General features: G+C 60.0%; 56 protein-coding genes and 2 pseudogenes (2 of these 58 cut by a window edge). 28 read left to right on the top strand and 30 right to left on the bottom strand.

The features are described 5' to 3' along the window. A protein-coding gene (locus tag HU727_RS22495; RefSeq protein ID WP_186533746.1) for an ABC transporter permease crosses the window boundary here: on the bottom strand, nucleotides 1-2154 show its 5' portion. Its footprint begins 351 nt before the window's first position; the window shows 2154 of its 2505 coding nt (coding positions 1-2154); the start codon lies at nucleotides 2152-2154; its stop codon lies beyond the left edge, outside the window. After that, nucleotides 2154-2837 carry an ABC transporter ATP-binding protein gene (locus tag HU727_RS22490; protein ID WP_007939984.1) on the bottom strand — a complete coding sequence of 228 codons (684 nt, stop codon included), beginning with the start codon at nucleotides 2835-2837 and terminating at the stop codon, nucleotides 2154-2156. The genes HU727_RS22495 and HU727_RS22490 overlap by 1 nt, the downstream gene beginning before the upstream one ends. 10 nt (nucleotides 2838-2847) lie before the next feature. On the opposite strand from HU727_RS22490, the gene HU727_RS22485 reads away from it, so the two are divergent. The 3 genes from HU727_RS22485 (at nucleotide 2848) to HU727_RS22475 (ending at nucleotide 4985) form a co-directional block, all read left to right on the top strand. After that, nucleotides 2848-3453, top strand: a complete 606-nt coding sequence (locus HU727_RS22485) for an arylesterase (RefSeq protein WP_163012169.1) — start codon at nucleotides 2848-2850, stop codon at nucleotides 3451-3453. A gap of 57 nt (nucleotides 3454-3510) precedes the next feature. Further along, entirely contained in the window at nucleotides 3511-3804 is a 294-nt protein-coding gene (locus HU727_RS22480) for a hypothetical protein (RefSeq protein ID WP_003226812.1), read from the top strand. Nucleotides 3805-4016: 212 nt separating this feature from the next. Then, nucleotides 4017-4985 (top strand): L,D-transpeptidase family protein, encoded by a 969-nt coding sequence (locus HU727_RS22475; RefSeq protein ID WP_186533745.1) that lies wholly within the window; start codon nucleotides 4017-4019, stop codon nucleotides 4983-4985. Between the two features lie 128 nt (nucleotides 4986-5113). Here the strand turns inward: HU727_RS22475 and oprI are convergent, their stop codons facing one another. Beyond that, the gene (oprI, locus tag HU727_RS22470; RefSeq protein WP_003183784.1) at nucleotides 5114-5365 is read right to left on the bottom strand and encodes an outer membrane lipoprotei OprI; all 252 of its coding nucleotides are present in this window, start codon (nucleotides 5363-5365) and stop codon (nucleotides 5114-5116) included. Nucleotides 5366-6003: 638 nt separating this feature from the next. On the opposite strand from oprI, the gene HU727_RS22465 reads away from it, so the two are divergent. Beyond that, nucleotides 6004-6285: a GNAT family N-acetyltransferase gene (locus HU727_RS22465; protein WP_102900376.1), complete on the top strand. Its 282-nt coding sequence runs from the start codon at nucleotides 6004-6006 to the stop codon at nucleotides 6283-6285. 60 nt (nucleotides 6286-6345) lie between these two features. On the opposite strand, the gene HU727_RS22460 is transcribed toward HU727_RS22465, so the two are convergent. Together HU727_RS22460 and HU727_RS22455 are read right to left on the bottom strand one after the other, a co-directional pair. Further along, entirely contained in the window at nucleotides 6346-7422 is a 1077-nt protein-coding gene (locus HU727_RS22460) for a 3-deoxy-7-phosphoheptulonate synthase (RefSeq protein WP_016770878.1), read from the bottom strand. Between the two features lie 129 nt (nucleotides 7423-7551). After that, nucleotides 7552-7995 carry a PilZ domain-containing protein gene (locus HU727_RS22455; protein WP_186533744.1) on the bottom strand — a complete coding sequence of 148 codons (444 nt, stop codon included), beginning with the start codon at nucleotides 7993-7995 and terminating at the stop codon, nucleotides 7552-7554. Between HU727_RS22455 and HU727_RS22450 the strand changes: the two genes are divergently transcribed. The 5 genes from HU727_RS22450 (at nucleotide 7994) to cysB (ending at nucleotide 11949) form a co-directional block, all read left to right on the top strand. Beyond that, on the top strand, nucleotides 7994-8380 hold the full coding sequence (locus HU727_RS22450; RefSeq protein ID WP_186533743.1) for a thioredoxin family protein: 387 nt from the start codon (nucleotides 7994-7996) through the stop codon (nucleotides 8378-8380). The two genes, HU727_RS22455 and HU727_RS22450, sit on opposite strands and share 2 nt — an antisense overlap. Beyond that, entirely contained in the window at nucleotides 8377-9333 is a 957-nt protein-coding gene (locus HU727_RS22445) for a putative 2-dehydropantoate 2-reductase (RefSeq protein ID WP_186533742.1), read from the top strand. The genes HU727_RS22450 and HU727_RS22445 overlap by 4 nt, the downstream gene beginning before the upstream one ends. A 22-nt stretch (nucleotides 9334-9355) precedes the next feature. Then, on the top strand, nucleotides 9356-10261 hold the full coding sequence (locus HU727_RS22440) for a 5'-nucleotidase (protein ID WP_186533741.1): 906 nt from the start codon (nucleotides 9356-9358) through the stop codon (nucleotides 10259-10261). Nucleotides 10262-10357: 96 nt separating this feature from the next. Further along, entirely contained in the window at nucleotides 10358-10861 is a 504-nt protein-coding gene (locus HU727_RS22435; protein ID WP_186533740.1) for a universal stress protein, read from the top strand. A 113-nt stretch (nucleotides 10862-10974) separates the two neighbouring features. Next, the gene (gene cysB / locus HU727_RS22430) at nucleotides 10975-11949 is read left to right on the top strand and encodes an HTH-type transcriptional regulator CysB (protein WP_016770873.1); all 975 of its coding nucleotides are present in this window, start codon (nucleotides 10975-10977) and stop codon (nucleotides 11947-11949) included. Between the two features lie 9 nt (nucleotides 11950-11958). Here the strand turns inward: cysB and HU727_RS22425 are convergent, their stop codons facing one another. Both HU727_RS22425 and HU727_RS22420 read right to left on the bottom strand, forming a co-directional pair. Beyond that, nucleotides 11959-12441 carry a GreA/GreB family elongation factor gene (locus HU727_RS22425; protein ID WP_186533739.1) on the bottom strand — a complete coding sequence of 161 codons (483 nt, stop codon included), beginning with the start codon at nucleotides 12439-12441 and terminating at the stop codon, nucleotides 11959-11961. A gap of 2 nt (nucleotides 12442-12443) precedes the next feature. After that, nucleotides 12444-12860 carry a hypothetical protein gene (locus tag HU727_RS22420; protein WP_186533738.1) on the bottom strand — a complete coding sequence of 139 codons (417 nt, stop codon included), beginning with the start codon at nucleotides 12858-12860 and terminating at the stop codon, nucleotides 12444-12446. Nucleotides 12861-12984: 124 nt separating this feature from the next. Here HU727_RS22420 and earP point away from each other — a divergent pair, with 124 nt between their 5' ends. Together earP and HU727_RS22410 are read left to right on the top strand one after the other, a co-directional pair. Further along, a complete protein-coding gene (earP, locus tag HU727_RS22415; protein WP_186533737.1) occupies nucleotides 12985-14127 on the top strand; it encodes an elongation factor P maturation arginine rhamnosyltransferase EarP in 1143 nt (380 codons plus the stop codon). Between the two features lie 48 nt (nucleotides 14128-14175). Continuing rightward, nucleotides 14176-14745, top strand: coding sequence for an elongation factor P (locus HU727_RS22410; protein WP_025113141.1), 570 nt, complete (start codon nucleotides 14176-14178; stop codon nucleotides 14743-14745). A gap of 178 nt (nucleotides 14746-14923) precedes the next feature. Here the strand turns inward: HU727_RS22410 and HU727_RS22405 are convergent, their stop codons facing one another. The 4 genes from HU727_RS22405 to HU727_RS22390 form a co-directional block, all read right to left on the bottom strand. After that, nucleotides 14924-15934, bottom strand: coding sequence for an alpha/beta hydrolase (locus tag HU727_RS22405; protein WP_186533736.1), 1011 nt, complete (start codon nucleotides 15932-15934; stop codon nucleotides 14924-14926). A gap of 37 nt (nucleotides 15935-15971) precedes the next feature. Further along, nucleotides 15972-16391 carry an organic hydroperoxide resistance protein gene (locus HU727_RS22400; RefSeq protein ID WP_186533735.1) on the bottom strand — a complete coding sequence of 140 codons (420 nt, stop codon included), beginning with the start codon at nucleotides 16389-16391 and terminating at the stop codon, nucleotides 15972-15974. 328 nt (nucleotides 16392-16719) lie between these two features. After that, nucleotides 16720-17175 (bottom strand): MarR family winged helix-turn-helix transcriptional regulator, encoded by a 456-nt coding sequence (locus HU727_RS22395; RefSeq protein ID WP_186533734.1) that lies wholly within the window; start codon nucleotides 17173-17175, stop codon nucleotides 16720-16722. Nucleotides 17176-17249: 74 nt separating this feature from the next. Beyond that, the gene (locus tag HU727_RS22390) at nucleotides 17250-18206 is read right to left on the bottom strand and encodes a LysR family transcriptional regulator (protein ID WP_186533733.1); all 957 of its coding nucleotides are present in this window, start codon (nucleotides 18204-18206) and stop codon (nucleotides 17250-17252) included. 109 nt (nucleotides 18207-18315) lie between these two features. On the opposite strand from HU727_RS22390, the gene HU727_RS22385 reads away from it, so the two are divergent. Beyond that, a complete protein-coding gene (locus HU727_RS22385) occupies nucleotides 18316-19065 on the top strand; it encodes a sulfite exporter TauE/SafE family protein (RefSeq protein ID WP_186533732.1) in 750 nt (249 codons plus the stop codon). Here HU727_RS22385 and HU727_RS22380 read toward each other — a convergent pair. After that, nucleotides 19055-19909: a LysR substrate-binding domain-containing protein gene (locus tag HU727_RS22380; protein WP_186533756.1), complete on the bottom strand. Its 855-nt coding sequence runs from the start codon at nucleotides 19907-19909 to the stop codon at nucleotides 19055-19057. The two genes, HU727_RS22385 and HU727_RS22380, sit on opposite strands and share 11 nt — an antisense overlap. 97 nt (nucleotides 19910-20006) lie before the next feature. Here HU727_RS22380 and HU727_RS22375 point away from each other — a divergent pair, with 97 nt between their 5' ends. Continuing rightward, nucleotides 20007-20228 carry a DUF1127 domain-containing protein gene (locus tag HU727_RS22375; RefSeq protein WP_186533731.1) on the top strand — a complete coding sequence of 74 codons (222 nt, stop codon included), beginning with the start codon at nucleotides 20007-20009 and terminating at the stop codon, nucleotides 20226-20228. A gap of 64 nt (nucleotides 20229-20292) precedes the next feature. Beyond that, entirely contained in the window at nucleotides 20293-21519 is a 1227-nt protein-coding gene (locus tag HU727_RS22370; RefSeq protein WP_186533730.1) for a winged helix-turn-helix domain-containing protein, read from the top strand. A gap of 89 nt (nucleotides 21520-21608) precedes the next feature. Here HU727_RS22370 and HU727_RS22365 read toward each other — a convergent pair whose 3' ends face one another. Continuing rightward, nucleotides 21609-22955, bottom strand: coding sequence for a class II 3-deoxy-7-phosphoheptulonate synthase (locus HU727_RS22365; RefSeq protein ID WP_064391390.1), 1347 nt, complete (start codon nucleotides 22953-22955; stop codon nucleotides 21609-21611). Nucleotides 22956-23107: 152 nt separating this feature from the next. Between HU727_RS22365 and HU727_RS22360 the strand changes: the two genes are divergently transcribed. Then, entirely contained in the window at nucleotides 23108-23863 is a 756-nt protein-coding gene (locus HU727_RS22360; protein ID WP_186533729.1) for a spermidine synthase, read from the top strand. Nucleotides 23864-23972: 109 nt separating this feature from the next. Here HU727_RS22360 and HU727_RS22355 read toward each other — a convergent pair whose 3' ends face one another. Next, nucleotides 23973-24764: a crotonase/enoyl-CoA hydratase family protein gene (locus HU727_RS22355; protein ID WP_186533728.1), complete on the bottom strand. Its 792-nt coding sequence runs from the start codon at nucleotides 24762-24764 to the stop codon at nucleotides 23973-23975. A 420-nt stretch (nucleotides 24765-25184) separates the two neighbouring features. Between HU727_RS22355 and HU727_RS22350 the strand changes: the two genes are divergently transcribed. Continuing rightward, nucleotides 25185-26858: a DEAD/DEAH box helicase gene (locus HU727_RS22350; protein WP_186533727.1), complete on the top strand. Its 1674-nt coding sequence runs from the start codon at nucleotides 25185-25187 to the stop codon at nucleotides 26856-26858. A 117-nt stretch (nucleotides 26859-26975) separates the two neighbouring features. On the opposite strand, the pseudogene HU727_RS22345 reads toward HU727_RS22350, so the two are convergent. After that, nucleotides 26976-27660: pseudogene (locus HU727_RS22345) on the bottom strand (DODA-type extradiol aromatic ring-opening family dioxygenase). 103 nt (nucleotides 27661-27763) lie between these two features. Between HU727_RS22345 and HU727_RS22340 the strand changes: the two are divergent. Further along, entirely contained in the window at nucleotides 27764-28420 is a 657-nt protein-coding gene (locus tag HU727_RS22340) for a thiopurine S-methyltransferase (RefSeq protein WP_186533726.1), read from the top strand. 169 nt (nucleotides 28421-28589) lie between these two features. Here the strand turns inward: HU727_RS22340 and htpX are convergent, their stop codons facing one another. Further along, nucleotides 28590-29477: a protease HtpX gene (gene htpX, locus HU727_RS22335; RefSeq protein ID WP_186533725.1), complete on the bottom strand. Its 888-nt coding sequence runs from the start codon at nucleotides 29475-29477 to the stop codon at nucleotides 28590-28592. 301 nt (nucleotides 29478-29778) lie between these two features. After that, entirely contained in the window at nucleotides 29779-30990 is a 1212-nt protein-coding gene (locus HU727_RS22330; RefSeq protein ID WP_186533724.1) for a pyridoxal phosphate-dependent aminotransferase, read from the bottom strand. Nucleotides 30991-31214: 224 nt separating this feature from the next. Between HU727_RS22330 and msrB the strand changes: the two genes are divergently transcribed. From msrB to HU727_RS22315, 3 genes are all read left to right on the top strand, one after another. Then, nucleotides 31215-31610 (top strand): peptide-methionine (R)-S-oxide reductase MsrB, encoded by a 396-nt coding sequence (gene msrB / locus HU727_RS22325; protein ID WP_186533723.1) that lies wholly within the window; start codon nucleotides 31215-31217, stop codon nucleotides 31608-31610. Nucleotides 31611-31710: 100 nt separating this feature from the next. Then, entirely contained in the window at nucleotides 31711-32196 is a 486-nt protein-coding gene (locus tag HU727_RS22320; protein WP_186533722.1) for a glutathione peroxidase, read from the top strand. Beyond that, nucleotides 32193-32654 carry a MarR family winged helix-turn-helix transcriptional regulator gene (locus HU727_RS22315; protein ID WP_186533721.1) on the top strand — a complete coding sequence of 154 codons (462 nt, stop codon included), beginning with the start codon at nucleotides 32193-32195 and terminating at the stop codon, nucleotides 32652-32654. Before HU727_RS22320 ends, HU727_RS22315 begins: the two co-directional genes overlap by 4 nt. Here HU727_RS22315 and HU727_RS22310 read toward each other — a convergent pair. Beyond that, nucleotides 32638-34953 carry a hybrid sensor histidine kinase/response regulator gene (locus tag HU727_RS22310; RefSeq protein ID WP_186533755.1) on the bottom strand — a complete coding sequence of 772 codons (2316 nt, stop codon included), beginning with the start codon at nucleotides 34951-34953 and terminating at the stop codon, nucleotides 32638-32640. The genes HU727_RS22315 and HU727_RS22310 overlap by 17 nt on opposite strands. A 166-nt stretch (nucleotides 34954-35119) precedes the next feature. Here HU727_RS22310 and HU727_RS22305 point away from each other — a divergent pair, with 166 nt between their 5' ends. Both HU727_RS22305 and HU727_RS22300 read left to right on the top strand, forming a co-directional pair. Further along, complete coding sequence (locus HU727_RS22305) at nucleotides 35120-36010, top strand: ATP-binding protein (RefSeq protein ID WP_186533720.1); 891 nt, start codon at nucleotides 35120-35122, stop codon at nucleotides 36008-36010. Continuing rightward, on the top strand, nucleotides 36007-36489 hold the full coding sequence (locus tag HU727_RS22300; protein WP_186533719.1) for a GAF domain-containing protein: 483 nt from the start codon (nucleotides 36007-36009) through the stop codon (nucleotides 36487-36489). The genes HU727_RS22305 and HU727_RS22300 overlap by 4 nt, the downstream gene beginning before the upstream one ends. On the opposite strand, the gene HU727_RS22295 is transcribed toward HU727_RS22300, so the two are convergent. From HU727_RS22295 to HU727_RS22260, 8 genes are all read right to left on the bottom strand, one after another. Further along, on the bottom strand, nucleotides 36490-39435 hold the full coding sequence (locus HU727_RS22295; RefSeq protein ID WP_186533718.1) for an HD domain-containing phosphohydrolase: 2946 nt from the start codon (nucleotides 39433-39435) through the stop codon (nucleotides 36490-36492). 49 nt (nucleotides 39436-39484) lie between these two features. Further along, entirely contained in the window at nucleotides 39485-43129 is a 3645-nt protein-coding gene (locus tag HU727_RS22290) for a transporter substrate-binding domain-containing protein (protein WP_186533717.1), read from the bottom strand. A gap of 8 nt (nucleotides 43130-43137) precedes the next feature. Further along, on the bottom strand, nucleotides 43138-43764 hold the full coding sequence (locus HU727_RS22285) for a response regulator transcription factor (RefSeq protein WP_186533716.1): 627 nt from the start codon (nucleotides 43762-43764) through the stop codon (nucleotides 43138-43140). 376 nt (nucleotides 43765-44140) lie between these two features. After that, nucleotides 44141-45469, bottom strand: a complete 1329-nt coding sequence (locus HU727_RS22280; protein WP_186533715.1) for a deoxyguanosinetriphosphate triphosphohydrolase — start codon at nucleotides 45467-45469, stop codon at nucleotides 44141-44143. Between the two features lie 69 nt (nucleotides 45470-45538). Further along, complete coding sequence (locus HU727_RS22275) at nucleotides 45539-46702, bottom strand: EAL domain-containing protein (RefSeq protein WP_186533714.1); 1164 nt, start codon at nucleotides 46700-46702, stop codon at nucleotides 45539-45541. A gap of 121 nt (nucleotides 46703-46823) precedes the next feature. After that, nucleotides 46824-47162 carry a hypothetical protein gene (locus HU727_RS22270; protein WP_186533713.1) on the bottom strand — a complete coding sequence of 113 codons (339 nt, stop codon included), beginning with the start codon at nucleotides 47160-47162 and terminating at the stop codon, nucleotides 46824-46826. Further along, nucleotides 47159-47545, bottom strand: coding sequence for a phage holin family protein (locus HU727_RS22265; protein ID WP_186533712.1), 387 nt, complete (start codon nucleotides 47543-47545; stop codon nucleotides 47159-47161). The genes HU727_RS22270 and HU727_RS22265 overlap by 4 nt, the downstream gene beginning before the upstream one ends. 2 nt (nucleotides 47546-47547) lie before the next feature. Next, a complete protein-coding gene (locus tag HU727_RS22260; protein WP_186533711.1) occupies nucleotides 47548-47862 on the bottom strand; it encodes an ElaB/YgaM/YqjD family protein in 315 nt (104 codons plus the stop codon). A gap of 182 nt (nucleotides 47863-48044) precedes the next feature. Here HU727_RS22260 and HU727_RS22255 point away from each other — a divergent pair. Beyond that, nucleotides 48045-48195, top strand: a pseudogene (locus HU727_RS22255) (ammonium transporter); the annotation flags it as partial. Here HU727_RS22255 and HU727_RS22250 read toward each other — a convergent pair. Then, nucleotides 48192-49904: a cation:proton antiporter gene (locus tag HU727_RS22250; protein ID WP_186533710.1), complete on the bottom strand. Its 1713-nt coding sequence runs from the start codon at nucleotides 49902-49904 to the stop codon at nucleotides 48192-48194. The pseudogene HU727_RS22255 and the gene HU727_RS22250 sit on opposite strands and share 4 nt — an antisense overlap. Before the next feature lie 198 nt (nucleotides 49905-50102). Between HU727_RS22250 and HU727_RS22245 the strand changes: the two genes are divergently transcribed. The 3 genes from HU727_RS22245 (at nucleotide 50103) to HU727_RS22235 (ending at nucleotide 51729) form a co-directional block, all read left to right on the top strand. After that, entirely contained in the window at nucleotides 50103-50339 is a 237-nt protein-coding gene (locus tag HU727_RS22245) for a glutaredoxin family protein (protein ID WP_186533709.1), read from the top strand. A 113-nt stretch (nucleotides 50340-50452) separates the two neighbouring features. Beyond that, entirely contained in the window at nucleotides 50453-50770 is a 318-nt protein-coding gene (locus tag HU727_RS22240) for a transcriptional regulator (protein ID WP_186533708.1), read from the top strand. Between the two features lie 68 nt (nucleotides 50771-50838). Next, nucleotides 50839-51729 carry a pseudouridine synthase gene (locus HU727_RS22235; protein ID WP_186533707.1) on the top strand — a complete coding sequence of 297 codons (891 nt, stop codon included), beginning with the start codon at nucleotides 50839-50841 and terminating at the stop codon, nucleotides 51727-51729. 81 nt (nucleotides 51730-51810) lie between these two features. Here the strand turns inward: HU727_RS22235 and HU727_RS22230 are convergent, their stop codons facing one another. Further along, the gene (locus HU727_RS22230; protein WP_016770600.1) at nucleotides 51811-52032 is read right to left on the bottom strand and encodes a YgdI/YgdR family lipoprotein; all 222 of its coding nucleotides are present in this window, start codon (nucleotides 52030-52032) and stop codon (nucleotides 51811-51813) included. A gap of 77 nt (nucleotides 52033-52109) precedes the next feature. Beyond that, nucleotides 52110-52712, bottom strand: coding sequence for a molybdenum cofactor guanylyltransferase MobA (gene mobA / locus HU727_RS22225; RefSeq protein ID WP_186533706.1), 603 nt, complete (start codon nucleotides 52710-52712; stop codon nucleotides 52110-52112). 81 nt (nucleotides 52713-52793) lie between these two features. On the opposite strand from mobA, the gene moaB reads away from it, so the two are divergent. Continuing rightward, complete coding sequence (gene moaB, locus HU727_RS22220) at nucleotides 52794-53333, top strand: molybdenum cofactor biosynthesis protein B (RefSeq protein WP_186533705.1); 540 nt, start codon at nucleotides 52794-52796, stop codon at nucleotides 53331-53333. Nucleotides 53334-53355: 22 nt separating this feature from the next. Then, nucleotides 53356-54543, top strand: coding sequence for a molybdopterin molybdotransferase MoeA (locus HU727_RS22215; protein WP_186533754.1), 1188 nt, complete (start codon nucleotides 53356-53358; stop codon nucleotides 54541-54543). Between the two features lie 59 nt (nucleotides 54544-54602). On the opposite strand, the gene HU727_RS22210 is transcribed toward HU727_RS22215, so the two are convergent. Then, nucleotides 54603-54608: the end of a hypothetical protein gene (locus HU727_RS22210; RefSeq protein WP_186533704.1), read on the bottom strand. The gene runs 303 nt beyond the window's last position; only the last 6 of its 309 coding nucleotides appear in the window; the start codon falls outside the window, past its right edge; it ends in the stop codon at nucleotides 54603-54605.

Below are 54608 nucleotides of genomic sequence, written 5' to 3'. Positions count from 1 at the left end.
AAACAACAACACATATTCCACGGCCAGGGTGACCTGGGCGAGGATGCTGCGCAGCTGTTCGAGCAGGGCTTCAACCTGCAGGATCGTCACCGCCGGGAAGGTCCGCGACAGCTCGACGATCTGCTGATCATTCCCCGGCGCCAGGTAGAAGCTGGTCAGGTAAGTGGCCGGCAGATCTTTCAAGGTGCCGGGCTGGAAGATCATGAAGAAGTTCGGCTGGAAGTTATCCCAGTTGATCTCGCGCAGGCTGGTGACCTTCGCTTCACGGTTGACCCCACCGACGGTGAAGACCATGTGATCGCCGAGTTTGAGTTTCAGGCTTTCGGCGACCTTGCCCTCCACCGAGACTCCGGGAACATCGTCCGTTGGCTGATCTTTCCACCATTCGCCGGCCGTGAGCTTGTTGCCCGCAGGCAGGTCAGCCGCCCAGGTCAGGCTCAAGTCACGTTGAATGGCGCGATCGCCGGCTGATTCCTTGCTGACAATCTGCTGCACCGGCTCACCGTTGATGCTGATCAGGCGTCCCGGCACCACCGGATAAAGCGGCGCCGCTTGTGCGGACACCTTGATCAAGTGATCGGCGAAAGCCTGTTTGTCCGCCGGCAGGATGTTCAGGGCGAAGTAGTTCGGGGCGTTTTTTGGTAACTGGTTCTGCCAGGTGTCGAGCAGTTCGCCGCGCAGCAGGGCGATCAGTGCCATCGAGAGCAGGATCAGCCCGAAAGCCAGCGATTGCCCGGCAGCGGCCAGCGGATGGCGCAGCAATTGGCCAAGGCCCAAACGCCACGGCAGCGAGGCGCGAGCGAGCATTCGTCGCAGGCTTTGCAGCAGCAACAGCAGCAAACCGCCGAGCACCAGCGCGGCGACCACGCCACCGCCGAGCAGGGCGAACGTCAGCAGCAGGTCCAGGCTCAGGCGCCACATGATCAGGCCCAGCGCACCCAGCGCCGCGCCGTAGACCATCCACGTGCTCGACGGGATCGGCAGCATGTCGCGGCGCAATACGCGCAGCGGCGGTACTCGGCCCAGCGCCGCGAGCGGCGGCAAGGCGAAACCGGCCAGCGCTACCAGCCCCGTACCGATGCCGGCAACGGCCGGGAACAGACCCCCCGGTGGCACGTCAGTCGGCAGCAAATCATGCAACAGCGCGAACAGGCCCAGTTGCGCCAGCCAGCCGAGCAATGCGCCGCTGATCGCGGCCACCAGCCCAAGCGCAGTCAATTGCAGGCTGAACAGCACCATGGTTTCCCGGCGTGACAAGCCGAGGCAGCGCAATAAGGCGCTGGCATCGAAACGTCGACTGGCAAAGCGGTTGGCCGACAATGCCACCGCCACGCCAGCCAACAGCACCGCGACGAGGCTGGCCATGTTCAGATAGCGCTCGGCCTTGCCCAGCGCGCCACCGATCTGCCGGTTACCGTCGCGGGCATCCTGAATTCTCTGGTTCGCCGCCAGGCCCGGCTTGATCAATTCCCGGTAGGTTTCCAGCGTCTGCGGTTCGCCGCGCCACAGTTCGCGATAGCTCACCCGGCTGCCGGGCTGCACCACGCCAGTCGCGGTGAGGTCCTCAAGGTTGATCAGCACCCGTGGCGTCAGGCTGTAGAAGTTGCCGGCGCGATCAGGCTCATAGGTCAGGACGCGGGCCAGCTTGAGCGTCTTCATGCCGACATCGATGCTGTCGCCGATCTTGAGATCCAGCGCCGTCAGCAGGCGCGCCTCGACCCAGGCTTCACCGGGTTGCGGTTCGCCGCCCACCTCTTCAGGTGCGAAGGGCGCAGGCGCACTCTTCAATTCGCCGCGCAACGGATACGCACGGTCGACGGCCTTGATGCTTGATAACTGAATGCCGTTGTCAGTAGCGATGACGCTGGAGAACTCCACCACTTGCGCATGATTGAGGCGCAGTTCGGTGCCGCTGCGGATTTGTTCTTCGCGTGCCGGCGAGCTGCCTTCCAGCACCAGATCGGCGCCGAGAAACTCGGTGGCGCGCAGCATCATCGCGCCGTTGAGGCGGGCGCCGAAATAGCCGATGGCGGTGCTCGCCGCGACCGCCACCACCAGCGCAAAGAACAACACCCGCAGCTCTCCGGCGCGGGCATCGCGCAGGAGCTGGCGAAGGGCAAGACTGAACAGACGCAACAGCGGCAGGCGTGCCATCAAGGCTCCAGAGGGGCGACCAGCAACCCCGCTTCAAGACGGATCAGGCGCCGGCAGCGATGGGCCAGGCGTTCGTCGTGGGTCACCAGCACCAGCGTGGTGCCGCGTTCCTTGTTCAATTCGAACAGCAAATCGCTGATGCGCTCACCGGTGTGACTGTCGAGGTTGCCGGTGGGTTCGTCGGCGAACAGCACGTCGGGCTCGGCCGCAAAAGCCCGGGCAATCGCCACGCGTTGCTGTTCGCCACCGGAGAGCTGGCGCGGCGAATGGGTCAGGCGCTGGCCCAGGCCGACGCGCTGGAGCAGCTCAGTGGCGCGTTCGCGAGCGTCTTTGCGACCATCGAGCTCCAGCGGCAGCATGACGTTTTCCAAAGCGTTCAGACTGTCGAGCAGCTGGAACGACTGAAAGACAAACCCGACGTGTTCGGCACGAATGCGTGCGCGCTGGTCTTCGTCGAGATTGCTCAGGCCCTGGCCGGCGAGGGTGACTTCGCCGCTGCTGGGCAGGTCGAGCCCGGCGAGCAGGCCGAGGAGGGTGGATTTGCCGGAACCGGACGCGCCGACGATGGCCAGGCTGTCGCCCTTGTTCAGTTCCAGGCTGAGTTCGTGCAGGATAGTCAGTTCACCTTCCGCGCTAGGGACCACTTTGCTGAGGTTCTTCGCGGTGAGAATGCTTGCGCCCATGGAGAATCCGATGCGTGTATGGTTTTTGAGTGCTGGCCTGGCCTTGATGTGCATGGCCCAGAACGCAGCGGCGGGTACTGTCCTGATCGTTGGCGATAGTATCAGCGCCGGTTTCGGACTGGATACCCGTCTGGGGTGGGTATCGTTGCTCGAGCAACGGCTCAAACAGGAGGGTTTCGACGATAAAGTCGTCAATGCCTCCATCAGCGGTGACACCAGCGCCGGAGGCCAGGCGCGGCTGCCTGCGCTGCTTGCAGAGCATAAACCGGAGCTGGTCATCCTCGAACTCGGCGGCAATGATGGCCTGCGCGGAATGCCGCCAGCGCAATTGCAACAAAATCTTGCCTCGATGATCGACAGCTCTCGCCAAAGCGGTGCGAAAGTGCTGCTGCTGGGCATGCAGTTGCCGCCTAATTACGGCAAGCGCTACACCGATTCATTTGCCGAGGTTTATGGCAAGCTCGCCGAAGAGAAAAACATCCCTCTGGTGCCGTTTTTCCTGGAAGGGGTTGGCGGTCATCCCGACCTGATGCAGGCCGATGGTCTGCACCCGGCTGCCGGGGCTCAGGGCAAGTTGCTGGAAAATGTCTGGCCGACGCTAAAACCACTGTTATGAGGCTTTTCTAGCGGCAGGCTTTCGGCTAATGTGGCGCCCCCTAATTTGGAGGCCCCGATGCCGCGTCCTGCCTGGTCCCTGTTTGCCTACCAACTGATCGAGCCTGACGAGCAGCTGGACCTGTTCGCCTGCCAGGAAGTGCGGGTGCATCTGGTGACGCGTCAGTTGGAGCTCGGTGGCTCGGCCGATCGGACGCTGTGCGGCAGCCTTCTGCCGGCGCAACCGCGCTGGTCGAGCGTGGATCGGCGGGTGTTTCAGGATCAACGCCTGTGCTCGCTGTGCCGGGCAATCCTCGAATCGCAGAAACGCGGCACGTCGCCGATCTGGCCTGAGCTGCGCTTCGAGCTCTGAGCGCTCAAGATCAAAGTGTGGGAGCGAGCCTGCTCGCGAAGGGGTTTTATCAATCGACATTTACGGTCGCTGACACACTGCTTTCGCGAGCAGGCTCGCTCCCACCTTGAAAGCACCCTGTCGCCAATAGCGGTGCTACCTCCCCGAATCCCCAAGCCGCGGTGTACAATCGCGCCCTTATACCCTTGATGATCATGCGAAGGATTTTCCGGATGTTGCCGCGCTTTCCTGCCGTCACCCGCTGCCTGTCACTTGCCGCCCTGTGTGTGGCCGGTCCCGTTGCTGCATTGGAGCTTCCCCTGCCACCACCCGGCGAGGACATCGTCGGCCAGGTGCAGGTGATCAAAGCCAAGTACGAAGACACTTTTGCCGATCTGGGCACCACCTACGACCTGGGCTATTCGGAAATGGTTGCGGCCAACCCGGGCATCGATGCCTGGCTGCCGGGCGCTGGCACCGAGATCGTTCTGCCGACGCGTTTCATCCTGCCACCGGGCCCGCGTGAAGGCATCGTCATCAACCTGGCCGAATACCGCCTCTATTACTACCCGAAAGGCCGGGACGTGGTGTACACCTTCCCGCTGGGTATCGGTCGTGAGGGTTGGGGATCGCCAATCGCGCACACCTCGATCATCGCCAAGACGCCGAACCCGACCTGGACGCCTCCCGCCTCGATCAAGGCTGAACACGCCGCTGATGGTGATCCGCTGCCAAACGTGGTGCCGGCCGGCCCTGACAACCCGCTGGGCCCGTTCAAGTTCACCCTCGGCACGCCGGGCTACCTGATTCACGGTTCGAACAAGAAGTTCGGTATCGGCATGCGCACCAGCCACGGCTGCTTCCGCATGTTCAACAACAACGTGCTGGAAATGGCCGGCATGGTGCCGGTGGGCACGTCGGTGCGCATCATCAATGATCCGTACAAGTTCGGTCGCAGTGGCGGCAAGGTTTACCTGGAAGCGCACACGCCGCTCGATGACAAGGGCAACCCGTCCGTGGTCGACAAGCACACGGCAGTGATCAACGCGATGCTCAAGCGTGAGGACATCACCAGCAACCTGCGCATGGACTGGGATGTGGTGCGTGATGTAGTCGCGGCCGAAGATGGCCTGCCTGTCGAGATCGCCACGCCGAACAACGCGGCGCCGATGGTGTCGAGTACGCCGGTCGAGCTGCAGTAACCAGGCCTGACCAAAAACCCGCCGATGCTTGCGCGTCGGCGGGTTTTTTCATGCCCGAAGAAAAATCGTGGGCACAAAAAAGCCGACCCAAAAAATGGGTCGGCTCGTATAACAATCCCGAAGGATTATTACTTGCGGCTAGCTTTTTCCAGCATGCGCAGAGCACGCTCGTTAGCTTCGTCAGCAGTCTGTTGTGCTTTTTGAGCAGCAGCCAGAGCTTCATCAGCTTTACGGTAAGCTTCGTCTGCACGAGCCTGGGAGCGAGCAGCTGCGTCTTCAGTAGCGGTCAGACGTGCTTCGGTTTCTTTCGATGCGCTGCTGCAACCGGTAGCCAGAACTGCGGCCAGAGCCAGAGCAGAGAATTTCAGAACGTTGTTCATCGTGTTCCCCTTCAAGGACTTTCAAATTAAGTAGCTGTCTCCTCACGATTGAGGAAATAGCCGGCGTACATACTACCCATTACTTGTAGTAAGTAAACTGACGTAGCGCAAGAAGCAAAAAAAATTGTAGGCGTTGATTCTTTTTCGAGCAACTTTTAACTGCGCTGTATAAAAAACATCCAGCTACAGGCCCCGCCCTGAGCGAGTTAATGTGAAAAAGTTCCGTTGCCTGCGCACTGTTTTCAGGGCATTGGCTAAAGTCTATCTAAATGTATTCGTCAATACTTGTGCTGCGCTTGTGTGAGCTGCTTCGCGCATCTTTGTTGATGTTGAGGTGACTTTAAAAAAGGTTGCACGTCTTAAGTCTCAACATCCGGCAATGTTCAGGCAAATGGCGCGCGAAGATCGTCTTCCAGCCAGACCTGCGACCATCGGAGCCATTGCACGCAATCCGTCTGATGACGAGTGCACCTTGAGCATTCCCGCCAATGGTGCCTACTATTTATCAAGTGTCAGGTTGCGCGAGATCGGTGTGGCTCTTCTCGGTGTCTATCAGGCACGGGGTGGCGTAGATGTTCCTTCGCCGGGAAAACATCGGTAAGGTAGGGGTCAGAATCCAAGACCCGCGAGGAGTAGTGATGAGCGAGGCGTTGTCCATCCACCATGACCAGGCTGGTCATCAATTCGAGACCAATGTGGACGGTCATCGTGCCTACCTGACCTATATGGATCTGGGCAAACAGACCCTGGATATCTATCGCACCTTCGTGCCCAACGCCCTGCGCGGTCGTGGCATTGCTGCGGCGCTGACCGAACGCGCGCTGCAGTACGCCGAAGAGATGGGCTACACGGTGATTCCTTCATGCTCCTACGTCGAGCGTTACATGGAGCGCCATCAGCGCCGCGCCGCGAAGATCTGAACCGCACACACAAAAACGCCGGGCAATGCCCGGCGTTTTTTTATGCCCGAAAAACGAGACTCAGGTGCGCTGACGTTTCGGCAAAACATCCTTGAGCTTGGCGTGCATGCTGCGCAGGGTGTTCTCGGTGGCGGACCAGTCGATGCAGGCATCGGTGATCGACACGCCGTATTGCAGATCGGCGAGATCTTTTGGAATCGCCTGGCAACCCCAGTTCAAGTGACTTTCGACCATCAGGCCGATGATCGACTGGTTGCCTTCGAGGATCTGGTTGGCAACGTTCTCCATCACCAGCGGTTGCAGGGCCGGGTCCTTGTTGGAGTTGGCGTGGCTGCAGTCGACCATGATGTTCGGCTTGATCTTCGCCTTGTTCAGCGCCTGCTCGCACAGGGCGACGCTGACCGAATCGTAGTTCGGCTTGCCGTTACCGCCGCGCAGCACCACGTGGCCGTAGGCGTTGCCTTTGGTGGTGACGATCGACACGCCACCTTCCTGGTTGATACCCAGGAAGCGGTGCGGGCTGGAGACCGACTGCAAGGCGTTGATCGCCACGGTAAGGCCGCCGTCGGTGCCGTTCTTGAAACCGACGGCCGAAGACAGGCCGGAGGCCATTTCACGGTGGGTCTGGGATTCGGTTGTACGTGCGCCGATGGCCGACCAGCTGATCAGGTCCTGCAGATACTGCGGGGAGATCGGGTCGAGGGCTTCGGTGGCGGTCGGCAGGCCTTTTTCAGCCAGGTCGAGCAGTAACTGACGACCGATGTGCAAGCCGTCCTGAATCTTGAACGAATCGTCCAGGTACGGATCGTTGATCAGGCCTTTCCAGCCGACGGTGGTGCGCGGCTTCTCGAAGTACACACGCATGACCAGATAAAGGGTGTCGGAGACTTCCTCCGCCAGCACCTTGAGGCGATCGGCGTATTCGTGGGCAGCCTTGATATCGTGAATCGAGCAGGGGCCGATCACGACGAACAGACGGTGGTCGGTGCCATCGAGAATATTGCGAATGACTTCGCGGCCCTTGGTGACGGTGCGCAGGGCGGCGTCGCTCAGGGGGATATCACGCTTGAGCTGATCGGGAGTGATCAGGGTCTCGTTAGAGGCGACGTTTAGGTCGTTGATCGGTAAATCAGCCATCGTTTACTCGTCAGGTCACGGGTGCCGGCCGCCAGCGATCCCCGCGCGGCGGAGCACAGCAGATTTAGCGCGTCGGGGGAGCCGAACCTTAGCGCGTCAGACGCGGCTCGACAATGGGCAAACGGTGCTTTAGTCCAGCGCTGGCTGCGCAAAAGCCTTGCGCAGGTTGTCGTGGGAGAATTCTTCGGCGTGCTGCTCGACCCATCGCAGGGCCAGCGCCTGAATATCCTGCAGATTTTCGTGGCGGTCCCGCATGCGGTAATAACGTTCGATCTGACACACCTGCTCACCCATTCGCGCGCTGAACAGGGTCTGCTCATCCGTGAAGGCGATGCCCACCAGATAGCCTTTCTTGCGGCGCAGACACCAGGCCACATAGCCCGGGTAGCAGAGTGTTTCATTGAGCGTAGGCATGCGCACTTGCAAGGCGGTGCCGTGGCGCCAGGCGCGGTGGTAATTGCAAGCGATGCCGCCGAGGCTGATAGTGTGCAGCTGTTGTCTGGAAATACATTCAGGCTTGAGTAACGTCAATTCAACCGGCACTTCGTCCGGATGAGGAATGAAACGTCCCATGAGCACAGACTCCCTGTGTCGGCCAATTGACAAGGCTTCCCCCAGTATAGTGGTCGAAACCGAACTGACCGACTTCGACGCCGATCAGCGTCTGTTGGCGATGAGCGGTGTTTCGCTGGTGATTTTCACCAGCGTCGGCTGCGCCAGTTGTCGCTACGCCCGCGAGGTCCTGCCGGGCCTGCCGCTGGCGATTGATCGTCTGTGCTGGATTGATGCCGGCGACAACGGTGGGCTGGTCGAGCGTTATCAGGTGTTTCATTTGCCGGCGCTGTTTGTGGTGCGCGACGGCGAGTTCTTTGGCGCACTGCACACCCGCCTGACGGTTGACGAGCTCAACCAGGCAGTGGCTCAGGCGCTGGGTCGAATTGCAGAGGAGTTGCCATGAGCGAGACAGTGAGCAAACCGGTGGTGGGGATTATCGGCACCGGTGCAATCGGTGGGTTTTACGGGGTGATGCTGGCGCGCGCCGGTTTCGACGTGCATTTTTTGTTGCGCAGTGAATTTTCGGCGGTGGCGGAGCGCGGCTTGCAGGTCAACAGCGCGGTGCACGGGCCGCTGACGCTGGATCCGGCCAATGCTTATTGCGTCGCCGAAGACATGCCGCGCTGCGACTGGCTGTTGGTCGGCACGAAAACCACCAGTAACGCCGGTCTGGCGCCAGCAATCATTCAAGCGGCCAAACCCGATGCGAAAGTGCTGTTGTTGCAGAACGGTCTGGATGTCGAGGACAACCTGCGACCGCTCCTGCCTGATTCGCTGCATCTGCTCGGCGGTCTGTGCCTGATCTGCGTGAACCGCGACGGTCCGGGGCAGATTACCCATCAGGCTCTTGGCGCAGTGAACGTCGGTTACCACAGTGGTCCGGTCATTGATGAAGCAGCGCGCATGGCGATCGTCGAGGAGGGCGCGGGACTGTTCCGCGCTGCGGGCATAGATTCCCAGGCAATGGCCAACCTGCATCAGGCACGCTGGCAGAAACTGGTCTGGAACATTCCCTACAACGGACTTTCGGTGCTGCTGGGCGCGGGCACCGCAGCACTGATGGCCGACGCCGACAGCCGCACTTCGATTCAGGCGTTGATGGCTGAAGTGGTTCAGGGCGCCAAGGCCTGCGGATACGAAATTGCGCCCGGCTACGCCGAATATTTGTTCAGCATGACCGAGAAAATGCCCGACTACTGGCCGAGCATGTACCACGACTTTTTACACAAACGCCCGCTGGAGCTGGAGGCGATTTACGCCCGGCCACTGGCGGCGGCGAAAGCGGCGGGCTGCGAGTTGCCGCGTATCGAGGCGTTGTATCGCCATCTGGGTTTTATCGACCGACGCAATACCTGAGTCGGTCGCTTTGGGGGAAGGCATGGCCAATAACATCGATGACAAACTGGTGCTGGCGATTTCCTCGCGCGCCTTGTTCGACCTGAGCGAAAGCCACAAGATTTATTTGTCGAGCGGCGTCGAAGCCTATCGGCAATACCAGATCGAGCACGAAGACGAAATTCTCGCGCCGGGTGACGCATTCCCGCTGGTGGAAAAACTCCTGAACCTGAACAGTCGCCTGGGCCGTGCGCGGGTCGAGGTGATTCTGGTCTCGCGCAACAGCGCCGACACCGGACTGCGCGTATTCAATTCGATTCACCATTATGGGCTGGCGATTTCCCGCGCGGCCTTCGTTGGCGGGCGCAGTCCCTATCCGTATCTGAAAGCGTTTGGCTGCGACCTGTTTCTCTCGACCCATGCCGAAGACGTCCGGGCAGCGCTGGACGCCGGGTTCGCGGCGGCAACGATTTTGTCCGGTGGCGCCAGCCGCGCGGCCAGCGATGAATTGCGTATCGCATTCGACGGCGACGCGGTGATTTTTTCTGATGAATCCGAACGCGTCTATCAGTCCGGTGGACTGGAGGCGTTTCAAGCCAAGGAGCGGGAATCGGCGCGTGAGCCGTTGCGCGGCGGGCCGTTCAAAGGGTTTCTGGCGGCGCTCAACCTGTTGCAGCGTGAGTTTCCCGATGAGGACTGCCCAATCCGCACCGCGCTGGTCACTGCGCGTTCGGCGCCGGCCCATGAACGGGTGATTCGCACGCTGCGCGAATGGGACATCCGTCTCGATGAATCATTGTTCCTCGGCGGTCTGACCAAATCGGCGTTCCTTGAAGCGTTCGCCGCCGACGTGTTCTTTGATGACCAGACCGGCCATTGCGAGTTGGCCCGTGAGGTGGTCGCGACAGGCCATGTGCCGCACGGGATCAGCAACGAGCCGTCGATTTAGAGCCCTTTGGTCGGCGCGTTGCGTCGCACGTCGCACTCGTCAAGGCACTGCTAAGCTGAATCCATCTCCGCCATAGTCGGCACGTGAGGAGGTCCCATGATTCGCTCAATGCTGTATGCCACCGACCTCGGTCTTTACGCACCGTTCGTGATGCAGCATGCCCTGGCGTTGGCGCGAACATTCAATGCCGATCTCTACGTGGTGCATGCGGTAGAACCCATGGGACTGTTTGCCGAGTCGGTGCTGCAAAGCTATCTCGACGAGCAGGCATTGAACGAATTCCATAGTCAGGGTCTGAAAACAGTCATCGCCAATATCGAACAACGGGTGCTGGACAGCTTTCGTGAAGAGCTCGGGGGCGAGGGCGAGGCAGATCTGCAGCGCATTCGCGCGGTGCGCGTGCTGCAGGGCGATCCCTCGCAGGTGATTCTCGACCAGGTGCAGAAACTCTCGGTCGATCTGGTGATCGTCGGCAGCCATAGCCATGGGGTGGGCGCAGAAACGCCGTTGGGGCGCACGGCGGCGCGGGTCCTGCAATTGGCCAAAGTGCCGGTTTATCTGGTGCCGTTGATGGAGCGTCGGCGCCGGGAAGATCGCTGAATCAGGAATAATGGCGTTTTGATAAAAAAGTTCTAGATTTATTCTTCGAACCATTAATATAGTTATATACCGTCGCTGATGCCCGTGGCGTCTACCTGCTTTGAGGGATTGATATGAAGCTTCAACAATTGCGCTACATCTGGGAAGTGGCGCACCACGACCTCAACGTTTCCGCTACCGCCCAAAGCCTGTACACCTCGCAACCGGGCATCAGTAAACAGATCCGCCTGCTGGAAGATGAACTGGGCGTCGAAGTCTTTGCCCGCAGCGGCAAGCACTTGACCCGCGTCACCCCGGCCGGCGAGCGAATCATCACCACCGCCGGTGAGATTTTGCGCAAGGTTGAAAGCATCAAGCAGATCGCCCAGGAATTCTCCAACGAGAAGAAGGGCACACTGTCGATCGCCACCACTCACACCCAGGCGCGTTATGCGCTGCCGCCGGTGATCAGCAATTTCATCAAGCAATACCCGGACGTGGCCCTGCACATGCATCAGGGCTCGCCGATGCAGATCGCCGAAATGGCCGCTGACGGCACCGTCGATTTCGCCATTGCCACCGAAGCGCTGGAGCTGTTTGGCGATCTGGTGATGATGCCGTGCTACCGCTGGAACCGCTGCGTGGTCGTTCCCCATGGCCACCCGCTGACGAAGCTGCCGAAGCTGACTCTCGAAGCCCTGGCTGAATACCCGATTGTGACTTACGTGTTCGGTTTCACTGGCCGCTCGAAGCTCGACGAAGCCTTCAGTCACCGCGGCCTGACGCCAAAAGTGGTGTTCACCGCGGCCGACGCCGACGTGATCAAAACCTACGTGCGCCTAGGTCTGGGCGTGGGCATCGTGGCGAAAATGGCGGTCGATACCAAACTCGATAACGACCTGGTGGTGCTGGATGCCAGCGAGCTGTTCGAGTCGAGCATCACCAAGATCGGCTTCCGTCGCGGTACTTTTCTGCGCGGCTTCATGTGCGACTTCATCGAAAAATTCGCTCCGCACCTGACCCGCGAAGTCATGGCCAAAGCCATTCAGTGCCACAACAAACAAGAGCTGGAAGAGCTGTTCGACGGCGTCGAGCTGCCCGTTCACTAAGCATCCGCTTCAGAGCACCTCGGTGACAGCAAACTGTTGCCGGGTGCCCGCCACCAGAATCTCCACCTCATCGCCCTCGAATTTGCCCAGCAGGCTTTTGCCCAATGGCGAGCGCGGCGTGATGACGGTAATCGGCTGACCCACCACATCGACTTTCAGGCCCGCCGCATCCGGCGCCAGAAACAGCCATTGCTCCCGACCCTTTTCGTCTTCCAGGCCAAGCAGGGCGCCGACCTCGATCCCGCGATGTTCATCGTAGGCGCGCAGCGTCAGGTTCTGGCACAGCGCCAGTGACTGACGGATCTCCTCGACCCGTTTCGCCTGACCGGCCGCCAGATAGGACGCCTCCAACCCCAGCGTGTCGTATTTGTTTTCGGCGATGTTTTCTTCGTGGGTCGCGGTTTCGTAAGCGGTTTGCGCGGCGCGTTCGGCGATATCGAGGTCGATGCGCAGCCTGTCGAGAATCAATTGGTGGACGGTGTGTTTATTCATGATCAATCACAGAATTGCAAAACGTTGGCGCGGCTCTTTTCGGTCGGCGCGGTCTGGTCCTGTTGCAGCCAGAACTGGCATTTTGGGTTCGACGCATTGCGCGAATTGGCGCGGGCCTGATCCAGGCGCATCTGTTGTTCGTTCTTGCGCAGGTTTTCTTCGTACTGTTGGAACAGCGGGCTCTGCGGCGGGATGTCCGGTTGCACTTGAGCGGGCGCCGGTGCAGGCGGACTGCTCATCTGCTGCACGGCCTGTGCGACGGGCGCCAGTTGCTCGGCAAACACAAAACGCGAAAGCAGCCAGCAGGTCAGCGCAATGGCGAGGAAGCCCAGCCAGATGCCCAGCGCAATGCTGCCGGTCAAATGCAGCGCGCTAAGCTGGACAGGCAAGGGACGACGCGAATTCGGGCGGTATGGCATGGCGGCCTCCTGGCGGATGGTTGCGGGCGAGCGGCGATTGTCGCACGAAGATTAATCGCCGTCGGCTCTTCTTCGCGAGCGCATTTATGCGGACAATCGACGCTTTTGCCAACGGGAGAAAGGCATGCTGGAAGTGAAACCCCGCTGGGATATTTTCTGCACCGTGGTCGACAACTATGGTGATATCGGCGTGACTTGGCGCCTCGCTCGGCAGTTGGTGGCCGAGCATGCCTTGCCGGTGCGGTTGTGGGTCGACGATTTGCGCGCGTTCGAGCGCATCTGCCCGCAGATCGACATTGATCTTGCGCAGCAATGGCAGCAGGGCGTGGAAGTGCGTCACTGGCCGAGCGAATGGCTGCACGCGGACGCCGCCGATGTGGTCATTGCCGCGTTCGCCTGTCACTTACCCGCTGACTATATGGACAGCATGGCCGCGCGAGAAACGCCGCCGCTCTGGCTCAATCTCGACTATCTCAGCGCCGAGGACTGGGTCACCGGCTGCCACGGCTTGCCATCGGTGAAATACAAATCGGTGCAGAAGTTCTTCTTCTTCCCCGGCTTCAAGCCGGGAACCGGTGGCCTGCTGCGCGAACGCGGACTGCTCGAACAGCGTCGGCAGTTTCAGCAGGACCGGCCGGCGCAGCGACAATTCCTGCAAGGCCTGGGCATTGATCCCGCGCCCGATGCGCAAATGATCTCGCTGTTTGCTTACGAAAACGCCGGACTGGCCAGTTGGCTGGACGTCTTGGCGGCCGCTGCAACGCCGACGCATCTCCTGGTGCCGGAAGGCCGGATTCTTGGCGATGTGGCGCGCTGGCTTGGCGCGGAAACCCTGACGGTCGGCGCGATTCATGTGCGTCAGTCGCTGACCGTGCAGGTGTTGCCGTTCGTGCGTCAGGACCAATACGACCATTTGCTATGGTGCTGCGATTTCAACGCGGTGCGCGGCGAAGATTCCTTTGTGCGGGCGCAATGGGCCGGGCGGCCGATGCTTTGGCACATCTATCAGCAGGACGACGATATCCATCTGGACAAGCTCGATGCTTTCCTCACGCTCTACACAAAAGACCTTTCGCCCGCCGCCGCTGAGGCGATGAACGGTCTATGGCGAGCGTGGAACGCAGGCCAACCGATCGGCGAGCACTGGCTGGCGGCGCGAAATCATTGGCCCGAGATAGAGGGGAACGCCCAAGCATGGTGTCTGGAACAGGCCTTGCAGGCGGATCTCGCCACGGCGCTGGTACAGTTTTATGTAAATTGGATATGATACGCGGCCTAGATTTTTGTAAATCCCATCCAAATTCGGATATTCGCAATGAAAACTGGTAAAGAACTCAAACCCGGTACCGTGATCCGTATCGACAACGATCCTTGGCTGGTTCAGAAAGCTGAATTCACCAAGTCGGGCCGTAACAGCGCGATCATGAAGACCAAGCTGAAGAACCTGCTGACCGGTTACAAGACCGAAACCGTTTACGGTGCGGACGACAAGCTGGACGACGTGATCCTGGATCGCAAAGAAGCGACCCTGTCGTTCATCAGCGGCGACACTTACACGTTCATGGACACCACTGACTACACCATGTACGAGCTGAACGCCGAAGACATCGAAAGCGTTCTGCCTTTCGTTGAAGAAGGCATGACCGACGTTTGCGAAGCCGTGTTCTTCGAAGAGCGTCTGGTTTCCGTAGAGCTACCGACCACCATCGTGCGCGTAGTTGACTACACCGAAGGTTCGGCTCGCGGTGACACTTCCGGCAAAGTCATGAAGCCAGCCAAGCTGAGCAACGGTACTGAGCTGCAAGTTGCTGACTTCATCGAAATCGGTGACAAGATCGAAATCGACACCCGCGAAGGCGGCTCCTACAAAGGCCGTGCTAAATAAGCACTGCTTTTTGCGGAAAGAAAAAACCCGACCATTGAGTCGGGTTTTTTTGTGCCTGTAAGAAACACTCGGAACCCTGTGGGAGCGAGCCTGCTCGCGAATGCGGTGTGTCATTCAATGAAGCGCTGTCTGACGGGACGCTTTCGCGAGCAGGCTCGCTCCCACAATGGGACGGTGGTTACTTCAAGTGTTGCTTGAGTTCTTCAGACGCCTGCAGCATCGCCGAACGCACCGCTGGCACCTGGCTGACCACGTTCAACAAGCCGTAATCGTGGATCATGCCGTTGTAGCGCACCGACGTCACCGGTACACCGGCCTCGTCGAGTTTGCGTGCGTAGGCTTCGCCTTCGTCGCGCAACACGTCGGCACTCGCTGTCTGCACCAGCGCGGGCGGCAGGCCTTTGAGTTGAGCGGTGGTGGCGCGCAGCGGTGAGGCGTAGATCTCGTTGCGCTGTTTGGCGTCGGTGGTGTAGTTGTCCCAGAACCACTTCATCATGTTGCGGGTGAGGAAGTGCCCCTCGGCATACTGGTTATACGAGCCGGTGTCGAAGTTGGCGTCGGTCACCGGCCACAGCAGCACCTGGAACTTGATCGCCGGCGTGCCTTTGTCTTTCGCCATCAGCGCAACCACGGCTGCCATGTTGCCGCCGACGCTGTTGCCGGCCACGGCCAGGCGCTTGCCATCGACGTTGATTTCTTTGCCGTATTCCGCCACCCATTTGGTCGCGGCGTAGGCCTGGTTGATCGCCACCGGGTAATGCGCTTCCGGCGAAGGGGTGTAATTGACGAATACGGCTGCCGCCCCCGAACCGACCACCAGATCACGCACCAGGCGTTCGTGGGTCGGGAAATCCCCCAGCACCCAGCCGCCGCCGTGGAAGAACATGAACACCGGCAGCTCACCCTTGACCCCGGCCGGCCGGACGATGGTCAGGCTCAACGGTTGGCCATCGACCTGTATGGTCTTCTCGCTGACATCGGCTTTGGGCAGCGTCAACTTGACCCCGGACTGCGCACCGACCAGCACGGCACGGGCATCCTTGGGCGACAGCTGCTCAATCGGCTTGCCAGTTCCGGCATTCAACGCATCGAGAAATGCCTGGGTGTTGTGTTCAACATCACCGGCAAAGGCGCTGTGCACTGACAGGGTGAGAAGGGTACCGGTCAAGACTTTGCTGAAAGTGTTCATGTTCATTTTTCCTTGTTCGGGCCGGGGGCTTCAGGGATTACACGGTGACGTGCAGACGAACATCGACGTTGCCACGGGTGGCGTTGGAGTACGGGCAGACCTGGTGAGCGGCGTCGACCAGCGCTTGCGCGTCAGCCTGTTCCAGGCCAGGCATGCTGATGTGCAGATCAATGTCCAGACCGAAACCGCCGGGGATCTGGCCGATGCCAACGTGGGCGGTGATCGAGGCGTCGTCAGGAATCTTGCGTTTGGTTTGGCTGGCTACGAATTTCAGCGCGCCGATGAAGCAGGCCGAGTAGCCGGCAGCGAACAGTTGCTCAGGGTTGGTCGCCGCGCCGCCAGCACCGCCGAGTTCTTTCGGGGTGGCCAGTTTGACGTCCAGAACGTTGTCGCTGGAGATCGCACGACCGTCACGGCCGCCAGTGGAGGTTGCGATTGCAGTGTAGAGAGTTTGCATGGTGTGAGCCTCTTCAGTGGTGTTGTAGTGCGCTAATTATTTGCGCGCTAAGTAGGTGTGAAGAGAATGTATAGCGCTAATGTTTAGCGCGCAAGATAAATTTTTAACAAAAATCGCGTTTTGCTCAAGGGCATAGCGTTGAATGGGCGGATAAGGCTTGATTTAGAGCGCTTGACGAGGGAATTCAGGCGGGAAAAATATTTTTGTTGGCGCTGAAATCACTGTGGCAGCGAGCCTGCTCGCGAAGGCGGTGGAACATTCAACGACGCGCTGTCTGATCGGACGCTTTCGCGAGCAGGCTCGCTCCCGCAGGGGAATGTAGCGGGGCTTAATTCAGGCTGTCTTGCAGATGTCCGCGCAGCGCTTGCAGCTCGGCCTGTAACTTCTGCAGACGTTCCAGGGTGAAACCGCTGGCGCCAAGAATGCACTGCGGCACGGTCTGCGCTTTATCCCGCAAAGCCCGGCCCGCTTCGGTCAGCTCGACAATCACCACCCGCTCATCCTCGCGACTGCGGGTGCGGCTGAGCAAGCCTTCTGCTTCCAGGCGTTTAAGCAACGGCGTCAGCGAACCCGGATCGGTCAGCAGGCGCGCGCTGATTTCTCCCACCGTCAAACCGTCCTTCTCCCACAACACCATCATCGCCAGATATTGCGGATAGGTCAGGCCCAGAGCTTGCAACAGCGGCTTGTAGACCTTGGTCATCATGAGCGAGGTCGAGTGGAGAGCGAAGCACGCCTGATTGTCGAGCAGCAGGTCGTCGCAGTTGTCGCGTTCGGAAGTCATGTCAAAGCCTTGATCGTTGATCGTTACAAATCTAGCGCTCGAATCTTTAATGCGCCAGATAAATATGCCCGGCGTCAGTGCCGGCCGAATTGCCGTTGCAACGCCAGATCCCACGGCGGCACCGGGCTGAAGCGGGTTTTCAGGTATTCCAGCAGCAACCGACTGCGCGAATGTATTCGCTGTTCCATCCGCAGTGCGTAGATACCGGTGGACTCCGCAGGCGGCAGGCCGTTCTCACAGAACAGAGGCAGCAATTCACCGCGCAGCAGGTATTCGCTGGCGAGCCAGGTCGGCAGGTGTGCGACGCCCAGTCCCGCCACCGCGCCACACGCCAGGGCTTCGGCATTGTTGGCGCTCAGGCGCACGCGCGATGGCCGATGCAGCTGCATCTGCCCGTCCACCTCGAACTTCCAGGCAAAGTGCGGGGCGAGGCCTTCCCAGTCCAGGCCGTCGTGCTCGCTCAGTTGCGAGGGATGAACGGGCACGCCGCGCCGCTTCAAATAGTCGGGGCTGGCGCAGGCGACGCGCATCATGCTCGCCAGGGGTGTGGCAACCAGCCGGGAGTCGGCCAGTTGCCCGGTCCGCAGCACCAGATCGACTTTGCCTAGATTCGCGCCGGCCATGTCGCTGAAGCTGTCGATCAAGTGCATCTGCACATCCAGCCCCGGGTACAGCAAAAGAAAGTCGGCAATCACCGGCGCCAGGTGTCGTCGCCCGAACGCTGCTGGCGCGTCGATGCGGATCAGGCCTTCCGGCGCACTGCTCAGCGAGACGGCCTCGGCGCGCGCCAGTTGCAGCTCGGCGATGATCCGCCGCGCCCGTTCGGCGAACGCCAGGCCGGCCGAGGTCGGGCGAACGACATGGGTGCTGCGCACGAACAGCTGGCTGCCGACTGCGTTTTCCAGGCTGTCGATGCGCCGGGCTACGGCGGACGGCGTCAGCGGATGGCGACGTGAAGCCGCGGAAAAACTGCCACTCTCGAGCACATCGAGAAACAGGGCGAGCTGATCGGTCAATTGATTGGGATTCATGGGTAAATACGCTTGTGCAGAATTCGCATAGCCATTGTGCGCTGCTGTGCGTTTCCCCGCTAGGCGTGACTGCGTAGCATTGAACGCCTGACACATGAGGATTGCCGCTGTGATGGAATTTCTGCTGTACCTGTTGTTCGGCGCCGCCCTGGGCACTTTGGGCGGGATTTTTGGCATCGGTGGCGGTTTGATCGCCATTCCTTTGCTGGGCGTGTGGTTCGGGCTCGATCAGCAGATCGCCCAAGGCACGGCGCTGGTGATGGTGGTGCCCAACGTGATGCTCGCGCTGTGGCGCTATCACCAGCGCACCCGCATTGAATTGCGCCACGCGCTGCCGTTGGCGGTGATGGGTTTTGTCTTTGCCTGGCTGGGTTCGATCTGGGCGGTGGGGATTGATGCGCAGACCATGCGCATCGGCTTCGTCGCGTTTCTGGTGGCGCTGTCGGCCTACAACCTGTTGAAAATGTTCGGTCGCCGGCCCGCGCCGACTGCCCAGATGCGCCATTCCTGGCCGTGGCTGGGCGTGCTCGGTGCGGCATCTGGAACCATGGGCGGGTTGTTCGGCGTGGGCGGCGCCGTGGTAGCGACGCCCGTGTTGACCAGCCTGTTCGGCACCACACAAGTGGTTGCTCAAGGGTTGTCGCTGGCGCTGGCATTGCCGAGCACCGGCGTAACGTTGGTGACCTACGCGGTGCATCACGAGGTGGACTGGGTGATCGGCCTGCCGTTGGCACTCGGCGGTCTGGCCAGCATCAGTTGGGGCGTGAAAGTCGCTCACGCCATGCCGGAAAAATACCTGCGCGGGTTGTTCTGCGGTTTTCTGGTGCTGTGCGCGGTAATGCTCGCGTTTAAAGTTTGAAGCCTTCAACGATGTGCTCGGCCAGGCATTCGGTGATCGGCGAAGGATTGTTCAGGTTGCGGATCAGCATGATGCTGGCCTCCGGCAACAGTGGCAGATCTTCGGCGGCGCCGAGGATGCGCATGTCAGGTGTGATCAGGCTTTCCAGCTGCGCGGTGATCGCCAGACCCGCGCTGACCACGGCCATCAGGGCCGACAGGCTGGTGCTGTTGTAAGCGATGCGGTAGTCGCGGCCCATGGCGTCCAGCGCATTGCACGCCCACAAGCGGCAGAAACAATCGCTGTTGAACATCGCCAGAGGCAATGGCGTCTGTTCATGTGCATTGAAATTTTGCGCCTCCGCCCAGACAAACCGTTCCTTGCGCAACAGTTGGCCAAGCTCGTTGCCTGGCTCGCGCGTGACGATCGACAGGTCCAGATCGGTGCGCTGCAGCAACTGTTTGCTCGATTCACAATGCACTTCGATCTGGATCAGCGGATAGAACTGCGCGAATCGCGACAGGATCCCCGGCAGAAACCGCATCACGTAATCATCCGGCGTGCCGATGCGCACGGTGCCGACCATGTGCGGCTCGCGCAGGGTGTTGAACACCTCGCTGTGCAACTTGAGGATGCGCCGCGCATAGCCGAGCAGCACCTGGCCCTCGGCCGTCAGCCGCACCTGGCGACCGTCACGTTCGAACAGTTGGCGCTGCAATACGTCTTCTTCCAGACGTTTCATCTGCATGCTTACCGCCGATTGGGTGCGATTGACCATCTCGCCCGCACGGGTGAAACCGCCCTGATCGGCAATCGCGACGAAGGTGCGCAAGACATCGGTATCGATACTGGGGTAGGCGGACAATTGATGAATCTCCGTGATGCATGCCATCAGAAACATTCGTTGGATTGATCTTAGCGCCAGGGAGAGACTTGAGCCATCCACAAAAGGAGGCAAGACGATGAAAGGTCAAAGAGAGTACGCAAACGAAGAACAGTTTTCCGGCCACGGCCATATCGTTTCCGATCTGCTGCACAAGTTCGGCCGTTGGTACGAACTCCACCGCGAACGGGAGATGCTCGCCAGTTTGAGCGACGAAGCATTAAAGGACATCGGCATCAGCCGCGCTGATGTTGAACACGAAACCGTGCGGCCGTTCTGGGACGACCCGATGCATAAATGATGAGGACATCGCTACACAAACCCCTTTCAGGTGAGGTAGGTTGCGAGCAGACATGGAGAAATAAATGCCCGCGACAGTGTCCTTTTCCCTCAAACAGGCGCGACGTCTGGCGCTGGCTGCCCAAGGGTTCAACGGGCGCCAGCCGCCGACCGTCAAGGCTGCCCACGTTAACCGGCTAATCGAACGGCTGGGCTTGCTGCAAATCGATTCCGTCAACGCCGTGGTACGTTCGCACTACCTTCCGCTGTTTTCCCGTCTTGGAACCTATTCTTGCGACTTGCTCGACCAGGCTGCCTGGAGTTCGGGGCGTCGGCGTACGCTGTTTGAATATTGGGGCCATGAAGCATCGTTGCTGCCACTGTCGATGTACCCGTTGCTGGTCTGGCGGATGCAGCGCGCCAGGCGCGGCGAGGACATCTATCAGCAGCTGGCGAAGTTCGGGCGCGAGCAACAGGAGACGATTCGCCGGGTGCTCGCGTCGGTCGAGGAGCGGGGCGCGCTGGGCGCTGGCAGTTTGTCGACCCGCGAGGACAAGGCCGGCCCTTGGTGGGACTGGAGCGTTGAGAAACTTGCGCTGGAATGGCTGTTCGCCGCTGGTGAAGTGACGGTGGCGGCGCGGCGCGGTTTTGAGCGTTTGTATGATTTGCCCGAGAGGGTGATTCCCGCCTCGATCCTACAGCAGGCGATGCCCGACGAGGCCGAGGCGCAACGCGGCTTGTTGCTGCATGCCGTTGAGGCGTTGGGCGTCGGCACGGAGAAAGATCTGCGCGACTATTTTCGGCTCAGCCCTGCGGATGCGCGTCCGCGTCTGGCTGAACTGGTTGGGGGCGGTCAACTGCAGGCCTGTGAGGTCGCCGGTTGGCGGCAGATCGCCTATTGCCTGCCGGAACCGAAAATCCCGCGCAGCGTGACGGCGAGTGCGTTGCTGTCGCCGTTCGACTCGTTGATCTGGGAGCGCAGCCGCACCGAGCGCTTGTTCGATTTCCGCTATCGACTGGAAATTTACACACCGCAGCACAAACGGGTTTACGGCTATTACGTGCTGCCGTTTTTGCACAATGAACGGATCGCGGCGCGGGTGGATTTGCGTGCCGAGCGCGCGGCGGGGCAGTTGGCGGTGCATGCGGTGCACGAGGAAGCGCCGGGGCTGGACGAGGAGGGGATGCTCGCGCTGGCCACGAATGTGCGGCGGATGGCCGATTGGTTGGGGCTGGCGCGGGTGCAGTTGAATTGCCAGCGCGAGAGTGCAGGCCGGTTGCGGGTGGCCTTGGCCCAGATTGAGGGTGCCTGAGCTGGCCTCTTCGCGAGCAGGCTCGCTCCCACAAGGAAACGCATTCCAAATGTGGGAGCGAGCCTGCTCGCGAATTGGGGCGACGCGGTCTAACGCCGAACCTGTTTCAAGGTCTCGGCAATCAAAAACGCCAGCTCCAGCGACTGGTCGGCATTCATCCGTGGATCACAGTGCGTGTGATAGCGGTCCGACAAGCCATCCTCGGTAATCGGCCGCGCACCGCCAATGCACTCGGTGACGTTCTGCCCGGTCATCTCGATATGGATGCCGCCGGCGTAACTGCCTTCCGCCTCGTGAACCTGGAAGAACTGTTTTACCTCACCAAGGATTTGCGCGAAGTCTCGGGTCTTGTAGCCGCTGCTGGCCTTGATGGTGTTGCCGTGCATAGGATCGGAGCTCCACAGCACCTGCTTGCCTTCGCGCTGCACTGCCTGAATCAACGCCGGCAGGTGATCGCCAACTTTGTTCGCACCCATCCGCGCGATCAGGTTCAGGCGACCCGGATCGTTGTCCGGGTTGAGCACGTCGATCAGGCGAATCAGGTCGTCGGGGTTCATGCTCGGGCCGACTTTGACGCCGATCGGGTTGTTCACGCCGCGCAGGAATTCCACGTGCGCACCATCGAGCTGACGAGTACGGTCGCCGATCCACAGCATGTGCGCCGAGCAATCGTAATAATCGTTGGTCAGGCTGTCGCGGCGCACGAAGGCTTCTTCGTAGTTCAGCAGCAACGCTTCGTGGGCGGTGAAAAAACTGGTTTCGCGCAGCTGCGGGGAGCTGTCCATGCCACAGGCGCGCATGAACGCCAGGGTTTCATCGATGCGGTCGGCGAGGTGGCTGTACTTCTCGGCCAGCGCTGAGTTGGCGATAAAGTCCAGGTTCCATTTGTGCACCTGATGCAGATCGGCAAAGCCGCCCTGGGCAAAAGCGCGCAGCAGGTTCAGCGTCGCGGTGGACTGGTGGTAGGACTGCAGCAGGCGCTCCGGATCCGGCACGCGGCTCTTTTCGTCGAACCCAATGCCGTTGACGATGTCGCCACGGTAGGCGGGCAAGGTCACGCCGTCGATCGTTTCGTCATTGGCTGAACGCGGCTTGGCGAACTGACCGGCCATGCGCCCGACCTTGACCACCGGGCAGCCGGCCGCAAAGGTCATGACGATCGCCATTTGCAGCAACACTTTAAACGTGTCACGGATCTTCGCTGCGGAGAATTCGGCGAAGCTTTCAGCGCAATCGCCGCCCTGCAGCAAAAACGCCCGGCCCTGGGTGACTTCGGCGAACTGTCGGCGCAGCTCTCGCGCTTCGCCGGCAAATACCAGCGGCGGATAGCTGGCCAGTGTTTGCTCGACCTGGCGCAGGTGCGCGGCGTCGGGGTATTGCGGTTGTTGCTGGATCGGCAGGGCGCGCCAGCTGTCAGGGCTCCACGGTTGGCTCATCACGGTCTCGAAGTTTCATACGCAGGGAAGCGCCATGGTATCAGCAATTAGTGCGTGACCTGTTCCCGCCCCATCGCCGACAATCGCCGCTTTGCCACGGCGCCACAGCGGTGCCATCGCGTCACCGCGCCCGGTGACCATCAGGAGACGAAATGACTGAGGAGCGCGTCGAGCATCTGCTCGCCGAGGTACAGGATGAGTTCGGCGTGATTCGCGTGCTGGAAGTGGCGGACTACCGGTTTCTGGAGTTTGGCGATGCGATCGAGCAAAGCTGCGTGTTCACTGCCGACCCGAGCTGGCTGGAGTACGACTACACGCGGGCGATGCTCATCGGCGCGTTGTGCCACGAGCAGCCGGAGAGCGCGCTGTTTCTGGGACTTGGCGCGGGCACGCTGACCCAGGCCTGCCTCAAGTTCCTGCCGCTGGAAGATGTCGAAGCCATTGAGCTGCGCCCGGACGTGCCGCGTCTGGCCATCCAATACCTCGGGCTGGATGACGATCCTCGCCTGTATATCCGTGTCGGCGATGCGCTCGAACTGTTGCCGACGGCAGAACCTGCGGACCTGATCTTCGTCGACCTCTACACAGACGTCGGCCCGGGCGTCGGGCATCTGGCCTGGAGTTTTCTGGGCGATTGTCAGAAGCGTTTGAATCCGGGCGGCTGGCTGGTGATCAATCAGTGGGCCACCGACGACGGCAAACCCCTGGGCGCAGCGCTGTTGCGCGGGCTCTATCACCGGCACTACTGGGAACTGCCGGTGAAGGAAGGCAATGTGATTCTGATTGTGCCGGCCGATCTGGATCAGGAGCTGGACATGCAGGCGCTGACCCAGCGGGCTGAAGCGCTGGCGCCGCAGCTGGGGTATTCGTTGCAGTCGTTGATCAACAGTATTCGCCCGGCGACCTGAATCGGCAGTGCCGACCCCTTCGCGAGCAGGCTCGCTCCCACATTTGGAATGCATTCTCCCTGTGGGAGCGAGCCTGCTCGCGAAGAGGCCCTGACAGGTACCAGAATCGTCAGACCCCTTTGAAGATTCCGGGCCGCCGCTCCACCAACGACCGCACCCCCTCCCGGGCATCCTCGGTCGCCAACAACCGCTTCACCATCTCTGGCAACCCCTGCGCCGCCGCGGTTTCACCTTCATACCGCGCCTGTCTCGCCGAGAGCAAAGTCGCCTGCACCCCCAATGGCGCCTGCCGGGCTATCCGCTCGGCCAGTTCGATCGCTCGTGGCATCAGGTCCTCACTGGCCATCACCTCCTGCACCAACCCCAGCCGCAGAGCATCGTGCGCATCGAACTCGTCTCCGGTCAGCAGCCAGCGCATCGCATTGCCCCAACCGGCGATCTGATGAAAACGCAACGTCGCCCCGCCAAAAGGAAAGATCCCACGCTGCACTTCCATTTGCGCGAAGCGTGTATTGCTCGCACAGAGGTTGATGTCCGCCGCGAGCATCAACTCGATGCCGATGGTCAGGCAGTAACCCTGCGCCGCGACGATCACCGGTTTGCTCACCCTTGGCCCTGTAAACACACCCCAGGGGTCGCAACCGCCGGTCGGAACCTGCCAGCCTTCGGCAAGGGCGGCGCTGGCATTGACCAGATCCAGCCCGGCGGTGAAATGCTCACCATGACCGAATACCACCGCCACCCGCGCTTCGCGGTCGGCTTCGAACTCGCCGTAGGCAAGGCTCAGGTCATTGAGCAGATCGACGTCGAAGGCGTTGCGTTTGGCCACCCGATCAAGGCCGATCAGGTGCACGTGACCACGACGTTCCCGGCTGACGCGGCCGGCGCTGGGTTGATTCATGGCGAAATCCTCGGGCGGGAAGGGCGGGTGCGCGGCGCTTTGCCGCAGGTCGGTGAACCGTTTAAGCGTCATCGCCCACAGGGCCGGGCCTTTGCAAAATAGACCGTTGCGCGATTATCCGCAAAACCCCGTTACACAGCGGTGACGCGCGTATTCAGCCTATAAAAAAAGCTCCCTTTTCGGGCGAAATCCGGTATAGTGCGCGCCGGCCTTTAACCGGGCCGCGTTTAGGTAGCGCAATTTCCCGAAGTCAGCTTCGGCTGCACGTCCGCATTGCGGGCTCTTCCTTGACGATCCATCTTCATTCATTCGTTTTCGCAAATCCCCGCCGACAAAGCTGCCAGGGCGACTCTTGAGTCTCAACACGGCATGCGCAGCTTTGGAGCATGGGTCTTTGCGGATGCACTTAGAGGCAGACCCATGACCCAGGAAACCGGCGGATTCGCCGCTTTTAATCTTAATCCGAATATTCTTGCAGCCGTCGCAGCGACCGGCTACGAAGAGCCTTCGGCGATTCAGCAGCAATCGATCCCGATCATCATGGCCGGCCAGGACATGATTGGCCAGGCGCAAACCGGTACCGGTAAAACCGCCGCGTTCGCACTGCCTATTCTGCATTGCATCGATCCTGCCAAGCGCGAACCGCAAGCCCTGATCCTGGCGCCGACCCGAGAGTTGGCGCTGCAAGTAGCAACCGCTTTTGAAACCTACGCCAAGCAAATGCCAGGCGTCACCGTCGTGGCTGTTTATGGCGGCGCGCCAATGGGCCCACAGCTCAAGGCTATCCGCAACGGCGCGCAGATCGTTGTCGCCACCCCGGGTCGTCTGTGTGACCACCTGCGTCGCGACGAGAAAGTCCTGTCGACCGTGAACCATCTGGTTCTCGACGAAGCTGACGAAATGTTGAAGCTGGGCTTCATGGATGACTTGGAAGTCATCTTCAAGGCTCTGCCAGCGACCCGTCAGACCGTTTTGTTCTCGGCTACCCTGCCGCAATCGATCCGCGCCATTGCCGAACGCCATCTGCGCGATCCGCAACACGTCAAGATCCAGACCAAGACCCAGACCGTTACCGCGATCGAACAGGCTCACCTGTTGGTTCACGCTGACCAGAAGACCTCGGCCGTACTAAGCCTGCTGGAAGTCGAAGACTTCGACGCGCTGATCATGTTCGTACGCACCAAGCAAGCGACCCTGGACCTGGCAAGCGCCCTTGACGCCAAAGGCTACAAAGCCGCCGCGTTGAACGGTGACATCGCACAGAACCAGCGTGAGCGCGTGATCGACTCCCTCAAGGATGGCCGTCTGGACATCGTTGTTGCGACCGACGTTGCCGCTCGTGGCCTGGACGTTCCGCGCATCACTCACGTGTTCAACGTTGACATGCCGTACGACCCGGAATCCTACGTGCACCGTATCGGCCGTACCGGCCGTGCCGGTCGCGAAGGTCGTGCACTGCTGCTGGTGACTCCACGTGAGCGCCGCATGCTGCAAGTGATCGAGCGTGTGACCGGTCAGAAGGTTGCCGAAGTGCGTCTGCCGGACGCTCAGGCCGTTCTCGATGCCCGCATCAAGAAACTGACCAACAGCCTGTCGCCACTGGTTGCTGATGCCGAATCGACCCACGGTGATCTGCTTGATCGCCTGACCGCCGACATCGGGTGCACTCCGCGTGCACTGGCTGCTGCGCTGCTGCGCAAGGCTACCAACGGTCAAGCGCTGAACCTGGCTGCCATCGAGAAGGAACGTCCACTGGTGCCGAACAACGCACCGCGTGGCGACCGTCCTGAGCGCACCGGTGATCGTCCGGACCGTGGTGATCGCGAGCGTCGTGCGCCAATGCCTTTGGGCGAAGGCCGCGCTCGCTGCCGTACCGCGCTGGGTGCGCGTGACGGTATCGCTGCGAAAAACCTGCTGGGCGCCATCCTCAACGAAGGCGGTCTGGCCCGTGAAGCGATCGGTCGCATCCAGGTGCGTGACAGCTTCAGCCTCGTCGAGCTGCCGGAAGAAGGTCTGGAGAAACTCCTGACCAAACTGAAGGACACTCGCGTTGCTGGCAAGCAGTTGAAGCTGCGTCGCTATCGCGAAGATTGATCCGCCCTTGGGCTGATTGATCGCACATAAAAAATCCCCGACTGGTTCGGGGATTTTTTTTGCCTGGGGTTTTGGGGGGCGAGCCTGCTCGCGGAAGGGCGTGGCGAAGTCCTGCGGTCAACCGAAGCGATAAATATCCATGCCCAATGCGCCCATCGTGAACCCTTGGTGCGCCACGCTGAAAACGCCACCGGCACCTCGCGCGAAATACAGCGGCAATAAATGCTCATCACTCGGGTGACTGCGCACAGCATTCGGCGCCAACTGACGATAGTCATGCAACGCCGCCTCATCGTTGGCCTCAAGCTTCTCGATCATCCAGTCTCGAAACGCTCGCGCCCACGGTTCGATGCTTTCCGGGCCGGCATGCCAGTCCAGTTCGCGCAGGTTGTGAGTGATGCTGCCGGAGCCGATCAGCAGAATGCCTTGTTCGCGCAGACTCGCCAGCGCACGGCCAACTCGCGTCTGTAACGCCGGACCGCCACGACTCGGCAGCGACACCTGTACCACCGGGATATCCGCCTGTGGATACATCAGCGACTTCAGCTGCCAGCTGCGGATCGCCCGGTGCCGGGTATTGCACTTCAAACAGCGCGCGGGGAAAACCGCCGAAGTCGTGCCAGGTTTCCGGCTGTGGATGGCTGCTGACCAGCAGCTCCTGACTTTCCCAGTGTGCCGAGACGATGACGATGGCTTTGGGGCGCGGCAGTCCGGCGGCCAGTCGCGCCAGTGCCGGGCCGCTGGCTCCTGGCTCCAGCGCCAACATTGGTGAGCCATGAGAGATAAACAGGCTGGGAAACATGGAAGGGTTCCTGAGCGTTAAGATGAGCCATCTTCGGTCAGATCATTGATCTGAATCTAATATAAGTTTTCGCGGTTTTTGATCGGTTTTTCGGGAGGGATACATGCAGGCTGACTTTTGGCACGAGAAATGGGCTTCAAATCAGATCGGCTTTCACCAGGCTGAGGCGAATCCTTACTTGCAGCGGTATTGGCCGGCGCTGTCGGTTGCACCCTCGGCGCGCGTGCTGGTGCCGCTGTGTGGGAAAAGCCTGGATTTGTTGTGGCTTGCCGGTCAGGGACACTCGGTGGTCGGGGTCGAGCTGTCGGAAAAGGCCATCGAAGATTTTTTCAGTGAGCACCAGATTGAGCCGCAGATCAGCGAGGAGGGCGCTTTCAAGGTGTATCGCAGCGATGCCATCGAATTGTGGTGCGGGGACTTCTTTGCACTGACAGCAGCGGATATCGCAGGTTGCACGGCGTGGTACGACCGCGCCGCGCTGATTGCTTTGCCAGCGCCGCTGCGTGAGCGCTATGCGGCACATCTGCAGTTGCTTCTGGCGCAAGGAATGAAAGGGTTGTTGATTACTCTGGATTACGATCAGGCGCAGATCCCGGGGCCACCGTTTGCGGTTGGCGACGATGAAGTGCAGCGGTTGCTGGGTAGTGGTTGGCAGGTTCAGCAGGTGGAAGCGCGGGATGTGTTGGCCGAGAGCCCAAAGTTTTCGCAGGCAGGGGTCAAGGGGTTGGTGGAGCGGGTTTATCGGATCTCCAGCCGATAGTTTTGTGCAGGCAGTACCTGCCCTTTCGCGAGCAGGCTCGCTCCTACGGAAGAATGCATTTCGGTGTGGGAGCGAGCCTGCTCGCGAAAGGGCCGGCGCTGTCAGCGCATAATTCGGAGATACAAAAAAGGCCCGCATCACTGCGGGCCTTCTCTTTACACCAACGGAATCAACCGCGACGACGCAACGCGTCAATGCGCTCTTCCAGTGGCGGGTGGCTCATGAACATGCGAGCGAAGCCCTGTTTGATGCCACCGTTGATGCCGAAGGCGTTCAAGGTGTCCGGCATGTGCACCGGAAGGCCCTGCTCGGCGCGCAGGCGCTGCAATGCACCGATCATCGCGCTGGTCCCGGCCAGGCGTGCGCCGGCTTCGTCCGCACGGAATTCGCGCTTGCGCGAGAACCACATGACGATCGCACTGGCAAGGATGCCAAGGACCAGTTCGGCGAAGATGGTCGCCACGTAGTAAGCGATGCCCTGGCCTTCTTCGTTCTTGAAGATCACCTTGTCGACGAAGTTGCCGATGATCCGCGCGAAAAACATCACGAAGGTGTTCACCACACCCTGAATCAGGGCCAGGGTGACCATGTCGCCGTTGGCAACGTGACCGATTTCGTGAGCCAGCACGGCTTTCACTTCATCGGGCGAAAAGCGCTCGAGCAGACCCTGGCTCACGGCAACCAGCGCGTCGTTCTTGTTCCAGCCGGTGGCGAAGGCGTTCGCTTCGTAGGCTGGAAAAATACCGACCTCAGGCATCTTGATCCCGGCTTCGCGGGACAGTTGCTCGACCGTTTGCAGCAGCCATTGTTCATGACGGGTGCGTGGCTGGGTGATGATTTGCGTGCCGGTGCTCATCTTCGCCATCCACTTGGAGATGAACAGCGAGAACAGCGAGCCGGCGAAACCAAAGACTGCACAGAAAACCAGCAGCTGACTGAGGTCGAGGTCGACCCCGTTGGCCGCCATGAACCCGTTGAAGCCGAACAGGCTCAGGGTGATGCTGGCTATCAGCACGACCGCCAGGTTAGTGGCCAAAAACAGCAGGATGCGCATCATGGTTGTAGAACTCTCCTCAAGCTAAAGATGTAGCGTACTGCGGGGTATATAAGGTGCGGCACCGGGCTATTCAACCGAGTGACTATTTCAAACTGTGTCCTACAGCGGTTTCGCTGGCGGAACGGAAAATTCCCACCCGTGATTCCGATCCGGATGACACACGCTCTTGCCCCGCTGCCATTAGGTCAGACGCGTCTGAATGGCTCGCATCGCAAGTGTAGAAGGGGCTGGAAGGCGCGGATCAAAGATGTGTTGCTGAATCAGACAGTGCGCAACAGATTCGTTGCGCACTGCTGGCCCATTACTGGCGGTATGACTTGAGGAAGTTGCCGATGCGGCCGATGGCCATTTCCAGATCATCCACGCGAGGCAGCGTGACCACACGGAAGTGATCCGGCCATGGCCAGTTGAAGGCCGTGCCTTGCACCACCAGCAGCTTCTCGGAAAGCAGCAGGTCGAGGACGAACTTCTCGTCGTTGTGGATTGGGCAGATTTTCGGGTCGATTCTCGGGAACGCATACAGCGCGCCCATCGGCTTGACGCAGCTCACACCGGGAATGTCGTTGAGCAGTTCCCACGTGCGGTTGCGCTGTTCCAGCAGCCGGCCCTGTGGCAGCACCAGATCGTTGATGCTCTGATAGCCGCCCAGCGCGGTCTGGATCGCGTGCTGACTCGGTACGTTGGCGCACAGACGCATGTTGGCCAGCATGTCGATGCCTTCGATGTAGCTCTGCGCGTTGTGTTTGGGCCCCGAGATCGCGATCCAGCCAGAGCGGAACCCGGCCACGCGATAGGATTTCGACAAGCCGTTGAAGGTCAGGCACAGCAGGTCTGGTGCCAGCGAAGCGGTGCAGATGTGCACGGCGTCGTCGTACAGAATCTTGTCGTAGATCTCGTCAGAGAACACCACCAGGTTGTGAGCGCGGGCGATCTCCAGCATGCCCAGCAACACTTCCTTCGAATACACCGCACCCGTCGGGTTGTTCGGGTTGATGATGACCATGGCTTTGGTGTTAGGGGTGATCTTGGCCTTGATGTCGGCCAGGTCCGGGAACCAGTCGGCGCCTTCGTCGCACAGGTAATGCACGGCGTTGCCGCCGGCCAGGCTGACAGCGGCGGTCCACAGCGGGTAATCCGGCGCTGGCACCAGTACTTCATCGCCGTTATTGAGCAGGGCCTGCAGCGACATCACGATCAGTTCGGACACGCCGTTGCCCAGATAGATGTCTTCGATGCCGACACCTTCTACCTGCTTCTGCTGGTAGTACTGCATGACCGCCTTGCGCGCGCTGAACAGGCCTTTGGAGTCGCTGTAGCCTTGCGAGGTCGGCAGGTTGCGGATCACGTCCTGGAGAATTTCGTCCGGCGCTTCGAAACCAAACGGCGCCGGGTTGCCGATGTTCAGCTTGAGGATGCGCTGGCCTTCCTCTTCCAGTCGTTTGGCGTGCTTGAGCACCGGGCCGCGAATGTCGTAGCAGACGTTGGCGAGCTTGTTCGATTTGCTGAACTGCATGGCGATGTGATCCCGAAAATAAACGATCCAGGCAGCGATTGGACAACCGCACTGGGATTGCTGCGTCTTCGCACAGGCGGAGGTCTGGAGCGCTGGCTCCGAGAATCCGTTTGAATGCGCCCGGTCTGGCTGCCAGACTGGCACGTGACGAGGCGCAATCATACGTGCCGCCCGATCCGTGGAAAAGGTACAGATCGGGCTTTTTCAGCCGCTGAGGTGTGATGATGGAAAAGTTGGAAAAAACCCTGGAAGAGTGGAAAGCCATGCTCGACCCCGAGCAGTACAACGTCTGCCGTCTGAGTGCGACCGAGCGCCCTTTCTCCGGTAAATACAACGACACCAAAACCGACGGTGTCTACCACTGCGTCTGCTGCAACGAGGCGCTGTTCGACTCGAAGACCAAATTTGATTCAGGCTGCGGCTGGCCGAGCTTCTACCAGCCAATTGGCGAAAGCGCGATGACCGAAATTCGCGACACCAGCCACGGCATGATTCGCACCGAGGTCAAGTGCGCACGTTGCGATGCACACTTGGGCCATGTGTTTCCAGATGGTCCGCCGCCAACCGGGCTGCGTTACTGCATCAATTCGGTGTGCCTGAATCTGGAACCCCGCGAGTAGCTGTAAAGGCGACGTGTTGTCGCCTTTTTCGGATAATTAAATTGCACACAATTTAATTGCTCGTTATGTTTGGCCTTTCCTTTATTTGCGGAGCCGACCCATGACCGACAACCTGCTGAATATCCCGTGCACCACCATCAAGGGCGAGCAAAAAACCCTGGCCGACTACGCGGGCAAAGCGGTGCTGGTGGTCAACACCGCGAGCAAGTGTGGTTTCACTCCGCAATACAAAGGTCTTGAAGAACTCTGGCAGACCTATAAGGACCGGGGGCTGGTGGTGTTGGGTTTTCCCTGCAACCAGTTCGGCAAGCAGGAGCCGGGCAACGAAGGTGCGATCAGCGAATTCTGCGAAGTGAATTTCGGCGTCAGCTTTCCGCTGTTCAAAAAGATCGAGGTCAACGGTGCCGGCGCTCACCCATTGTTCGTGCAGTTGAAAAAACGTGCTCCGGGTGTCCTCGGTTCCCAGGGCATCAAGTGGAACTTCACCAAGTTCCTCATCGGCAAGGACGGTCAGTTGGTCAAGCGCTTCTCCCCAACGACCAAGCCGCAGGACCTGAGCAACGAGATCGAAGCCCTGCTCAAATGAACAGCGTGCCGGTTGATTCGCTGAAGCTCGATAGCCAGTTGTGCTTCAAGTTATACGCGGCTTCCCGGGCGGTGATTCGTGCCTACAAGCCGATGCTCGACCAGTTGGGCCTGACTTACCCGCAGTATCTGGCGATGCTGGTGCTGTGGGAGTGGCAGGACGCCGCGCCGCAGCAACCGACGGTCAAGGCCTTGGGCGAGCGTCTGGCGCTGGACTCCGGCACGCTGACGCCGTTGCTCAAACGCCTGCAACAGTTGCAACTGGTAGAACGACAGCGCTCGGCGCGCGATGAACGCGAAGTGCACTTGAGCCTGACGCAGGCAGGGCAGGCGTTGCGCGAAGAGGTCGGCCCCCTGAAAGCGCGCCTGTTGTGCGACAGCGGCGTGGATCTCGACCGGCTCAGTGACTTGCGCGCCGGCCTCGATCACTTGCTTGGGCAAATCAAAGCGCTGACGTAATCCATTGATCCAGCAGCGCGGCCAGTTCTTCGCGGCGAAACGGTTTGGCCAGGTAGTCGCTCATGCCCGCTGCGCGGCAGCGTTCGCGCTCCTCGGACATGGCATTGGCGGTCAGCGCGACAATTGGCAGATTGGGCCAGCGCCCGCTCTGGCGAATCTGTCGGCTGGCTTCGTAGCCATCCATCACCGGCATGTTGCAGTCCATCAGCACCAGATCGAAATCGGCAACCTCCAGCTGATCCAGTGCCTCAGCGCCATGGCCGGCCACCACGACATCGCAACCGAGTTTACCGAGCATGCCCTTGGCGACCAATTGGTTGACCGGGTTGTCCTCGACCAGCAGCACTCGCCCGCGTCGCGCGGAAGGGGAGGCGTCCAGTTGCGCTTCGCTGATGGTGGCGATGTCCGGATGCAGAATGCGCCGCAGGTGCTGGTAGAGCGCGTTGCGTGCCAGCGGCCGGGCCTGTTGCTGCAGGGGCGCCAGGGCTGCTGCTTCTTCGCTGGGAAGAAAGCTGCCGTAGGCAGTCACCAGCAGGATCGGCGCGGTGATGGTCGGACGCAGGCCGAACAGGCATTCCGGACAATCGGTGATCAGAACATCGGGATTGAGGCCCAGCAAGGAGTCGTCAATGGTGCGCTGCACATATTCCAGACCCCAGACCGGCAAGAGGCTTTTCAGCAACTCCGCCAGACCACTGCTGCCAGCGGTGATCGCGAGCACTTTGCCGCGTAACAGCACAGGCGCCAGAGCACGGGTGTGGCAGGGCAGCGGCAGCTCGGCGCAGAACTGGCTGCCGAACCCGCTTTCGGAACTGATCGTCAGGCGGCCCTGCATCGCCTCGCACAGGTTGTACGTCAGCGCCAGCCCCAGCCCGGTGCCGCCGTATTGACGGGTAATGCCTGCGCCCGCCTGGGTGAACGGCTGGAAAATTTTCACCTGGGCTTCCTGGGCGATACCGATGCCGGTGTCGCAGACCTCGATGCGCACGCCGTCCTTGTGCGCAGACAGGCGCACGTCGACCCTACCGAACCGGGTGAACTTCAGCGCATTCGACAGCAGGTTGCTGACGATCTGCCGTACGCGCGTCGGGTCGCCCAGCACCAGCGCTGGAAAGTGCGGCTCGATCAGACACGTCAACTCGACGCTCGGCGCGGCGTTCTGCGAGAGCAGATTGGCGGTGTCCTCGATCAGCGAACCCAGATCGAACGGGATGTTTTCCAGCTCGAGTTGCCCGGCATCGAACTTCGACAGGTCGAGAATATCGTTGAGCAGTTCCACCAGCACCTTGCCCGAGTCATGGGCAATCGACAGTTGTTGCTGCTGCTCGGCATTCAGCGGGCCGTCCAGCGACAGCGCGATCATCCCCAGCAGACCGTTGAGTGGCGTGCGGATTTCATGGCTCATGTTGGCCAGAAAGGCCGAGCGCGCTTCGGCCATGTCCAGCGCCGTGCGGCGGGCTATTTCGAGTTCTTCGTTGGATTGGCTGAGGCGGGTGTTGATCGCTTTGAGTTCGGCGGTGCGCGCCGAGACGATGTCTTCGAGTTGCGCGAGGTATTCGGTCAGACGGTTTTCCGCTGTGCGCCGTTGCTGGATTTCGGTGGCGATGTTCTCGAACTGCTGATTGGCGACTTTGACCAGCACGCCGATTTCATCGTTGCCATGTCCGGCGGGGCATTCGAGCGTGGTCGGCTCGGCGCTGCGTGGATCGCGGCCGCTGAGTTCCCGGATGACGCGCACCAGCGGTTTGGTCAACATCACATAGAACAGCGCCAGCAGGATCCCGGTCAGCAGGAGGCTGCGGGCAAAACCGTTGAGCAGCGTAACTTCGGCGCGCCGCAAAAAGCGGCTGCCAAAGGCATAGGTGTCGACTTCCAGACTCAGAACGCCGAGGGACTCGTTGGGCAAGTGGTCGAGGTACAAGCGGTCTTCGAAATGACGCTTGGCGCCGAACAGAAAGTCGCTGATCAGCCGGTAGTTGCTTTGCAGCTCCGGACGTTTGACGCTGGCCAGCACCGTATCGTTGTTGTCGGTCAGTTGCGCCCCGATGATCGCGGGCGAGCGCAGCAGGCCCAGAGTGAGTTCCTGAGCCAGCTCTGCGTCGATGTTATAGGCGATGCGTGAGGCCGGATTGTGGCTGATTTCGAGCAGTGCGAGGATTTCCCGATTGATGGAAGCGTCTTCGCTGGCATAATCGATGCCGATTTGCAGCAGACTGAGCAGGGTGCCCAGAATGAACCCGACCAGTACGGTAAGCCTGGCTTGCTTGTATGACAGCCGGTGGGTGAATTTGATGTCCATGGGGTGTTGAACCACTTCCGTTTCCCTTCGCTGCTCAAGCATAGTCGATCGTGTATGGATACCGAGGTTCCCGAATCGCCTTGTAACAAGGCTTGGTCGGGCGGTTGTTATGTGTTTAGGGTCGCTGGGTCGTCATCATCACTGTGAACGTGTCCGAGGAGAAGACGTGGATTCCCGATTGAATGCTTTTCTTGAACGTGCCGAGTCGGTTCTGGCGCGGATCGAACCACTGTTGCCAGCACCGCGCCCCGTCATTGACTGGAACACCTGTCTGGCGGCGCGCTGGCAGCGTGACGGGCGCAGCGGTTATCTGCTGCCGCTGGAAGTCAGCCTCGACATGCGCTTGTCCGACCTGATCGGCGTCGACCGTCAACTGGAACAACTGGGGCGCAACACCCAACAATTTCTCGACGGTATGCCGGCCAACCACGCCTTGCTCTGGGGCTCGCGCGGTACCGGCAAGTCTTCGCTGGTGCGGGCGTTGCTTGCCGAGCACGCCGAAGCCGGCCTGCGCTTGATCGAGATTGAGCGCGATCACTTGGCCGATCTGCCACGGGTGGTCGAGCAGATCGGCAAATTGCCGCAACGTTTCGTGCTGTTCTGCGATGACTTGTCGTTCGAATCCGGTGAAGGCGATTACCGCGTGCTCAAAAGCGTGCTTGACGGTTCGCTCGAGCAGGCCCCCGACAACGTCTTGCTTTACGCCACTTCCAACCGCCGCCACCTGGTGCCGGAAAAGGAAAGCGACAACGAAAACTGGAAGCGCGTCGACGGCGAGCTGCACCCCAGCGAAGCGGTGGAAGACAAAATTGCGCTGTCGGACCGTTTCGGTCTGTGGCTTTCGTTCTACCCGTTTACCCAGGAACATTTCCTCGACGTCGTCGAGCATTGGATCGGCCAGTTGGCCGCGAAGGCCGGTCTGAGCTGGCAGCGCGACGAAGCATTGGACATCCTCGCCGTGCGCTGGGCCACCGGCCGCGGTAATCGCAACGGACGTTGCGCATATCAATTCGCCCGTTACTGGGTGGGACTGAAATTGCTGGAGCACAAGGCATGATTGATTTGCAACACAGCGGCCAGGGCCTCGAAGGCTACGGTATGTTGGCTGCGCAACTGGAGTCGCTGCTGGCAGACGAGCGTGATTTCATCGCCAATGCCGCGCAGTTTTCCGCGTTTCTGTTCAACCAGCTCGATGACCTGAACTGGGCCGGTTTCTACCTCAATCGCAACGAAGAGCTGGTGCTCGGCCCGTTCCAGGGCCAGATCGCTTGCGTGCGCATTCCGTTCGGGCGTGGCGTATGTGGCGCGGCCGCTGCCAGCCTGCAAACCCAGCGCGTCGAAGATGTGCACGCCTTTCCGGGCCACATCGCTTGCGACAGCGCCTCGAACAGCGAACTGGTCGTGCCCTTGGTCAAGGACGGTCGACTAATCGGTGTACTCGACCTCGACAGTCCGAAGCTGGCGCGTTTCGGCGTCGAAGATCAGGCGGGGATCGAGCAACTGGCGGCGATCTTCCTGCGTCTGACCGACTGCTGATCAGCCGCTGAGGCCAGCCTTGTGCAACAGGCTGGCCGTATCCACGCTGTCGATTTGCGCGGGATCGAGAAACCGTGTCGCGTACTGCATATAGACCCCTTCGCTGATGAACAAGCCGAACAGCGGCGCATCAATGTGCGCCTCGCGGCACATGGTCGCCATGATGCCCAGAGCCTCGCTCAGTGATTTGGCTTTTTTGTAAGGGCGATCAGCCGCGGTCAGCGCCTCGAAAATATCGGCTATCGCCATCATTCTTGCCGGCAGGCTCATTTCCTCGCGTTTCAGCCGTTTCGGGTAACCGGTGCCATCCATTTTTTCGTGGTGGCCGCCAGCGATCTCGGCAATGCTGTCGAGGTGGCCGGGGAAGGGCAGATGGCTGAGCATCATGATCGTCTGCACCATATGGTGGTTGATGATGTAGCGCTCTTCGCGGGTCAGGGTTCCGCGCGCAATCTTCAGGTTGTACAGCTCGCCGCGGTTGTATTTGTACGCGGGGACGTCGAGTTTGAAGCCCCACGGATTGTCTTCCGGAATCAGCTCGTTTTTGTCGCGTTCGATCAAGTGCTCAAGTTTGTCGGCCAGGAGCTTTTCTCGGGTTGGCAGGGTGGGTGCAGGCTTTTTCGCCTGACGGCGGTTTTCTTCCCACGACACACCCAGGCGATCGTCCAGTGTGCGCATCCAGGTGCGTTCGGCGACTCGATCGAGGCGTTGCAGATCGGCATCGGCCATGGCCTCGCCACCGAGATTGCAGCGGGCTACAAACGCAAAATCGTCATCCAGCGCGAGCAGTTCATCGTCGCGTGTGCGAACCAGCGTAGCCTCATCCCCACCGGTTGCCAGCGTCTGCCAGTAACGAATCCAGACATCACGCTTGAGCACTTCGAAGCGGGTACGGATTTCGTGGATGCGGTCGTTGATGGTCTCGAGTTTGGTGGCTTTGTCGACCACGTATTCCGGCGTCGTGACCTTGCCGCAATCATGTAGCCACGCGGCGATGTGCAGGGCCTCCCATTCATCCTCGTTCGGCTGGTAGGCGCTGAACGCCGGCGCGTGGCTGGCGGCAGCGGCCTGGGCGAGCATCAGCGTCAGTTCCGGCACCCGCTGGCAATGCCCGCCGGTGTACGGGCTCTTGGCGTCGATCGCGCTGGCAAGCAATTGAATGAACGCATCGAGCAGTTGTTTTTGCCGGGCCTGCAGACGCTGGCTTTCGATGCTCACCGCCGCCGCACCGGACACCGCTTGAAGAAAGGCGATACGGTCGGGCCGTAGCTTTTCCAGATCGCTCGGCAACCCGCTGTCATTGACCAGCAAAATCAGCAGGCCGATGGTTTCATCGTGCTGGTTATGCAGGCGGATACCGATCAAATGGATGCGCGGCGACTGCATGGCCAGCAGGATGCCTTGCAAGTCGGCGGCCTGGTCGAAGCCCAGATGGCTCACCACATTGTTGGCGCTGACCAATTGCTCGAACCACGCCGGGCCAGTGTTCCTGTGCAGATCATGCCCTTGAATATCGAACGCCTCCAGCGCCTGAGGCATACCGTCGATCACCAGTCCGTAAGGCGCCATGCGGGCACCGTCGGCTTCGCGCAGATAGATCAGGCCTGCCTGCGCCTGAGCGATCTGCACGGTTTCGAACAGCACGCGTTCAAGCAGCGGGGCAAAACGCGTTTCGGCGCACAGGCTGTCGGTAATCCGGAAGAAACTTCCCAACGTTTCTTTCATTCGCGCCATCGACAGGCTCAACTGATCGACTTCAAGAACGGGTGAGCGGCGGGTCAGTGGGAAATTGAAATCGAAGCTGCGAATGGCATCGGCCTCCTTGACCAGCGCGTGCAGGGGTTTGACCAGGATTCGCGAAATCACCCAGCCCAACGGCAGGCACAGCAACAAGATGGCCAGAGTGATCAGCGCGCCTTGCCAGCGCATCCGAAAAGCGTCTACCAGCAATTCGTCTTCCGGTACCAGCAATGCCAATTGCAGACCTTTCGGCCCGCCTTCCTGAATGCTGGTGCGTGCGACTATCCATTGCCTGTCGTTTACCCGCAGACGCTTGCCGGCATGTTCAGCGGTGAATAGCGCGTTCAGTTCGGGGCTCAAATCAGCCGCTTTGGCCAGCCGCGCTGTGCGGTCATCGACAATCAGGCGATGGCTGTCGTGATAGGCCACGGCATTGCCGTCGGCGTCGTACAGGGCGATTTCGGTTGACGGAGTTACCCGGTGCTTTGTCAGGGTGGTCGACAGTGCGGCCAGCGTCAGATCGGCGCCGATGACGGCTTGCTCGCCGCTGCGTCGGGCGAGGGTGGTGCCGACATTGTGGGTGGAAAAAAACACGTAGGGCTCGGTGGTGATTTGTCCGGTCTGCTGCAGGGCATCGTTGAACCAGGCCCGGCTGCGTGGATCGTACAGGTCTTCAGGATGGTCGCGGCGGCTGATCGGTGTCAGGGTCTGGTCAAAGAACAGCGATTGCGAGCGCGCGTCCCCTTGCGAACCCTGTTCGATGCTCCAGACCTGATAAGCGGCTGCCTCCGGCGCCTGGATCTGTGCCTTGAGTGCTGTGGTACGCAAAGCGCGCACCATGAAAAAATCGCCATTGGCATATCCCAGATACAGCGAAGCCAATGCCGGGTTGTCCGTCAGTGCCTGACTGAACGGTTTGAGCAAGGGCAGACGTTGTTCAAGATCGACAGACTGAGCTGCCGGTGTGTCCGCCAGCAGACTCAGCAAATGGCGGATCGGCTGATAGGTCGCATGAAGGTCCAGGCGTACATCCTGTTCGATGCGATCGAACAGTTTTTCACTGCTGGACAGGATGATCTGCGTGGTCTGGTGATAGTTGAACAGGCCCAGTACCACGCCCGTGAGCAGTAAAAGAAAGGTGAACATGACGCTGATATGCACATGCAGCGGCAACCGACGTTGCTCGGGGCGCAGTGGGCTGGGCATTTCAGGCTCTCCATGAATGTTTAACTCACTGCTCAGCGCTCAAGCATAGTCAAGACTCACTCACTGTGCCTTGATCGGCCAACGTCAATTGATGCTGCAGGGCCTGCTCCAGTTCAAGCATCGCCTGGCTGGTCGCTGTCCAGCGGCGGGCGATCTCGTGCGTAGCGTTTGCGTGCAGACAAGCCTCTTCGAGGGCGTCGCAACATTCGATCAACCGGGTCGCTTGGGCAATACGTGCCGCGCCCTTGATCTTGTGGGCGACCACGGCCAGCGCTTCCCGATCATTCTCGGGCGACAGCTCGAGCAGTTCCTGGCGGTCGAGGCGGCTGCTTTTGAGCAGCTCCACCAGCATGCGGCGTGTCTGCGCCGGGTGGCTGCCGGTCAGCAGGCTCAGGCTCTGCAGATCGAACACCGATGCAGGGGAAGTCGGCGTTGTTGCGTCGATCCACTGCCCGAGCAAGGTCAGGCTCAGTGGCTTGAACAGGCAATCGTTCATGCCAGCGAGTTTGCAGCGCTGGACCTCTTCCGGCTGGGCATTGGCCGTGAAACCCAGCACGGTGCAAGGCGGGCGGCGATTTTGCAGTTCCATCTGGCGAATCGCGCGGGTCATCTCATATCCGTTCATCAAAGGCATGTTGCAGTCGACGATCACCAGATCGAAATGACCAGCCTTCCACACTTCCAGCCCGCTGCAGCCATCCTCGGCAAGGCTGAACCGATGACCGAGAAATTCCAGTTGCTGACACATCAGCAAGCGGTTGGCCGGATGGTCGTCGACGACCAGTACATGCAGAGGCGTTGCAGAAGGCTTGATCACCGCCTCGTTCTTTTCCGGATTTATTTGCGCTGGCAGGCTGTCCAGCGGCAGCGACACGCAGACCTGGGTGCCAATGCCGGGGTGGCTGCTCAACTGCATTTGTCCGCCCATCATTTCGCACAGGTTGCGGCTGATGACCAATCCCAGTCCTGCGCCGCTTCTGGCTTGAGGGCTGGAGTTTTCGGCCTGGGCAAACGGTTCGAACAAGCGCTGTTGATCTTCTGCACTGATGCCGACTCCGCTGTCCTGCACGGTCAGTTGCATCAAAGCGCGCCCAGGTGCATCCGATGTCATCAGATCCAGGGTAATCCGCACGTGACCGTGCTCAGTGAATTTAATCGCGTTGCTGACAAGATTGGACAACACCTGTTTGAAGCGCAGCGGATCGAGGTGCACATCCACGGCCGGATCCGGCGGATTGAAGACGACTTGCAAGACGAGGTTTTTCTGGCGGGCGAGGCCGTCGAAGATGCGCGCAACGGACGTCACCGTGTCGACCAGATTGACCCACTCCGGACACAGGCTAAGCCGTCCGGATTCAATGCGGGCAATGTCGAGAATATCGCCAATCAGCCCCAACAGGTCCTTGGCCGAGTGGTAGGCGGTGTCGATCGACGCTCGATCCGGATGCCGTGGGTCAATACGTCTGAGGGTCAGTTCGAGCATTCCGATCACGGCATTCATCGGCGTACGGATTTCATGGCTCATGGTTGCCAGGAACGTGCTCTTGGCCCGATTCGCCTCGTCCGCCCGCTCTTTTGCCGCGCGCAGTTCCTCAAACAACTGGCGGCGTTCACTGATATCGATCCAGCCACCAATGATGCCCTGGACGGCGCCGCTGGAGTCGCGATAGGGAAGTATCCAGTGGTAGATCGTCAAACGGCGGTTACCAATGTGCAGGGGACGATCGAGTATCAAAGGAATGCCTTCGGCGATGACTCTTTGGTAATCGGCCTGAAACGCCTGAGCTTCGAAGGCGTTGCTCAGCGTGCCCTGCATGACGCCTTTGCCAATGATGTCCTCACGCCTGGCGTCGAACGCTTCGAGGTAACTGTCATTGCAACTTTGCAAAAGTCCCTGTCGATCCCGCACGTAGATCGGATGCGGTGTGCCGTTGACCAGCGAGCGCATGAACTCCAACTGATCGTTCAGCGCGCGCTCGGCTGCCTGGCGCTGCTTGATCTGATGGCGCATGTAGGCGTTCCAGGTCAATAACAGCATAAGGATCAGGCCGGCAGCGGCGATCACTTGATAGAACAGACGCTGGTAGTTTTGCCAGATGTTTTGTGACGCGGTGGAGTATCCGCGCCAGCGCCCGTTGATCACACCGAGTTCTTCCGGGGCGATGCTCAGCAGTGCCTTGTTGATGATTGAGGCGAGTTCGGTGCTGTCACGCGCGGTCGCGAGCGAGAAGGCGGCCTGACCGGTGCCGATCGTAGTGGTGATCTGCAGTGGCCGGGCAAAAATGCGCGATGAAATGAAGTAGTTGGCGATCACCAACGAGTTTACGACACCGTCAACGTGATTTTCAGCCAGCATCGACACGGCGCTGAAAGTGTCAGGTGTTTCGATCAGCTCAATGCCCGGATGTTCTTGTCGCAGATTCTCGATCAGCGGGTTGCCTTGGGCGATCGCCAACCGCTTGCCTTTGAGTTGCGCCAGGTTGGTAGGGCCGTCGGCGCTCTTGCGGGTCAGCAGTACAAAGGAATTTTCCAGATAGGGGCGGCTGAAATTCAGGTTTTTTTCGCGTTCGACGCTTGGCAGCAGCGCGGCAATCAGATCGGCTTTGTGTAGGTTTATCTGGCTGATCATTTCCGCGTCGTTGCGGCTGCGCTGAATCTCGAAACGCAACCCGGTGCGCAAGCGGATCAGTTCGAGCAGATCGGCACTGATACCGCGAAAATTGCCAGCGCTGTCGAAGAAGGTCAACGGTGCGTAGGCTTCATTGACGACCACGCTGACGACGGGGTGCTGCTTGAGCCAGATTTGTTCACGCTGGGTCAGCTGGAGTTTCTTGTCCGTGAGCAGCAGGTCGCTGCCGGCGCTCCAGCGTTTGGCAATGTCGTCGCGCTGGCTGCTCGCAATCGCTTCGAGCACTGTGTCGATAATGCCCAGCAGGTGCGAATCGTTGCGCCGCACGGCGAAGCTGAAGCCCTGGGCTTCCTGCTTGCCGAAATTGGCCATGCGCACATTGTTGAGATAACCCTTGTTGATCATGTAATGGGTGGAGAGGGTGTCGCCTAGAAACACATCGGCCTGGTCGAAGGCAACGGCGTTGATTGCATTCTGGTAGGACGGATAACAGGTGATCAGCGCCTTGGGATACATCGCTTTGATCTCGGGCAGCGGCAGGTAGTGATAAACCATGCTCAGGCGCAGGCCGGCCAGACCTTCGGTCAGGGAGCGGGTTTCATCCTCGCGAGTGACCAGCACCGGTTGATCGACCGCGTAAGGTCTGGACAGCGCGAGATTGGCGTTGCCGGCTTCGTAACCGTTGGCAGTGCCGAGCAGGTCGATCTGACCATCGACCAAGGCGCGAATCGCGGCGTCGCGGGAGGGAAAACGTTGCACCCGGATCGGTAGTCCGATGGCCTGGCCGAGGATGCCGGCGTAATCTGCGGTGAGCCCTTCGTATTCCTTGCCACTGGCGGTCATGTCGAACGGCGGGTAGTCAGGCGCGGAAGTGCCCAGTATCAGTTCGCTGCGGGCCTGCAGCCATTGCTGTTGGGACGGTTGCAAGACAACCTGAACGGCTTCGGTTGCCGATCGGCTGAGCAAGGCGTAGTCCGCTGAGGCGCCTGGCATGGCAGATGCATTGGCGCTCAGGCACAGACCTGCGCTCAAGGCAATTAAGTAGTCCTTTAGACAGCTTGGCATGCGGGGTCTCACACAAGTGCGTTGCGTTTGGCCATCTCGATAAGTTCTACAAGGGATCTGGCTTTGAGTTTTTGCATCAGGCGTTTCTTGTAAGTGCTGACGGTCTTGTTACTTAGAAACATGCCCTTGGCGATTTCCTTGTTGGTGCGCCCTTGCGCGAATAACTGCAATACCATCAATTCGCGATCATTGACGGATTTGAATAATTCAAGCTCGGCATATCGAGTGTCATCGCTGCGAACCGGATTGAGTGCCTGGCTGGGGAAGTAGTTATAACCGGAAAGCACCGCTTTTATTGCGCTGACCAGTTCGCTCAAGTCTTCTTGTTTACACACATATCCCGAGGCGCCCGATTGCATGCAGCGAATACCGAACAGCGTGGGATACTGCGCCGTCAGAATCAAAATCTTGAAGTTGCAGCCCATGGTGTTGAAGCGGGCCAGCACTTCGAGGCCGTCCAGCTTGGGAATGCTGATGTCAAGAATGACCAGGTCAGGCATGCATTCGCGGACCATCTGCATGGCATTGACACCGTTATCGGTCTCACCGACGACCTTGTAGCCTTCATGTTCCAGGAGCATTCGCACGGCGAGGCGGATCACCGGGTGATCGTCGACAATAAAAACGGAGTTCATAATAGAGTCCCATGCAAGCATGAATAAAGCGCGCACCTTAGCTCAGATGCATGAGCACTCGCATGGACTGGCAGTGTCGCGACTACGTTATCGGATTAATCCTACGCGTAATGAGGAAAGGGACTACGTCGAAATTAGGTTTCGCGTAAGGAAGTGCGGGGCCGTTACCGGCTTTAGATGTAAATTATTTTAGGGGGATTATTGGTGTCTGGATATTTTGCGAGCGTTTAAAGTTGTGTTTAATTGGTTTTTTTTAAGCTATATCGCTCTAGCGAAATTAAACTTTGGATTGAAAGGTGCGTTAGAGATGATTGTGTGCAGCAATTCCGCTGCGGGTGCAGCCGGCCCGATTGGCGGCCGGCCGAACGCGGGACAATCAGTGACTCGAGCGCCCGGTCATTTCCAGTGCCATGTCACTGGCGTAACTGTCGGTCATGCCAGCGATGAAATCGATCATGCGCAGAAACGAGCTGTGCAGCGAACCCTGAGGATCCGGCGCGTTGTTGCCGAGCAAATCGAGGATGCGCCGGCTCTTGAACGAAGGCGTGCGACCGTTGTGTTGCTCCAGCGCGGCGCCGCAGAACGAATTGAGCAGAATTTCCAGCGTGGTATACGCACCGATTTCATGCAGTGTCTTGCGCTTGTCCTGAAAGATCTTCTTGCGCGCAATGTCCTTGGCGTTGAGCACGCAACGTTTGGCTGGCCCGTGCATGTGTTCGACCAGATCGCCGTGCAGTGTGCCGGCAAGCAACGCGTCCTGCTGCTCGACAAACGCCCGTGCCGCCGCGTTGGTCAAGTGTTCGATGGCCTTGCCGCGCAGGATCGCCAGTTTGCGCCGCCGGGAATCCTGCGGGCCGAGCTGGCGATAGGTCTCCGGAAGATCATCACCGACCAGCCCGAGCAGCAGCGATTCGACCTCGGCGTATTCCAGCAGCTCCATTTCAAGACCGTCTTCGAGGTCGATCAGTGCATAGCAGATGTCGTCGGCCGCCTCCATCAGATAAACCAGCGGATGGCGCGCCCAGCGCTGGTCTTCCAGTTGAGGCAGGCCAAGTTTGTGGGCGATCTGTTCGAGCAAAGGCAGTTCGCTCTGGTAGCAGCCGAATTTGTGTTTTTTGTAGCCGAGGGAATCGGCGTGGCGTGCGGTCCACGGATACTTGAGATACGTCCCCAGCGTGGCGTAAGTCAGGCGCGTACCGCCGTCGAACTGGTGGTACTCAAGCTGAGTCAGTACGCGAAAGCCTTGGGCATTGCCCTCGAAGTTGAGAAAATCACCGCGTTCGGCTTCGCTCATGCCATCGAGCCAGCCTCGCCCGGCAGCCTGTTGAAACCAGTGGCGAATGGCGTCTTCGCCGGAATGGCCGAACGGCGGGTTGCCAATGTCGTGAGCCAGGCAGGCCGATTGCACCACCATGCCCAGGTCGGCAGGGTCGCACCATTCGGGCAGCGCGCTGCGCAGGGTTTCGCCGACGCGCATGCCCAGCGAGCGGCCCACGCAACTGACTTCCAGCGAGTGGGTCAGGCGCGTGTGGATATGATCGTTACTGGTGACCGGATGCACTTGAGTCTTGCGTCCCAGACGCCTGAATGCGCCGGAGAAAATGATGCGGTCATGGTCTTTGTGAAAAGGGCTGCGGCCGAGTTCTTGCGGGCTGTGCAGCGGCTTTCCGAGGCGTTCGCGGTTGAGCAGGGTGTGCCAATCCAAGGCTGATTCTCTTCGTCTGGTGACTGATGGTCCTAGCTTCCCGGTTCAGCTCAATGCCTGCAAGCGGAACTAGAGGCCTGCCGCATCGATATCGATCAACAGCAGCCGCTCGCCGTTATCGAAAAACTGCCCTGCGGTCAGGCAGTATTGGTTGCTGGTGGCGTCACGGTAAGTGCTGGACAGTGTCAGCCGGCGTTCTTCCCAGCCTTCGGCCAGCAGATGGTAGAAGTACGGGCGCCACGACCAGTTGTGTCCCAGATAACGGTTATCGGCGACCCAGCCGTCTTGTCGCCATTCCAGGTTTGGCGTCAGTTGTGTGCCATGACGGTCGCATTGATAAAAGCGCAACAGCCAGGGAAACGCTTGCAGTTGTGGCAACGCGCTGAGCGGAGCGCGGGCCTGGGCCCAGCTTTGCAGGATTGCCATCAGCTCGCCGAGCTGTTGGCGCATTTGCATCAAGCGTCCTCGCTCGGTGAGCTTTTGCCGCACGTAACGCTGCCTGAGTCGGGCGAAATGCGCGACAAACGCATCCGTGGAGAAGAACGCTTCCTGCGCCCGTGCGAACAGGAACCCCTGCACGTAACGCGAACCGCACTCCAGGGCGAAATTCAGTTGTGTTTCGGTTTCGACACCTTCAGCGATGATCCAGCAGCCGGTTTTCTCGGCCATCTGCGCCAGCGCTTTGACCACATCGCTGCTTGGACCGCCCAAGGCCGCCGCCTGGAACAGACGCATGTCGAGCTTGAGAATGTCCGGTTGCAGGGCCAGCACCCGATCCAATTGTGAATAACCCGCGCCAAAATCGTCGATGGCAATTCTCGCTCCGGCCTGACGGTAGCGCGCGACCACCTCTGCCAGGCGCTCGCTGTTGCCCCCCTGCTCGGTGATTTCGAAAACGATGCGTTGCGGATCGACGTTGTGTCGTGCCAGCTGCTTCAGGCTGGGCAAGGCCTGGCCCGCGCGTAGTTGGCTGATCCAGCGTGGCGACATGTTCAGACTGAGAAACCAGTCCGGCGGCGCTTCATGCAGGCAGCTCAAGGCGTTGTCACGGATTTGCCGATCGAGACGGCGCAAGGCAGTGGCGGGTGTACGCGGATCGGAGAACAACGGCCCGACCGAAGCCAGTTGGCCATCGATCTGGCGCAAGCGTCCCAATGCTTCGACGCCTGCAATGCGGCCGGTGGCGGTATCGATGAAAGGTTGAAAGCAGGCGAGCGGTTGCCCGTCGATCACGGCAAGTCCTTATCTTATTGTTCGGTTTGGCCGCGTCCGCCGGATAGGCACGCGGGACTGAATCTCCCGGTAAGGAGATTCATCCCGGCGCCATTGCAAGAATGTAGCCAGATGAGCCGACTCAGTGTTTGCTCGAGCGGTTCATGACCAGTTTGATCAAGGGACCCAAAGTGGCACCGAGACGGATCAGTCGGGTCAACCCGCCACCGCCGCTGCGTTTCGAGCCCTTGCCGGTGAGGAAACCCAGCAGCGTCACCGCCGCCACGCCCCACAATGGCGCGTGCTTGAGGCCGAAACCGTCCTGCATGTTTTGCTTCATGCCGCGCATCCGTTGCAGCGGTTGCAGCACTTGCGCGGTTTCGTGGCGGATTTCCTGCCGATGCATTTCCATGCGCAGACGGATCAGCGCCTTGCGCATTTCTCGGCGAGAACTGTTGTGTGGAAGTTCTGGCAGGCTCATGGCAGCAGGCGCTCCCGGTCGTTGGCCAGCTCTTCAAGCGTGCCGTGGAAAGGGGACGACTCGTCGAAAATTGCTGCCTTGAGGCGCAATGCGCAGAAGATCGAAGCCAGTGTATAGAACACGCACAGCCCAATGATCGCGGCCAGGCGGTAGGTGTCCCAGAAAATGATCATCACCAGCGTCGACAGGCCCACCAGCAACAGCAGGGCGAAGACCAGGGCCAGGCCTGCGAACAGAAGCAGGCTGACGGTGCGTGATTTCTGCTCCTGCAATTCGATGCCGAACAATTCAACGTGGCTGTGCAGCAGGCCCAGGACAGCGGCGCCCAGCCTACGCGTGGAGGATGCGGTGCCCTCAGTCGGGCCGGATTCACCGATCGACATAATCAGCGCCGAGTGGCCAGCAGGCCGATCAGGAAGCCGACGCCGGCAGCGATGCCGACGGACTGCCACGGGTTGGCCGACACATAGTCTTCAGTGGCGGTGACCGCCGCCTGGCCACGCTCGCGCAGGGTGTCCTCGGTCAGCTTCAGGGTCTCCCGGGCGCGCAGCAGGCTTTCATGAATCTGTCCGCGCAGCTCATCTGCCTGATCGCCAGCGAGGGTCTTGGTGTGCTCGAGCAAGCGTTCGGTGTCGGCGACCAGTGTCTGGAAGTCGTTCATCAGGATTTCTTGAGCAGTCTTTGCCGTGGTGCTGGCCATGGGGGTGGATCTCCGTAGGTGGCTTTGAAGCGTTCGAGTATGAGCCCTGCGCGAAGGTTCAGTACAAATCGCAGGTACAACTTTTGCTGTGTCGTGGTGCGTCGCCCGGCGGTTGTGCGCTGTTGCCGAGCGTACCAGCAGGGAAACGCCGATGCATATGATCGCTGCTCATGACAGGACAGGGCGTTTGGCCCCTGCATGGCGTGTGTGGCGTCTGGGGCGCGATTGCCTGCGGGATTTTCGGCACTGCACGGGCTGCGCCTGAGTCAGGAACAAGAGTATTACGGCGCCGATCTGTCGCTGCACAAGATCGGCTCGGTGAATCAGGATTAGGCTTCGTCATCAAGGGCTCCGGGATAGAAACCGTGGAGCAGGCGATAGCGATCGATGCGCACCTGATCGACTTTTTCCTGCACCTGATGCGCTGGCAGGCCGAGCATGATCAGCGCGTGTGAGGCGAGCATGAGGCTCGACTCCAGCAGCTCCGGCACCACTTCAGTGGCGCCGGCGGCTTTCAACTCGGCCGACTGGCTGTCGTCGCGGGTGCGCACCAGTATCGGGACCTCGGGATTGAGTCGGCGAGCTTCCCTGAGAATGCGCAGCGCTACATCGCTTTGATCCACGGCAATCACCAATAACCTGGCGCGCAACAGGCCCACGGCGGTGAGCAAATCGCCCCGGGCCGAGTCACCGTAATGCACCTCGCTCTCCCCGGACGCCGCCTCCTGGACCCGCACCGGGTCGTTGTCCAGCGCGACATAAGCTTGCCCGGCATTGCCCATGAAACGACCGATGGATTGGCCGACGCGCCCGTATCCGCAGATCACCACATGCTGGTCGAGATCGGCGTTCAGCGCGCTGATCTGTTCGATTTGCGCTGCCTGATTGGGCTTGCGGTGCAGCACGGCGGCAAGGCGCGGCGCGGCGCGCAATAGGAGCGGGGTGAGTAGCATGGAACAGAACGTCGCCGCGAGCAGCAGGGCGCCAGGCTCGGCCGGCAGCAAACTGTTTTGCTGCATCTGCGCCATCAGCGCGAAACAGAACTCGCCGCCCTGGGCCAGGGCAAGACCGCTGCGCCACGCCGTTTCGCTGTCGCTGCCGCGCCACTTCACCAGCAGCGCGACCACGACGCCCTTGATCAGCATCAGGCCAAGGGTCAAAGCGATGATGAGCAGGCTGTGACTGACGAACAGCTGCAGATCGATCAGCATGCCGATGCTGACGAAAAATACCCCGAGCAAGATGTCCCGGAATGGCCTTATGTCAGCCTCGATCTGATGCCGATAATGGCTCTCGCCGAGCAGCATGCCAGCGAGAAATGCGCCAAGGGCAGGGGACAGGCCCAACAAATGTGTAAGCCAGGCAGTGAGCAGCACGATCACCAGCGCCAGCAGGACGAACAACTCTGCCGAGCGTGACGCCGCCACTTCATGAAACAGCCGAGGCAGCAGCCAACGACTGGCGAGCAGCAGACCGAAAAACAGCACCAGCGTTTTGCCCAGGGTCAGCGGCAACGCCCAGTACCACGCCTGTTCGCTGGTGCCGGCGAACACCGGCACCAGCGTCAGCAGCAGCACGGCCACGACGTCCTGAAACAGCAAAACACCGACCGCATTCTGGCCGTGAGTGCTGAATACTTCACCGAGACTGCCCAGCTCTTTGGTGACAATCGCCGTGGAGGAAAGCGATAAACCCGCTCCCAGTAACAGCGCCGGGATCACGGGCATCTCCAGCAACGTCAGCAGCATCCCGAGCAGGGCCGTACTGATCAGCACTTGCTGACTGCCCAGGCGAAACACCACCTGACGCAGCGCAATCATCTTCGACAGGGAAAATTCCAGGCCCAGTGAAAACAGCAGAAACACCACGCCCAGCTCGGCGACGTCCGGCAGGTGTTCGCTCTCGTTGACCCAGTCGAATGCATTCGGCCCGACCAGCAACCCCACGCACAGGTAACCCAGCACCGGCGGTAATCGCAGGCGCCGGAACAGGGCAATCACCACCAGGGATGAGGCGAGGATGATCAACAGGTTGGCAAACACGGGACACTCCGCTGTCTGGGCGTTGGCCTCTCAAGCGTAGAGGCTAAAAGTCCTGGAGGATGGCGCAATTGGAATTCGCGCGAAATGATTTGAGTCAGGGTTTTACTCAGGGGCTTTGCGCCGTCCGGACGGCAACGGGTCGACGGCGATTCCGGGGCGTCCTAAAATGGGCTCGAGTCATTTTTTGGTCAAGCCATCATGTCGTCTGAATGCCAGTTGTTCGGCACCCTGGGGTGTCATCTGTGTGAAGTCGCGGAAGCCGAGCTGATGCCTTTCGTCGAGCATGGTTTGCTGGTCGAACTGGTGGACATTGCCGAAGACCAATGCTCGTACGATGCCTACAGCTTGCGCATCCCGGTGCTGCGCCGTGTCGACACCGGCGCGGAGCTGGATTGGCCTTTCGATGCTGATCAAATTGCGGCGTTTTTACGCTGATGGGGATTGCCTTGGTTCACCCGCTGGTCGCAGCAACACATCCTTGCGTTGGCACTCGCTGATCTCTTCGGTTACTGTATGTCCATACAGCAATCGAGTCAGAGGGATGAACCGTGGTCAATGTCGAACAGTTGAAGAGCAGCGTGAACCGGATGTCGGTCGACGTGGTGCGCGAGGCCGTCCTCGAATTGCGCCTGGACGGGCTGGTCACGGAAGGCAAGACGCCGTTCAACAAGCTGCATTTCAATACGTGCTTCGCCGAGATCGAAGCCCTGTTTCAGCGGGCCGGCTATCACAGGCAACTGGACGTTGTCGGTTATCAGGGCTTGCTGTACGCCTTGTATGATCCGGGACGCTGGGAGGCGGTCGATGTGTTGCGCTGGTTGAAGGAGTTCACGGATGCAGCAGCACTCAAATCGATTCCTGCTTGAGAATCCGCGCTAGGTGGCTTTGTCTTCGTGCTGGATAATGCCGACCTGCATTGAGGATCTGTATTTGAATGTCCACATCTAGCTTTAACGCTGCGCAAAATCAGGCCAGCACGTTGTACTTGCCGCCCGGTCCGTGGCTGACGGTTTTCGATTGCCTGTGCGAGCATTTCCATGCCATCAAGCGGGAACAGTGGCTCGACCGGATCGCTCGCGGGCGAGTGCTGGATGCTCAAGGCCAACCGATTACGCTGGATTTGCCCTACAAGGAAGGCCTTCGCATCCATTATTTTCGCGAAGTGCCGGACGAAAAACCGATTCCGGTGGTCGAGTCGATTCTTTATGCCGATGAACATCTGGTGGTAGCCGACAAGCCTCACTTTCTGCCGGTGACGCCGGCCGGGGAATATGTCGAACAGACGTTGCTGCGCCGACTGATCCGTCGGCTGGACAATCCGCATCTGGTGCCGCTGCACCGCATTGATCGGCACACGGCGGGGCTGGTGATTTTTTCGGCGAATCCGCAAACCCGTTCGGCCTACCAGTCATTGTTTCCGACGCGGCAGATTGATAAACGCTACGAAGCGATCGCCCCGGCGCTGCCTGAGGTGAATTTTCCCCTGGTGCACAAGAGCCGCCTGGTCGACGGCGAACCCTTTTTCCGCATGCAGGAGGGGCCGGGTGTCAGCAACACCGAAACGGCGGTGGAAGTGCGGGAGAAGAACGGCGATCTTTGGCGCTATGGCCTGTTTCCGGTAACTGGCAAGAAACATCAGCTGCGTGTGCACATGACAGCGTTGGGAGCGAGTATCTGCAATGATCCGTTTTACCCGACCGTGCTGAAGGATGTCGAAGATGACTACGCCAATCCGTTGAAGCTGCTCGCGCAGGGTCTGCGATTCATCGACCCGGTGACCGGTGAGGCCCGAGAGTTCGAGAGCCTGATCACCCTGCACTGGTGAAGGTGAATTCACTTTCCGAGCGCCCATGAAAAAGCCCGCATATCAATGCGGGCTTTTTCGTATCCGGTAGTTACCCAGAGCTTACAGCTCTTTAACGGTACGAACCTGATCCTTGTTGATGCGGGTTTCTTTGCCGTCAAGCTGCTGGAACTCGTAGAAGCCCGAATCGTCATCGTACTTCGGGGTGTCGACGGCCTGGATTTCGCGACCGTCATTCAAGGTGATCACTGTCGGCGAGGAGCAACCCGCGAGGGTGGCCAGGCCCAGTGCGAGCATGAAAGTGGCGAGGGTCCGTTGAGTCATGAGTGTGTCTCCGAATGGGAAATCTTCTGGTTACTGAGCTTGAGACGTAAACAAGGCGTGAGAGTTCCTTGATAGTGTCAGTCTGACACAGTGTTGTGCAGATTTAACAATTGCGGGGTGTTGAGATTCGCCAGGCGCGGGTCGTTGTCGGGGCACTGCAATGCACTGGCGCCGAGACTGCGCATCACACGGCCCGGGCTGCGTTCACCGTCAGCCCAGGCCGTTTCGAATGCCGGCAGAAGCGCTACCGGAATCACGCACAGCAAAGGTTCCCAATGATCACCATGACGGATCATTAAAGGTTTTTCACGTTGCTGATCGGCACACTGGAGCATGTTTTCCAGTAACGCTTCGTCAATTCCCGGGACATCGCATGGCAACACCAGCAGGTGCAAGTGGCGCGCGGCTTTCAGGCCGGCGCGGATACCGGCCAAGGGGCCCGGAAAGTCGCTTTCGTCATCTGTGACCAGTTGATCGGCGAACGCGGCATAACGCTCGCGATTACGGTTGCAGGAAATGATCAAGTCATCGGTCAGCAACCGCACCTTGCGCTGCAGATGAGCAATCAATGGCTCGCCCTGCCACTCGATAAGACCTTTGTCCTGCCCCCCCATCCGTTGGCCGCGTCCGCCTGCCAGAAGCAGAACCGAGCAGGGTGGCAACCGGGTATTAAACGGCATGACGAGTCTCCAGTGGGGCGGCGGAAAAATGAGCCGCTGTGATATAACACCGGGCTGTTTCCCCTACAACTGGAAGAGCCTATGAAAGCCAAGGCTGATGTACCTTTCGTGCCGCTTAATATCGCGGTGCTGACTGTCAGCGACACCCGAACGCTGGAAACCGACACCTCCGGCCAAGTCTTCGTCGATCGTCTGACTGCAGCGGGCCATGCGCTGGCTGAACGTGTGCTGCTCAAAGATGATCTTTATAAAATTCGCGCGCAAGTTGCCAACTGGATTGCCGAGGATGTGGTTCAGGTCGTGCTGATCACTGGCGGCACCGGTTTCACCGGGCGCGACAGCACCCCCGAAGCGGTGGCGTGCCTGCTCGACAAACAGGTCGACGGGTTCGGTGAGTTGTTCCGCCAGATTTCCGTGGCCGACATCGGCACGTCGACCGTGCAGTCCCGAGCACTGGCAGGCTTGGCCAACGGCACGCTGGTGTGCTGCCTGCCGGGTTCGACCAACGCGGTGCGCACCGGGTGGGACGGCATCCTCGCGGAGCAGCTGGACGCCCGTCATCGTCCGTGCAACTTCGTTACTCATTTGAAGCAGGCGGCACCTTGTGAATCCCGTGGGTAAGCCGGGTAAAACCGGTAGCTTGATGCCCGTCGAAGCGGCACTTGAGCGTTTGCTTGAAATGGCCGATGCGTCGCGCATTGTCGAATGTGAGTACTTGCCGCTGGCTCAAGTCGAAGGGCGCGTATTGGCGCAAGACCTGGTCTCGACGCTCGATCTGCCGCCGTGGCCTAACAGCGCGATGGACGGCTATGCCTTGAACCTGCCTGACTGGGAAGGCGAGCCGTTGCCTGTCAGCCAGAAGGTGTTTGCCGGCCAGTCGCCAGCGCCTTTGGAACCCGGTACCTGCGCGCGCATTTTCACTGGCGCACCGCTGCCGGCTGGCGCTGATTGTGTCGAGATGCAGGAGAACGTAGAGGTTCAGGCTGATGGCCGTGTGCGTTTCACCGAGCCGATGAGGGCAGGTCAGCACATTCGTCCGCAAGGCCAGGAAACCACGGTCGGCGAAGTGGTTCTGCAAGCGGGGACCCGGTTGGGACCAATTGAGCAGGGCCTGGCCGCGTCATTGGGCTGTGCCGCTCTGAACGTAGTGCGCAAGCCGCGCGTGGCGGTTTTGTCCACCGGGGATGAACTGGTTGAGCCAGGGCAAGCCTTGGGGCCGGGGCAGATATACAACAGCAATCGCGTTGTATTGTGCAGCTGGCTGCAGCGTCTGGGGTGTGAAGTGATTGATGCAGGAATCCTGCCGGATGATCTGGACGCGACGCGCAGCCGGCTGGGCGAATTGCAGAAGGTCGATCTGATTCTTTCTACCGGCGGTGTCTCGGTCGGTGAAGCGGATTTCCTCGGCATTGCGTTGCGCGAAGAGGGCGAACTGGCGCTCTGGAAGCTGGCCATCAAGCCTGGCAAGCCGTTGACGTTCGGTCACTTTCGCAACGTGCCGGTCATCGGCTTGCCTGGCAATCCCGCTTCTACGCTGGTGACGTTCGCCTTGCTGACACGGCCTTATCTGTTGCGACGTCTGGGTGTCGAGGCCGTCGAGCCACTCAGGTTTGCCGTGCCGGCGGGCTTCGTCTGGCCGGTGGCCGGCAGTCGTCGCGAATACTTGCGTGGGCGTCTCGAGCAGGGGCGGGCAATCATTTACCGCAACCAGAGTTCGGGTGTGCTGCGCAGCGCTGCGTGGGCGGACGGACTGGTGGAAGTGCGAGAGGGCAGTACGCTGATCGAAGGCGATGAAGTGAGTTTCATTGCGCTGAGTGAGCTGCTGGGTTAGCCCGCTTCGCAAATGCACGCGTCGGCTGTTGCAGGCGACGCGTGCAGTCATGCATTCGGTTAGTT

It is taken from the genome of Pseudomonas khorasanensis, from assembly GCF_014268505.2.
GTDB classification, from domain to species: Bacteria; Pseudomonadota; Gammaproteobacteria; order Pseudomonadales; family Pseudomonadaceae; genus Aquipseudomonas; species Aquipseudomonas khorasanensis.
This window is presented reverse-complemented; position numbering and strand designations above follow the sequence as displayed.

Excerpts from the sequence above, each read along its gene's own strand:
- HU727_RS22420 (WP_186533738.1), bottom strand. The coding sequence starts at position 12,860 with ATGCCATACCGCCCGAATTCGCGTCGTCCCTTGCCTGTCCAGCTTAGC.
- HU727_RS22455 (WP_186533744.1), bottom strand. The coding sequence starts at position 7,995 with ATGGGACGTTTCATTCCTCATCCGGACGAAGTGCCGGTTGAATTGACG.
- HU727_RS22340 (WP_186533726.1), top strand. The coding sequence starts at position 27,764 with ATGCAGGCTGACTTTTGGCACGAGAAATGGGCTTCAAATCAGATCGGC.
- HU727_RS22395 (WP_186533734.1), bottom strand. The coding sequence starts at position 17,175 with ATGACTTCCGAACGCGACAACTGCGACGACCTGCTGCTCGACAATCAG.
- HU727_RS22360 (WP_186533729.1), top strand. The coding sequence starts at position 23,108 with ATGACTGAGGAGCGCGTCGAGCATCTGCTCGCCGAGGTACAGGATGAG.
- HU727_RS22410 (WP_025113141.1), top strand. The coding sequence starts at position 14,176 with ATGAAAACTGGTAAAGAACTCAAACCCGGTACCGTGATCCGTATCGAC.
- HU727_RS22245 (WP_186533709.1), top strand. The coding sequence starts at position 50,103 with ATGTCGTCTGAATGCCAGTTGTTCGGCACCCTGGGGTGTCATCTGTGT.
- HU727_RS22400 (WP_186533735.1), bottom strand. The coding sequence starts at position 16,391 with ATGCAAACTCTCTACACTGCAATCGCAACCTCCACTGGCGGCCGTGAC.
- HU727_RS22235 (WP_186533707.1), top strand. The coding sequence starts at position 50,839 with ATGTCCACATCTAGCTTTAACGCTGCGCAAAATCAGGCCAGCACGTTG.
- HU727_RS22265 (WP_186533712.1), bottom strand. The coding sequence starts at position 47,545 with ATGTCGATCGGTGAATCCGGCCCGACTGAGGGCACCGCATCCTCCACG.
- HU727_RS22485 (WP_163012169.1), top strand. The coding sequence starts at position 2,848 with ATGCGTGTATGGTTTTTGAGTGCTGGCCTGGCCTTGATGTGCATGGCC.
- HU727_RS22355 (WP_186533728.1), bottom strand. The coding sequence starts at position 24,764 with ATGAATCAACCCAGCGCCGGCCGCGTCAGCCGGGAACGTCGTGGTCAC.
- HU727_RS22475 (WP_186533745.1), top strand. The coding sequence starts at position 4,017 with ATGTTGCCGCGCTTTCCTGCCGTCACCCGCTGCCTGTCACTTGCCGCC.
- HU727_RS22300 (WP_186533719.1), top strand. The coding sequence starts at position 36,007 with ATGATTGATTTGCAACACAGCGGCCAGGGCCTCGAAGGCTACGGTATG.
- HU727_RS22435 (WP_186533740.1), top strand. The coding sequence starts at position 10,358 with ATGATTCGCTCAATGCTGTATGCCACCGACCTCGGTCTTTACGCACCG.
- HU727_RS22215 (WP_186533754.1), top strand. The coding sequence starts at position 53,356 with ATGCCCGTCGAAGCGGCACTTGAGCGTTTGCTTGAAATGGCCGATGCG.
- earP (WP_186533737.1), top strand. The coding sequence starts at position 12,985 with ATGCTGGAAGTGAAACCCCGCTGGGATATTTTCTGCACCGTGGTCGAC.
- HU727_RS22490 (WP_007939984.1), bottom strand. The coding sequence starts at position 2,837 with ATGGGCGCAAGCATTCTCACCGCGAAGAACCTCAGCAAAGTGGTCCCT.
- HU727_RS22310 (WP_186533755.1), bottom strand. The coding sequence starts at position 34,953 with ATGGACATCAAATTCACCCACCGGCTGTCATACAAGCAAGCCAGGCTT.
- HU727_RS22390 (WP_186533733.1), bottom strand. The coding sequence starts at position 18,206 with ATGAATCCCAATCAATTGACCGATCAGCTCGCCCTGTTTCTCGATGTG.
- HU727_RS22375 (WP_186533731.1), top strand. The coding sequence starts at position 20,007 with ATGAAAGGTCAAAGAGAGTACGCAAACGAAGAACAGTTTTCCGGCCAC.
- cysB (WP_016770873.1), top strand. The coding sequence starts at position 10,975 with ATGAAGCTTCAACAATTGCGCTACATCTGGGAAGTGGCGCACCACGAC.
- HU727_RS22270 (WP_186533713.1), bottom strand. The coding sequence starts at position 47,162 with ATGAGCCTGCCAGAACTTCCACACAACAGTTCTCGCCGAGAAATGCGC.
- HU727_RS22290 (WP_186533717.1), bottom strand. The coding sequence starts at position 43,129 with ATGCCAAGCTGTCTAAAGGACTACTTAATTGCCTTGAGCGCAGGTCTG.
- HU727_RS22350 (WP_186533727.1), top strand. The coding sequence starts at position 25,185 with ATGACCCAGGAAACCGGCGGATTCGCCGCTTTTAATCTTAATCCGAAT.
- HU727_RS22450 (WP_186533743.1), top strand. The coding sequence starts at position 7,994 with ATGAGCACAGACTCCCTGTGTCGGCCAATTGACAAGGCTTCCCCCAGT.
- HU727_RS22480 (WP_003226812.1), top strand. The coding sequence starts at position 3,511 with ATGCCGCGTCCTGCCTGGTCCCTGTTTGCCTACCAACTGATCGAGCCT.
- HU727_RS22370 (WP_186533730.1), top strand. The coding sequence starts at position 20,293 with ATGCCCGCGACAGTGTCCTTTTCCCTCAAACAGGCGCGACGTCTGGCG.
- HU727_RS22405 (WP_186533736.1), bottom strand. The coding sequence starts at position 15,934 with ATGAACACTTTCAGCAAAGTCTTGACCGGTACCCTTCTCACCCTGTCA.
- HU727_RS22425 (WP_186533739.1), bottom strand. The coding sequence starts at position 12,441 with ATGAATAAACACACCGTCCACCAATTGATTCTCGACAGGCTGCGCATC.
- HU727_RS22295 (WP_186533718.1), bottom strand. The coding sequence starts at position 39,435 with ATGCCCAGCCCACTGCGCCCCGAGCAACGTCGGTTGCCGCTGCATGTG.
- HU727_RS22460 (WP_016770878.1), bottom strand. The coding sequence starts at position 7,422 with ATGGCTGATTTACCGATCAACGACCTAAACGTCGCCTCTAACGAGACC.
- HU727_RS22230 (WP_016770600.1), bottom strand. The coding sequence starts at position 52,032 with ATGACTCAACGGACCCTCGCCACTTTCATGCTCGCACTGGGCCTGGCC.
- moaB (WP_186533705.1), top strand. The coding sequence starts at position 52,794 with ATGAAAGCCAAGGCTGATGTACCTTTCGTGCCGCTTAATATCGCGGTG.
- HU727_RS22445 (WP_186533742.1), top strand. The coding sequence starts at position 8,377 with ATGAGCGAGACAGTGAGCAAACCGGTGGTGGGGATTATCGGCACCGGT.
- mobA (WP_186533706.1), bottom strand. The coding sequence starts at position 52,712 with ATGCCGTTTAATACCCGGTTGCCACCCTGCTCGGTTCTGCTTCTGGCA.
- HU727_RS22330 (WP_186533724.1), bottom strand. The coding sequence starts at position 30,990 with ATGCAGTTCAGCAAATCGAACAAGCTCGCCAACGTCTGCTACGACATT.
- HU727_RS22260 (WP_186533711.1), bottom strand. The coding sequence starts at position 47,862 with ATGGCCAGCACCACGGCAAAGACTGCTCAAGAAATCCTGATGAACGAC.
- HU727_RS22315 (WP_186533721.1), top strand. The coding sequence starts at position 32,193 with ATGAACAGCGTGCCGGTTGATTCGCTGAAGCTCGATAGCCAGTTGTGC.
- HU727_RS22465 (WP_102900376.1), top strand. The coding sequence starts at position 6,004 with ATGAGCGAGGCGTTGTCCATCCACCATGACCAGGCTGGTCATCAATTC.
- HU727_RS22285 (WP_186533716.1), bottom strand. The coding sequence starts at position 43,764 with ATGAACTCCGTTTTTATTGTCGACGATCACCCGGTGATCCGCCTCGCC.
- htpX (WP_186533725.1), bottom strand. The coding sequence starts at position 29,477 with ATGATGCGCATCCTGCTGTTTTTGGCCACTAACCTGGCGGTCGTGCTG.
- HU727_RS22440 (WP_186533741.1), top strand. The coding sequence starts at position 9,356 with ATGGCCAATAACATCGATGACAAACTGGTGCTGGCGATTTCCTCGCGC.
- HU727_RS22365 (WP_064391390.1), bottom strand. The coding sequence starts at position 22,955 with ATGAGCCAACCGTGGAGCCCTGACAGCTGGCGCGCCCTGCCGATCCAG.
- oprI (WP_003183784.1), bottom strand. The coding sequence starts at position 5,365 with ATGAACAACGTTCTGAAATTCTCTGCTCTGGCTCTGGCCGCAGTTCTG.
- msrB (WP_186533723.1), top strand. The coding sequence starts at position 31,215 with ATGGAAAAGTTGGAAAAAACCCTGGAAGAGTGGAAAGCCATGCTCGAC.
- HU727_RS22320 (WP_186533722.1), top strand. The coding sequence starts at position 31,711 with ATGACCGACAACCTGCTGAATATCCCGTGCACCACCATCAAGGGCGAG.